The following is a 57,671-nucleotide window of genomic DNA, read 5'->3' as shown; positions in this document are numbered from 1 at the left end:
ACTTTAAGAAAACGTTTCGGGTACATAGTGGAATGAAGGTACCTTCCTCATCTTTTTTTATAATAGTTGTTCTTTTTTGAGGGAAAGGAGCTTTTCCATAACCTCTGTTGGTACTACTATCTAAAAGAGCAAGGTTAGAAAGATTATCAATATCGAATGCTTCTCCCTCTTCTTTAGTATTAGAGAAATAGTTATATATATCTTCAATAAGTGTTCCTATTTTATCTTCCTCTTCTTTAAGATCTTCCTCTTTATTATCATTCTTTTCAACAGCTAAGGCCTCATCTATTTGAGCACTATATTTTTCAATAAGTTCATTATTTCGACTTTGTAACAACCAATCTTTAAATTCTTTTAACCAATCTTTTTGCTCTTTAGTATTATCTGCCTTAGCATGGATATGTTCTATATCCCAATTTATGTTTTGATATTGATAAAAAGGAAAACGATTTACTTCATCTTTTGAATTTAAAATAGAGATAATATTAAATATAAGTAAAGTATTTTTAGCTTTATCTCTACTTTCACTATAACTAACCTTTCTTATATCTCCTATATCTTCTATTTTTTTACAAATTTTTTCTTTGATATGGTTTTTGAAATCCTTTTTAGAAGTACTTTTTTCTTTTACAGATAAAATATCATCTATATCTTCTCCTAAATGAATTAGTAATCCTATAAGGTGATAGAGTTCAAAATCATGATACCATTCCTTGAATGTTTGAAAAATATGTTTTATCTCTCCCCAGCGGTTAGTTACCCATTGGGAAGCCTCTTTTTGAGAGTCTTTGAAATCTTTTTCAAAAGCAAAAAATAAGGCATGTTCTCCAATTTTGTCAGGATCTTTGAAAATAGTAGAGAGTGATAGTAGTTTGTCTATGCGAGTTGCTCCAGGAGCTGTATGGGAGATAAAATACCAAAAGTTTTTGTTTTGTAATTCATTTTCTATTCTATCCCATTGCTGTGCTATCTCATTTTGTTGAAGTTGTAATACCTCTGATTGTTTTGTTCCTTTCTTTAAGTTGATTAAGAAAAGAGCCTTGATAAGTTCAGCTTCTGTGAGCGGTATTTTATGGCTATTGATACGTGTAAAGAGTTCTATACTATCTATATTTCCCTCTACTTCATACCAAATGACTTGAGTTTTATTCAGTAGTTTATCTAAAAAACGCTTTTTATCTCTACTTTCATCAGCAAACTAGTCTTGTATAGTTCGGTAAGCCTCAAAGAAGTGATAGTTATCTACATTATCTTTATCTTTATCTTTATCAGGAAGGGCTTCCACCCAGTCTTTCCATTCTCCAGCAATAGCTAAAGAATCAATTTCTTTTATAAACTCAGCACTTTTCTCGCGTGTCTGGTAATCTAACTCAAATGTATCTTTCCCTAAATATTTTAGGATAAGATAGATGGTAGTACAACGCTGTTGCCCATCAATGAGTTCTTTTTTGCCTGAATCCTCCTTGATGACAATAGGTTGTAAGCAATAAAATTCATTTTCGTTTTGAGGCTCAAACTCGTAGATGTCGTTTAACAACTGTGTAACTTCCTCTTTTGTCCACTTGTAGCCTCGTTGGTAATTCTTTACCCAAAAATGGAAATTTTGGAAGTCTTTAATAGGCTTTAATATTAGATTGGCCATAAATAATTTATTTTTAATGGGTTATTTATTCTGTATATAATTTTTCACTTTTCGTTACTTATGAGCGAATTGCCATTCGTCCCTACCTCTATATATCGCCCCCAATCAAATGCTTCATGTTCCTCGCGCATCACATAGCCGAGCTGATTGGTGGTCAGTATGGTGTTACCGATCCTGAAATCGGGTTGGTTGAAGTGGTGATGCCCATAGATCCAGTAGTCAATGGCGCTCTTCTCGATAAAATCAGTCAGGTCAAGGACAAAGGCATCGTTCAGGGCACTGCCCAAATACATCTCAGGGTAGTACTTGAGGGTAGGGACGTAGTGGGTAGCTACAATAATATGGTCTATCTCTCCAGCCTTTTTGGCTTGAGTAGCTGCTTTGACGGCTTTTTTGAGGAACTTAACCGCCGTCTTGTTGAAAGCGTTGAAGTCAGCCACCTGTAGGGAGTCTATCTCCTCTCCCTTTTCGGGGTTCTGTACAGTGATATAGTGGAAGTCACTCATGCCATACTTAATTTTAGCGGCATTCTTCCTACCGATATGGCTCCACATCGTACAGAGAATCAGTTGGGTACGCCCGATACGCTCCATATAGTTGTCCACTAAAAAGAGATTTCGTATCTCCTTCAGCGGTTGTTCGTAGCGAGTAGTGGCGTAGGAGTGGGTAAAGATATAGTACTCGTGGTTGCCAGGGATCCAAAATACCTTTTTGTAGCCCCTACATAGGTCGGCAATCTCGCTTTTGAAGAGCATACGAGAGAGCTGTACGAAGGGGCACAAGTCGCCTGCGATGATTAGGATATCGCCCACGCGCTCTATAGCGTTGTTGTCAATCCAGTTGAGATTGTCCTCGAACTCAAGGTGTAAGTCGGAAAAGTATTGTATTTTCATGAAAGTGTAGGGGTTTAGGAGTTAGTTTTCTCTTTTTTGGGAGGAGTTTTAGGGGTTAGTCTTCTGTTTTATAGTTTAACCTATCAAAATGTTCATCGTAGGGGAGGGTAAAGTACATACATTGTCCCAAGCAATATCCGTAATAGAATAAATAGATGGCGTTTCTCTCAGGAAAGACCGTTTCTCTTAGGGCAAGATACCCTGTATCTGGATAGTAATAACGACGTTCTAAGAGATTTCCATTACTGTCAAAATCTTCTTCTACGGTACTATTAGCCATACGAAAATAGCATTTCATGCCAGTGAATAGCGTTGCACCTTGGGTGGGAGAAAAGTGTTTATACTTCATATAAGATTAAAATTATCTGTAAATGATGGGATTATCTATCCTTAAAAGAGATAAAAAATACAAACTGCCTAAAAGGTTTTAGACAGTTTGTAAAAGAACTCAAAGGCGATTATTGTTGAGCTTTAATAGCCTTTAATAAGGATAGGAGGTCGTCAGCCATTTCCTGTTCAATCTCCTTTTCTTGAGGATAGTTATTTAAGAATTTCTCTACAAACCAAGCGTTTACCTCAAGACTAAAAGGTTCTTTAAAGGTATTTTTATACACCTCTTCGTTTTCTAGCTTTTTAGAACGGTCTAAAGAACGGAAAGAAAGATAAACAGGTGGTTTTCTTAGATCAATTCTAAAATCCAAAATATCATCACCAACGCCTTTTACTTGTGCTTCATATACTTGCGTATCTTTGCCACGCAACTTAAAGTTAAGTGCTCCCGCCAAGAGATTATTAAGTTTATCAACATCAATAGTTGTTACATTAGGCTTGAAAGTGAAGGGAGTTAGAGGTTTTTCCTCATAGAACTCTTTTATATTAGTATCGATAGCCTCGTATTCTGCTGCTGACACGGCGTAAGAAGGATGAGAAATGGCAAGTACTTGTTTTTCAAACAAATCACCTCCTTGTACAAGAAGACGTTTGCTTTTACCTTTTAGCAAAGTTTTTTCAATCTTAGAAATGCTTTCTATACCCTCTAACCCTAAAACGATAATATGTTTAGGCTTGATAATCTCAATAAACTTTTTGGTAAGAGCTGTACAGGTTTCAACTGCTTTAGCGTGTCCTTTGATTTTATTGAAATCAGAAGTGCCAAAATACACATAATTCATAAAGCAGTAGTTATTACTATCTATTGCATCTTTGATAAATGGAATTCTATTCAGTCCTCTAAAGATTTTCCATTCATCCTTTTCAGCAATAAAAGGATTACCCTTTAGTAAGCGTTCAGTGGTCATCTTACCATCTTTGAATTCCCAATTAGGATTTTCTTGTTGATTCTTATAACTTGCCTCTGACCCTGGATTTAATCCAATAATCAAGAGTTCAGGGTTCATTTTAGCTTCTGACTGTAAGGGATAGTAAGCTAAATTAATTTGTTCGGCAATAGGGGTGATTTTCTCGATCACTTCGGCTGCCCATTGCTGTAATTCTGGGGTGAATGTATTCATATTGGTTTGTTTTTATTTTATACTGCAAATATAATAATTAATCTTGATTTAAATGGTGGTTAAACATTGTTTTATTCTAAACTATAATCTATAATAACTTGCTGTTTGTAGTTTTCTCCTTTCTCGTAAAAGATTAAAGAACCGTGTTCTGTATTGAGAAAATAGCTATTAGCAGGACCTTTGCCATAAGTTACTTGTTTTTCATCATCGCATTTAAGTATACAATGATCGGAAATTTCTCCATTTTCACTTTCTATGTAGGTTTCGGTAGTACGACCTTTATCATCCAACAAGGTAACACTATCAAATGGTTTTCCCATTCCGTTAGGATAGGTAAATCGTTTTATGATTTTATTTTTCTCATAAGTAGTAAAAATTCTTTCTTCAGAATCTGTCTCACCAGAATAATAATACTCAATTTCCCGACCTTGCTCATCAAAAATTGTATAAGATTCTTCTAAAAAGCGATAAGCACGATTGCGAGTAACGCATCGCTCTTTGTTTTTCTCGTAAGAATATTTACTAATAGACTCTAATTTACCATTCTCCATATGAGTTTGTTCTATAACTCTTCCTTTTTTATCGTAAGCAAATGTCATTATAGAGTCGGTTTTAAATATATCTTTCTTACCCCAACAGAGGTTTTCTACTATTAACTTGCCTTGAAGGTCGTACAAACGTTGTATCTTACTCCGTATATTACCTTCTCCCGCCTCCTCCGTTTGGGTAGTGCAATTACCATGAGCATCGTATTCATAGCATATTATGCTATCTTCCCAAAGACGTTCTTCAAAGAAATTAGTAAACTCGCTATGTATGCGTTTTACCACTTGTTTTTGGTCGTTCAAATAAGTAGTATCAATGTTTATAAAAAGAATTTTAGAAATATCAACCAATCCTGAGTTGATGATTTTTTCTTTAAGAGTTGTGTACATATTAATTACTTTTTACAGTAACCTCTAAATGAGCCTCGTATTCTTCCTCCCTTTCGTAAAAATGATGAGTAGTAAGAAGTTCAACATTGGTTTCAATACCTTCATCAACACGCCATTTTTTTAATTCTTCACGAATAAGGTCACCTTGCTCATTGTAATAATAAAGAGATTTCTCTAAGTTATTTTCATCTTCGAATATAATAGGATCTAAGGATATTAATTTCCTTTTAGGTGCTTCTTTTTTACTATGCTCTATCTTTTGACCTTGATCATTGTAGAGAATGGTTTCAGAGCCATAACTATTAGCACGAAAATAAACATAGTTTTCCGTTTTCTTTATGAGTACTCCTGATTCGTTATAAGTGTATTCTTCTTCCCTTTCATATGTTTTTTCATTTTCATTTTCATATTCATATTCATTTTCATAATGAATCTCTGTTTTCTTTAAGAGTCTACCTTTAGGATCGAGGATACTGATCGTCTCATTATTCTCTGAAATACTTTCCGTACGAATCGTTTCACAAGTGTTATTACCTATTTTTTCTATAATTTTGTGGCTTATTTTATCTGCAAGTGGACCTATTTCATTGCAAATCACCTCATTTTTTTTGTAGGTGTAATGTGTTATACAACCATTACCGCCTATATCTATATGTTGTATAGCTCGGCTTTTACGGTCATATAGTGATACTTTTATACAGTCTATGGCATCTCCATTCCAAGCATCTCCTCGAAAGATCAGATTGCCTCGGACATCAAAAGTACGGCTCTCAATACGTCGCTCTCCCCAAGAAGATACAAATTCTTCTATAGCATATATATTACCTTTTTCATCATAAGCGCTTTTTCTTATATGTGTCCTATACGCTTTTTTAAAATACCCCTCGCAACCATGTATAGTTTCTTGCTGTATACCTCCAATTTTGTCTGTACTTTTTATATTAAGGTTAATTTCTGTCACTTGCTCAGGTGTAAAACCCAAACGTTGTACCCACTCTTTGATAGGCATATGTTTGGCTCTTAACTCCTGCTCACTGTATAAAGGCAAACTAAATTGAAGAATCTCACAACCAAATTCATAGAATGATTTATGTACTATCCCTTCGTTGTAATCATAGTGTTCTACTAATCTGGGTTTTCCATAATGTACAAAGCGTCTTTCTAATAGGCGTCCATTTTTGTCAAAATTCTTCTCTTCCAAAGCAGGCTCGTTGTAGTCAGTTTCTATACTGCTAGGGACATTGCAGGTCATCGCCTCAAAAGCATCGGCAAAGGCTATTTTGTGTTTCTCTGAAATATAGGATAAGGTCATAACAAGTAGTTTTATAATTCGGTTTTTATAGTGATTTCCATGTGTTCATCATAGTCTTCTGCTAAGGTATAAAAATGATGGGTAAGGTGAGTAGGACTACTCTCTAACAGAAGTCTCCCTTTGTCATCATAGGTATAAACCGTTTTTTCTAAGCACTTGACTTCTTGCTTGAGGTCTTTACTCCTATAAATACGTACTGTTTTCTGTCCTTGTGAATTGTAAAGCAATACTTCAAGTTCTACAGAGCGGTCTGTGCTAAGGTGTATTTCCTTGGTAAGTACGCCTTGCTCATTATAATAATATCTACTAATATGCTCGTCTGTTTTGATATTTCGGAAGGTTTGCTTCCCTTCTTTGTTTTTCTTACGTTTGGTGATATAGTTTGTCTTTTTCTCTCTTACGATTCTCTCTTCATTATCCAATACGATAAGACTTTTTCTAAGATCCGTACTATCCCCATAATAATATCTTTCTACTTTGTAGGTATAAGCTCCTTTTTTTATAGTCTGGGTATAGCCTTCTTCTTTGTATTCAAAAGGTTTTTTAGGATTGAGTTTTACTATTCTCACTCTACTTTTGCCCTTAGAATAATCTATAATATTAGTGATTCCATCTCTGTTACTAATGATTTTTCGATCAAGATTTTTATCATCATCATAACCATAGACCTCCACTGTATTGAAAGCATCTGCGTCCCAAGAACTTTGTTTGATAAGGGTTCTTCCATTTAAATCAATGGTACGCAGTATGTTTCGTTTCTCGTTCCAATAGGCGTTAAATCCTTCACTGGAATAGATATTTCGCCTATCATCATAGCGGATATTATCAATCCCCATACTTCCTCTTTCAGCAAAAAATCCCTTACACCAATTATAGGTTTCTTGTAGTTTCTGCCCTTTTTCATTGTAGTTTTTCAGACGTACGCTTATCTTAGTGATAGCTTCGGGCTGAAAGCCTAAAGCCAGCACGCGTTCCTTAATAGGCAGATAGAGTGTTCTTTGTGCCTGTTCTGTATAGATAGGATAGATAAGGCGTACCATTTCCTGCCCTCCATAAGGGTATAGCTTCTTATATACACAATTACGCTTATAATCATATAGCTCTCTGAAAATAATTCTTTTACCATTGTATAACCGTCTTTCAGAAAGTCTCTCTTGTTCATCAAAATCCTTTTCTTCACGGGTATTTTGGCAGAGCATAGCCTCGAGTATATCCGCATAAGCAATGTTTAGTTTGTCGGTAAAGTTATCTAAGAGTATCATAAGAAGTAATTTTTTCGGTGCAAAGATAGTTGCCTAACCGGACAGACTGTGACCTTGCAAATGTTAATTATTGAGGGTTAATTGTTAATTATTGACTTGTTGTCACCTAAACTTAAGACTCAAAATTTTTAAAATTCTCCAACAAGCGTTCTATATTTTCCCTACCCACAGGGTTTTGGCTATGTACTTGGTAGTTGGGTAGGGAGCGTTGGTGTTCCAAGCAGTATGCTACTAAGTACTTAGCACAGTCATAGCCTGATAGATCTTCCCCTAAGTCATGGTCAAAGGAAATAAAATCAGGTAGTCCCTTTCTCTCAAGATAGGCCACAAACTCCTCGTAGCTATATACACGGTCAAAACCCTCTGGAGTAGGGCGGAGGTCATCTAAATAAAGATTCATTGTATTACTTTAAAAATTACACCGCAAAGATAGGATATTAAATGGACAAACTATGACCATGTGCAATATTTTTTGGGAAAAATATCCCCACTTTTCTTAGGAGTGGGGAGATTATAACAGACTATCCTAAAATCTCTTTTCGTAAGAAATCTAGATATTTAGCTAGATTTTCAACTACTTTTTGAGCATTTACAAACCCTTTTTCATTAGCTAACCAGTTCTCTTTATCAACAATAGCAACTGTCATATACTTACCATTACCAAACCTATCTGGTTTTCTGATTTCGTTTAATCCTAAAGCGGTTGCTTTCTCAATAATTAAATTGTAAAGCTCATTACGAGTGTTTGTCCTGTCGAAATTATCAGGCAAATCAATATCGTCAGGGTCTGTTGATAATTTAAAGCACAATTTCCCTTCTTCAAGTTGTATGTATACGGGATAATCTCCCCAATACTCCCAATTAAGAATGGCATTCCAAAATCCTCCATTTGGATTATTTACATAATGCCATTTTAGTATATTGATTTTAGTTTCAATAAGTTTGAAAAAACCTTGCCAATCATTACCATTCCATTCGTCTAAAGGTTTATGCTCAAAGGCTGTACTTAACTTTTCTAAGTTGGTCATACGTTCGTAAAAATCAATAAAGATATTGTTTTTAATATCTTTATGATTATTAAGTAAAGTTATGAAGTCAGTTCTGTCAAAGATAGCGTATCCTTTGTCTTTTATTGCATTAAAAATGCTTAAACTTTCATTCCCTGTTTTAAGGTAAATACAAATAGGTGTTTCATATTTGTTTTCTGAACACCATTTTTCTGCTATTTCCTTATAACGTTCTAATTGATTAGAATGTTCTGAACTAATGGTTTTATCCTCTATTATAATAAGATATTTACCATTTACTTCCGCCCATACATCAATGTTTTCCCACTGACGCCCTGCTTCAACTGTAAGTATGGGCTCATTAAAATTTGGAATTTGTTTTTTTATGAGCATAGAAACAAATTCTTTTGCACATAGGTTTAATTCCTTGTCATATTGCTGATTGTCATTATCAGCAAAAGCCAATAGCCAAGTGATAAAAGCATCCTGACTAAGTTCTTTGGTAGCGATGTTAAAAATATTTGGTTTCATAAAAATATATTTTTGTTTGACATTGAAAATATAAAATTTATTTTAATATAATATTAACTTTTTAATCTTTTCTATAACACTTCAAAGGCATAAATACACTTACTGCTTCATTGATAGACAGATGGACTTCCGATGTTATTCTTTCACGGAGTTCACCATTTTCAAATAAGCTCAATTCCCAGTTATACCCTCGCCAATCGTATTCGCAACCCCATTCTATTTCGCCCTCTGCATTCTCTCTTCCTGATTCAAATGTTATCCAGTCGCCAGAGTCTTCAAAATTCGAACCTTCATAGCTCAATATATAGCCATTGTCTATATTCCCTTCTTGGTCGAATATTACACTACCTAACCTAATATCTCCCCAGCGATTTACAATGTTGAGATTTTCAAAAGTACTTAGCGTTTGATAGTCTATATCCAATTTTTGGGGAGAGTAGAAGAAGCTGTACCAAACTCCTTGGTGCGCTTCTTTGTTATATTCCTCTTCAAGAAGCGTTTCTATTGTTTCATTGTTGTTGTCATTGCCGCTTTGAGTATAAAGAGCCACTTCTACTATTTCTCCTTCTTGATTGTAAGAAAGCCTCTTTTTTAATATGTCCCACTTACCATCATAGAATTGTTCATATGCCAAGTATTCTTCGCAAGTGTATTTTTCATACGCTTCATCGATTTCGTTATAATACTCACGAATCTCAAAAGGAATATTAGTAAAGAAACGTTGAGACTTGAAAGCTTTCCCATTATCATGATACTCATAAACATCTCTGACAACCTTATATTCTTGGCCTTGTATATATCTAAGTTTATCACCGCAATATTGTTGTTTATAGGGATAAAAAGTATTAGTAACCTCTGCTATACGAACACTATCAGAACTATAGAGATAAGAAGTTGTTTCCTTTCGGCATAGAAATTCCCCTCCTATATAATACTCGTATTGAATAACATAGCCTTTTTCATCGTAACAGAAAGTTTCTAAATCACCATTAAGCCATTTTATTTGTACAATATTTCCTTTCTCGTCGGTCTTTTTGTAAACATCAGGTGAATGTAAAGAAGATGTTTCTCTTCTATTTCTATCTCTCATCAAGAAAAAACGGTTCAGATTTCCGCGTTTAAGACATTCTTTTCCGAGATATTCTCGAGGGAAGAATCTATTGAGATTACTTTCTGATACCAATTTAGGTTCATAAAAATCACATTGTCTAGCATTATAATTTGCCTTAATGAAATAGTCTTCAATTAATAACATATTTATACAAGTTTTAAAATTAAACAATTCTTAGCTACGTTTTGTCCAACTAGCTCCCTTATTTTTAGAAACATATAACCCTTTAGAGGTAGTAGCTAAAAGTTCATTGCCATTTACCTGAATAGATTGAAAGCTCCCATAGTTTGAATTTACACAGCGAGATGTCCACGATTTTCCTTGATTTATAGATGCATAAACTCCTTTAGAAGTTGTAGCTAAAAGTTCTGTTCCAAAGATGGTTAGATCATAAAAATCACCATATGAAATACTAGTACAGCGTGTAGACCAAGTTTTACCATTATTAATGGAAACTTCTATCTTCTTTGCATTAGTAGGACAAATTCTCAACAATTCGTCCCCTAAGTTAATTAAATTTGCCATATAATTAAAAGATTAAATTGATTTATCTAGTAAAAATGTATCAAACGCAGGCTTCCTTTTACTTCGTCCGGAGCCCGACCAAAGGCTAACACAAAAGCAAAAAGGAATACCTGCGCTTATAAGGCAGGCATTTCGTCCTCTGCTTTCCTTGTGCTATTGAAATGTTTGGTCGTATTCCGGAGCGAGGAAATCAAAGCGAAACGCTATATCATTATATTTTTGGGTATGTTTATCTCAAATATTTAAGTGTTTTAAAATTTGCGACAAATATACAAATTTTTATGACATGTATTTCCTTTTTGCCTATAAAAATCTATGGATTTATATACTTTTTCTCTTCCACATGGCAAAGATAGATGCCAAGCTGGACAGGATAAGTCGCCATAATTGTTAATTATTAATGGTTAATTGTTAATTATTAGAACTTAGTCATTAATCATTAACCATTAATCATTAACCATTAATCATTAACCATTAGCCATTGATCATTAATCATTGATAATCAGTTTATTGAAAAAAGACAATTAAAAATCAGTCGTTTTTCTTTTTTCCTCCCTTAAAAATGATTATATTTGCAAGGTGATACAACCATAATTCATGAAAGAAGAAATAACAATGAATCCGAATTATTTATTTGAAGTTAGCTGGGAAGTATGCAACAAGATTGGGGGCATACATACCGTATTGGCTACACGTGCTACTTTGGTACGTGAGAAGTTTGCCGACAAGTATATCACTATAGGCCCAGACCTATGGCAACACAGGGAAACCCCTGAATTTATCGAAGATCAATCCCTTTTCCCTTCATGGCTGGCGCGTACTCGTGAGGAAGGCCTAAGGGTAAGGACGGGTTATTGGAATATAAAAGGGAAACCAATTGCTATTTTAGTGGATTTCTCCCATTATATCAGTGAAAAAAATGAAATTCTTACCTACTACTGGAACACCCAACAGCTCGATTCGCTCGATGCTTCCTGGGACTTTACCGAATCTGCCCTCTTTGGCTATGCCGTGGGAAAGGTTTTGGAGAGTTTTGTACATTTCCAAGTAGGGGTGCGTGAGCGTGCGATTGCTCATTTCCACGAATGGATGACGGGTACCGCCTTACTCTATCTCAAGCAGGAACTCCCTCATGTGGGAACGGTCTTCACCACCCATGCCACTGTCTTAGGCCGCAGTATAGCGGGCAATGGTTGGGCACTTTATAACTACTTGGAAGAGTACAAGCCTTCTGAGCTGGCAGCCCGCTTCTCTGTACAACACAAGCACGGCTTGGAGGCCAAGGCCGCTTTGGCAGCCGATGTCTTTACTACAGTAAGTGATATTACGGCTCGTGAGGCAGCCCACTTCTTAGGCCGTATCCCTGAGGTGGTGACCCCTAATGGCTTCGACGAAGGACACCTAAGCGACCGTACCAGCTTCCTTGAAAAACGAAAGAAAGCAGCCGCTAAGCTCCAAGAGGTTGCCCAGAGCGTGACAGGGGCTACTTTTGAGAAAAAACCTTTCTTTGTAGCTATCAGCGGGCGCAATGAGTTCAGAAACAAAGGAATAGATGTCTTCATCGATGCCTTAAGATACCTCAATCAGGATGCCACCTTCGATCAGCAAGTGGTGGCCTTTATCCTTATTCCCGCTGCTTATGAGGGGCTTAATACTATTGGGCAGACCTATACAACCCATTTGGTGAAGGATGAGTATCAGAATATCATCGTCTCCAAGCTCCGTGAGGCGCAGCTCTTCAACCAGCTACAGGACAAGGTGAAGGTAGTCTATTGCCCCAGCTATCTCTTGGGCAATGATGGGGTGTTCGACCTTTCTTACTATGAGCTGCTTACCGGAATCGACCTTACCGTATTCCCTTCCTACTACGAGCCTTGGGGCTATACACCTTTTGAGAGCTTGTGCTTCGGGGTGCCTACCATAACCACCACCTTAGCGGGCTTCGGTACTTGGGCTTTGACTCATTTTCCTAATGAAAACTTAGCCTTGAGGGTACTTCGTCGCGATGATAGCAACTACCAAGAGGTAGTCACAGGAGTGGTGAGCCAAATAGAGAAGATAGCACGCCTTTCGCCTACCGCTTACGAAGCGCTATGGGAAGATGCACAGCAGATAGGCAGGGCAGCCCTTTGGGATAAGTTCTATGCGTTCTATCAAAAAGCTTATGAACTGACCCTTAATAAGTTAGAACCTCGATTGGCCGACCTTCCTGTAGTGGATACCGATACAGCCGTATGGGAGCAGTCTCGTGTGGTCAATACGCCTTTCTGGCGTAGTGTGATCGTACACCGCTCCACTCCTGAGAAGTTCAAAGCCCTCGAGGAATTGGCCAAAAACCTTTGGTGGTGCTGGAACGAAGAGGCCGAACAGCTCTTCAAGAGTATTGACCCCGAAGAGTGGCACCGCGTTCATAAGAACCCTATCCTCTTGCTCGACTCTATCTCTGTGAGTCAGTTCAAGGCCTTGGAAAATGATCCGGACTTCATGGAACGCCTCAATAAGGTATATACCAACTTCCTTAACTATATGGAGAAGAAGAAGGAAATGACCGATCCGGCCATCGCTTACTTCAGTATGGAATTTGGCTTGCACTCTTCCTTAAAGATTTATTCAGGGGGCTTGGGTATCTTGGCAGGGGACTACCTTAAGGAGGCCAGTGACAAGGCTACCAAGATTACAGGGGTGGGCTTGCTCTATCGTTATGGTTATTTCACTCAAAAAATATCTGCCTTCGGAAACCAAGAATCCGAGTATGAGGCGCAGGACTTTACTAAAATTCCGGTCTCCCCAGTATTGGACAAGGAAGGCAAATGGCTTAAGATCAGTCTCGACCTGCCCGGTCGTACGCTCTATGCCCGTGTATGGCGCGTGGATGTAGGTCGTATCGAACTTTACTTGCTCGATACCGATTATGAGGATAACAACGATGAAGATCGTACCATCACCCATCACCTCTATGGAGGTAATTGGGAAAACCGACTCAAACAGGAGATGCTCTTGGGCTTGGGAGGTATCAAGATTCTCCGCAGCTTAGGCCTCTCTTTCGATATCTACCATTGCAACGAAGGGCATGCCGCCTTGATCGGTCTGGAACGCCTCAATAAGTTCATCAACGAATACCACCTTTCCTTCTCCGAAGCGGTGGAAGTGGTACGAGCCTCCTCGCTCTTTACCACCCATACTCCAGTACCTGCGGGGCATGATGCCTTTGAGGAAACGATGCTACGTGCCTTTATCGGCGACTATGCCGAAAAGCTCCATGTGGACTGGCAACAGATTTTGGCTCTTGGTAAAATTAATGTAAACGATCCGCACGAGAAATTCTCCATGAGCTTCTTGGCGGCCAATCTCTCTCAAGAGGTCAATGGAGTGAGCATGCTCCATGGTGAAGTGAGCCGAGATATCTTCAAGGATATGTGGAAGGGTTACTTGCCGGAAGAACTCCATATCAGTTATGTAACCAATGGGGTACACCGTCCTACCTGGACTTCGCCTCTGTGGAAGGAAATAGAAGAAAAATATTTTAGAAAGGAAGCGGGCGCCTATACGGCAGCCTCTTTTGAGGGAATCTATAATGTACCGGATGAGAAAGTAGCTCAAATCAAGCAGGAACTCCGCACCAAGCTCGTACGTCGGGTAAAGCATAACCTAACAGATAGTCAGAACGTTACCTACTTTACACCTCGTGAGGTAGTACAGGTCTTCGATACCCTCCGCGATGATGTACTGACCATCGGGTTTGCCCGTCGTTTTGCCACCTACAAGCGTGCCCACTTGCTCTTTACCAACCTCGATAGGCTCGATGCGATTGTCAACAACCCAGAACGCCCCGTGCAGTTTATCTTTGCCGGAAAGGCACACCCTGCCGATAAGGCTGGCCAAGACCTCATCAAACATATCGTGGAAATATCCAAGCAACCGCGTTTCTTAGGGAAAATCATCTTCCTTTCCAACTACGATATGGACTTAGCGCGTACCCTTATCCAAGGGGTGGATGTATGGATGAATACCCCTACACGTCCGCTCGAAGCCTCCGGTACCAGTGGGGAAAAGGCCGCTATGAATGGGGTAATGCACTTTAGCGTACTCGATGGCTGGTGGGTAGAAGGTTATCGTAAGGATGCCGGTTGGATGCTTCCTCAAGAACGTACCTACGAGAACCAAAAGTACCAAGATGAACTCGATGCAGAGATGATCTACAACATCATAGAAGACCAAATCGCACCTACTTTCTATAATAAGGATAGCAAAGGAATCTCTATAGAGTGGTGTAGCTTTATCAAAAATACCATAGGAAAGGTAGCCCCTCAGTTCACCACCTATCGTATGCTTACCGATTATGAGAACCAATACTATTATCCACAACAAAAACGCTCTAAGCTCCTCCGTGGCAATCACTTCGAAAAGGCTATTGCCCTCTCCCAATGGAAGAAGAAGGTAAGCCAAGAATGGGCGCACTTGCGTGTGGAAAAAGTAGTGGCTCCTAGGCGTGATCGTGAACTCATCACCTTGGGCAATCGCTATGAGGCAACCATCGAGCTCTACCTAAGCGAACTCTCCCCTGAGGATGTAGGCTTGGAATTGGTCGTTACACGCAAGGAAGACGGACAGGTGAAGGTGGTGGAACTTATCCAAGCCGAACTCATCTCCTTCTCTGGGCGTGTGGCTACCTATAAGCTCTCCGCGCTTACCGAGGATGCAGGCCTCTTTATGATCGCCCTACGCCTCTATCCTAAGCATGAGCTATTGCCTCACCGTCAGGATTTCCCATTGGTTAAGTGGCTCTAAAAGAGTTTTGAGTTTTGAGTTTTGAATTTTTAGTTTGAGTAACTCAAAACTAAAAACTCAAAACTAAGAACTAAAAGGCTGTCCTTCGGGGCAGCCTTTTTAAAGTTATCAACAAAATGAGAAAGTTATAACCAACTTTGTCGAAGATAGGATAAAAAGTAGTATTTTAGCTCCTTGAAAAAATACACTTTATAAAGCGCCTAACCTTTTGGTAATGAGGTGCTTGCTACAAGATAATTACTTAAGGAAAACAATGTATTCAAAGAATAATGAACGCAAGGAGGTGATTTCTCGGTACGAATCCTTACTCGACCAGCATAAAGTAGGATTTTTCGATAGCTATCAGTATGAGGAAATTATCCTCTATTACTTCGAAAATGCCAAATATGCCAAGGCCAAGCAAGCCTTAGAAATTGCCCTAAGCCAATTCCCTTTTGTCACTGCCCTGAGGCTTCTACAAGCCGAGATGCTGATCCAAGAGGACAACCTGCAACAGGCCGGAGAAATCCTCGATGAGGTGATCCCTCAGGAGCCCTATAATGCAGATATATATGTACAACGCGCCCACCTTTATTCCAAGAAAAATGACCATCATAAGGCTATAGAACTCCTGCAATATGCAGCCGCTTATTCCGATACCCCTTCCGAAATCGATGCTCTGATCGCCATGGAATATGTATATATGGAGCAACATGCCTTGGCTAAGAAATATTTTAAGCGTTGCATAGCACGCAACCCTGAAGACTACTTCGCCTTGCAGCACCTGATGCACTGCTTCGACTTCTTGGGCGAGCACCAGCAGGCCATACAGTTCCTTACCGCTTTCTTAGACAACAATCCTTATTGTGAGGTGGCTTGGCATAGCTTGGGAAGGCAATATATCCTACAGAAAAACTATCAGGAGGCACTCCGTGCTTTCGATTTTGCAATCATAAGCGACAACACTTTCACTGGGGCTTATTTCGAAAAAGGAAAGGTACTCGAACGCCTTAAAAACTACAAGGCGGCTATTGAAAACTACAAGGTGACCCTCTCTCTGGACGATCCTTCTTCCTTTGCATACCTACGCATAGGGCATTGTTATGAGAAATTAGGGGAAAGAGCGATGGCCGAACAGTATTATTTCAAGGCGGTACATGAAGACCCCCAGTCCAGCAAGGCCTGGCTGGCTTTGGTAGAGTATTATGCCAGAGAAAATGACTATGAAAAAGCGGAAAAATACGTCGCAAAGGTATTGCTTAACGAAGGGGACAACCCTATCTTCTTGCGCCGCTGTGCTGATATATACAACCATATCGGACGTACCGAAGAAGCCAAACAAATATACGAACAGGCAATGGACTTGGTGGACTATTCTTATGACATACACACCGACCTGGCAGAATAACCTAATAGAATTGAAATACTAAAAGAAGAATCAGACATTATGGAACATTTTAATAGCTGGACTGATCTTGTTAATCCAGAGTTTTATATAAAGTTGGGCGGATATTGGCTCGTATTATTCATCATCTTTGCTGAGACAGGACTTTTCATAGGCTTTTTCCTCCCCGGGGATAGTCTTTTGTTCATCTCTGGCATCTATGCGGTTCCTATGGTCAAGGATACCTTTGGTATTACCGGTAGTGACCTGCTCGATACCACCATCATAGCCTCCTCCATCGCTCTGGCAGCCATCATAGGGAATATGGTCAGCTATTGGTTTGGCCGTCGCAGTGGGCATGCCCTCTATGAGCGAAAGGATTCCTTTTTTTTCAAGCGAAAATACCTCCTCAAGGCCGATGTCTTCTACAAGCAGCATGGTGCGGTAGCGGTGATCGCCGCGCGTTTCCTCCCTATTGTACGTACTTTTGCCCCTATCGTAGCCGGAATCGTAGGCATGCGACGAGGTCAGTTCATGGTATACAATATTATAGGAGCCGTCGCCTGGTCGTTCTCTCTGGTCTTCATGGGACACTATTTGGATAAGATCTTTATCGACCAATTCGGCATTGACCTCAAAAAACACTTGGAGCTAATCGTTCTCTTTATCGTACTGATTACTACCGCTCCGGTGATTATCAAACTATTTAAGAGATAATGACAAACGACAAATGACAAATGACGAGTGACTAATACCTCTATTAGGGTTAGTCACTCGTCATTTGTTATTAGTCACTATTTAACGTGATAATGTCTGAGTTTGTGTTCTTTTTGCCTTGCAGTGCTAAAGCAGGACACGCGCTTAAGGTAGCCAATCACACGGGTAGCGTGATCCACATTCTCGCTGTGGCAATGAGGACACTCAAAGAGGGTACGCTTATCAATGTGGTTACATTCGTTACAAATTGTAATACGTATATTGAAACAGAAGTAGTTACAGCCAGCTAAGGCCGTTGCATTGAGCAGTTTTAGGAAGCCCTCCTTGTTCGGAGTCTCTTCCAAATTTAGGTGTAGAGCGGAGCCACCATCCAAGTACTCGATAAACTCCTTGCCATGGAGGATAATTTTGTCCAAGACATTCACATGCTCATCTTCCACTGCATAGAAATAGGAGTTATAGCATTCACGAGGAGAGAAAAGCCCTGCTTTCTTGTCCCATAGTGCATTCTTCACCCCTAAGTTCTCCGCAGGGACAAACTCGGTGTTGAACATATAACCATACAGCTCACGCGCCTTGCGGTTCTCATCATAGATGATCTTCAGGTGGTGGCGCACAAACTCCTTATACTGCTCATTATTGGTAGGAGCAATGTCCAAGTACTCAGCGGCCTCTACCATACCATTGATCCCTATGGTCAAGAACTGCTTGTCAAGAGAGATAAAGCCCGCATCATAGACCGGTAGAAGGCCGGCTTCCTTGTATTCCTCTATGAGTTTGCGGAAAGCTACCTGATACTTATGGATCTTACGTACCTCCTCTGCCAAATTGCGTTTTTGCTGTACCAAGCGGTTCATATTGAGCGTAATCACATTGATAGACCCAGTGGCTACCCCTCCTGCTCCTAAGGAATAACTGAAGGTATGGTCAGAAATCTCATTGCGCAAGCGGCAGCAGGAGGCCAAGCTATCGGCACTCTCGGACTGATACACGAAGAAGGAGTTCCCTTCGCTCAGCTCTCCTGCACACATATGGGCAAAGTCCTGATCCACCGGTTTGCCTTTGGCCGTAAGCATAGCGGCAGTCACCACAGGGAAAGTAAGGATCGCCTTGAGGCGCTCGGCATTGAACCACTTAAGGAAGAAGTGCTGTAACTTGAAGAGGCGGTCATAGCTCGGACGGCTCATATCTGGGAAAACAAACTCCCCAAACATGCTCTCAAAATAAGGCTCATCATAGAGGGAGATATTCCAAAATACAGACTGGTAGCCTCTGGCTGCTGCTGGCTGGTTGATGGCATAGACCACATGCTGAAGGTGGTTCTCTATTACCTTGGGATGTGTCTCCAAGTAATCTTCTCCATAGTCCTTGGCGGCAAAGTGATCAAAATAAAGGAGAAACTCCACCGTAGCCAAAGCCCCGGCAAACTGCGAGCTGATGGCAAAAACTAAATTCACAAACTCCCCGCAGAAGCTCTCCAAGTGCTTAGGGGCACGGCTCTCCCCACCCAGCTTCATCAGCCCATCCAAGAGGAAGGGATACATACTGATGGATACGCAATAAGGCTTGAGAGAAGTCTCATCATGCACATAGATTTCATGCGCCTCTATTTGGCGAATGTACTCCCCAGCGAGCTCCTCTCCGAAGAGTTCTGAGATCTTGCGGCGTACCAGCTCCCGATTGATTTGGATGTTGATATCCTTGTTGATTTCCGCCTCCATGGTAGCAATGTTTTTGCTTGTAACATTCGCATTGGCATCCACTTGAGAGGCTGTGGCGGCATTTACCGCATGCAGATATTGATTAATGAAGTCAATCTTCTGCTGAATTTGATTTTGTGTAAGTCGAATCATAAAAAGTTGATTTATAAGTTTTTAGTGATTAGTGGTTAGTTATTAGTCACTAGTCATTAGTCATTGGTCATTGTCGAAACATTTCATTAAGTACTTTTCCACTACTTACCTCTATAAAGCGTTGGTTGGTAGTAGGAGCCGACAAGCCCCCCAAGGCTTCGATCCATGGGCCGGCCTTCAGCCAAGTAAGTTGCTCTTTGATAGGGGAGGGAACCTGTGCTTCGGTAAGTCCGGTGTAGAGACAGGTATGCAGCCCATAGGCGCGGGCAATTTGTAGTTTGTGGATAAGAGCTTCTGTTTCCCATTCGCCTCCCATAAAGAGCACACAGGAGATCATATCCCGATAACGCTCTAAGGCAGCGAGGAAGACCTCATCCGTTAGTGGCGTACCCGACCCCTTTTTCCATAGGAAGGGCGAATGACAGCCCTTGCAGCGCAGTGGACAGCCCGTCACGCTAATGCACAAGCTAATCTGTCCGGGGACTTCTTGCAGAACTATTTGTAGGTCAGAATAATAAATCACGGCTATATCTTTTTTTGTGGTAAGACAAAGGTAAGGAGAAAAAGAAGGGCTTTTTCCACAGCCTTGATAAGTTATCAACCGAGTTATCAACAATGGTGGAAATCATTCATGCAGTCAATAAAGAGATGATAGCTCTTTATTGGGAAATTGGTAGGCGTATTACCGAACAACAAAAAGCACTTGGATGGGGTAGGTCTGTTGTGGAAAGCCTTTCTGAAGATATTCAAAAGGAGTTTCCTGGCATACAAGGGTTTAGTGCAAGAAACATGTGGGATATGGCTCGCTTTTATACTGAATATCAGTCAAATGAAATTCTGCAACCATTAGTCGCAGAAATTAGCTGGTCAAAGCATATTGTTATTCTAACCAAGTGTAAGCAAACACAACAAAGACAGTTTTATATCTTGGCAACTAAGAAATATGGTTGGACAAAAGATGTACTGATACATAAGATCGAACTGAAAACGTATGAGAGTTTTTTGCTTGGACAAACTAACTTCGATACTACGCTACCCGAAAATATTCGCAATCAAGCAGTCCTTGCTGTAAAGGATGAGTATATATTGAACTTTATAGGATTAAACGAGGGGCATTCAGAATATGAGTTGGAACAAGCAGTCATTCAGAATATTCGTGCTTTTCTAATGGAATTTGGTACGGATTTCTCGTTCATTGGTAATCAGTTCCGATTGGAGGTGGATGGCAGAGAATACTTTATCGACCTATTGCTTTACAATCGCCGCCTGCAGGCAATGATAGCTGTGGAACTAAAAATAGGAGAATTTAAGCCTGAATATAAGGGAAAGATGGAGTTCTATCTCAATGTGCTGAATGAGACGGTTAAATTGCCACATGAGAACCCTGCTATAGGCATCATCATTTGCAAATCCAAAAACAGGACAATTGTAGAATATGCCCTCAAGACCTCGACAATGCCCATAGGAGTAGCAACATATAAGCTCTCCCCCGAACTACCCGATGTGTATAAGGAATTATTGCCTACATCCGAGGATATAGCCAAGAAATTAGAAGTACTTATCAAGGAATAAAGTACAGGGGCACTTTATAGAAAAAAATCCTACTATATCAAATTTATTTTGTGTCTCGGCAAAAAAATAGTAACTTTGCAGTACTTATCTAAGTGCTACAAGATGAAATATTCGGAACTACATAAAAAACTAAGAGCTGTAGGGTGTTATATCATTAGACAAGGAGGAGGCCATCCTAATTATGGTATAGCTGCCCACTGATGATAAGTTTTCAACCGAGTTTTCAACAAGACAACAACTAAAGGTCAGAGGCCAGTTCTGTAATTTGTTATTTATAATTAAAGTCGTATCTTTGCAGAAAAAATAACTATACTATGGATACATTAATAAAATCTCCCAGTGCTAAAGATACACTTTTGACTGAAAAAGGGTGTGATGAAAAGCAAATCTTCTCTCAGGAGGATGAGACGTATTTTACAAAAGCTCAGATAGATACTATAAAAAAAGGTATAGAACAAGCCGATAATGGACTATTAATTCCCTATACAGAAGTAAGGAAAAAAGCTCGTGAAATATTATGTGGGAATTAGAATGGACACCTCAAGCAGACTTCTTAAATATTTAGATTTAACCATAAGTCAAAAGGATAAAAACACCCTTATTTCCTGCTCTCTTCGAAAGAATTGATTTAGTGTGTCATAGGAATAAAAACGCAAATTTAACACAAAAAACCACAAAAAATCACTGCTTTTGTCCTTGTGGTATGGAAAAGATTTCGTATCTTTGAACCGCTAATCAAAATTCATAAAGAGATATGAACTTAAAAAAATTATTCTTGATCTGTTCCCTTGTCTTTACGACAATGGCCTTTGCACAGCAGACCGTCATCGGGAGTGTGAAGGACAGCAAAGGGAAGCCAGTGGCCGGTGCCTCTGTCCTTGTGGTGGGTACTAGCCGTACGGCCACTACCTCAGCCGAGGGAGCTTACTCCATTGAGGCCCTAGCCGAAGAAACCCTACAATTCTCCGCTCAGGGCTATCAGAATGTTCAAAGGAAAGTAGGATTGGAAACTACTATTGATGTAGTGCTCGCCCTTGTCTCCGAAGATGCCAAAACCGTCGGTGCCCTCGGTATTGAGCGTGATGCCAACGCCAAAGGCTACTCCGATACTACCCTGGAAGGAGGGGATGACCTCAAAGGAAAAACCGCAGGATTGGCTGCCGCTGGTAGTGGTATGGGGCAAACTAAAATGACCCTTCGTGGGACTAGCTCCGTAGCCGGTAGTAGCCAACCGCTTGTAGTGATTGATGGGGTACCTATGGCCGAAATGGGTGAAAAATATGGAAATGCGGCCTCCGAAATCAACCAAGATGATATCGAGTCTGTAACCGTACTCACTGGTGGTGCTGCTACTGCTCTCTATGGAAGCCGTGGTGCTAATGGGGTAATCCTCTATACTACCAAATCCGGTAAGGGGGGAAAACCTCTATCGACTTTAACTCCTATGTGACTTTCGAAAGACCCGACATAGCACCTAAGCTACAAAATGAATACGGAGGGGGGTTTGCTCCTACTTGGAAAACAGCAGAAATAGATGGTGTCGATCAAAAGGTAGCAAGATATGATGAAGATGAGAACTATGGACCTAAATTGGATGGAACGATGTATCTCCCTTGGTATGCCTTTGATCAAAAATATCTTCCCCAACACTACCACAAATTGGTACCATGGGAAAAGCCTAAAAACGATGTAACGACCTTCTTCCAAACAGGGATTACAACCAATAACTCCATCTCAATTACGCGTTCCCTCTCCGGAACCAACTTGCGTTTCTCCTTAGCTAATAGTGAAACCACTGGTATTGTCCCTACTACCGAAATGGACAAAACCAATATGTCTTTCAGCTTTACCTCAGATCTTTCTTCTAAACTCAAAGTAGAAGGAGGCTTGAACTACTCCATCACGACCCGTTTCAATCCTCAATACAGCTATACCCAAAATACTTTGGCTCGTATTCTATATGGAAATACTCAGGTACAGTTGGATTACAAAAAACTGAAAGAGTACTATATGGATCCCGATGGAAAACCTCGTACCTGGAACCGTGGTGCTTGGGATAATGCAAGTCCTCGATTTACAGATAACCCTTATTGGATTATCAATAAGCAAACGAATAATGATAAGACCCACCGCTTTTTCGGGAATATAGGTTTTACCTATAACTTTACCAATCAATTATACCTTATCGGAAAGATATATGGGGATGTGTATAGCCTTATGACTGAAGAAAGGATAGCAGTGGGTTCTATGGAAGAATCAAAATATAGTAAATACAACTCTTATAACTCAGGATTCAACTATGAAGCGCGCTTGCACTATAATCCTGATTTTGGGGAAACACTCAAGGATATCCTTACGCTCAATACTTTTATAGGAACAGCTCGTGCAGAAAACAGATATGAAGTAGCTGGAGGGTTTACCAATGGGGGTTTGGTGGTACCTAACTTCTATTCCGTAACTAATAGCCGACAAAAATCAACTGCTTATTCCAAATCTACATGGAAACGTACCAACAGTGTCTATGGGATGGCTTCTTTAGGATATAAAAGTACCGCCTTTTTGGAACTTACTGGACGTAATGACTGGTTCTCTACTGTTTCCAAACCCATCTTCTATCCTTCCGCTACCTTCTCTTATGTGTTTACCAATTCTTTTAAGAACTTACCTTCATGGTTTACTTATGGTAAGGTACGTGCCGGTTGGGCTCAAGTAGGAAACGATGCCGACCCTTATGTACTTAAGAATTATCCTGTGGTTAACCAACCTTTGCATGGGGTACCTAACTATGGTATCAACGATGAGATCAACAACCCAGACCTATTGCCAGAGCTAAAGGAAACTTGGGAAGCAGGGCTTGACCTCCAATTCTTCGATAGCCGTCTTACTTTAGGGCTTTCCCTCTATGATGCACTTTCCAAAGACCTGATTATCTCTATGCCAGTAGACCCAGCTAACGGACATACCTCTAAAAAGGTAAATACTGGAGAAATGTCCAACAAAGGTTTCGAAATCACCCTTTCGGCTACCCCTATACAAACTGAAAAATTTGGCTGGTATATCGACTGGAACTTTTCTAGAAACGTGAATAAACTTATCAAGTTAGCCCCTGGGATCTCTCGCTACAAAGTAAGTTGGGATGCCTTTGGAAATGTAAATCTTTATGCTATGGAAGGTCGTCCTTTTGGAGAAATCTACGGACAAGGTTATAAGTATGACGACAAAGGAAACCGTTTGGTAGATCAAGAAGGTACTTACCTACGTTCCGAAGAAAAACTATTAGGGAATATCAATCCTGACTTTACCACAGGGCTTACCAATACCTTTACCTATGGCAACTTTAGTCTTTCCTTTACCTTCGATCACCAACATGGAGGTAAGTACTTTTCAGGAGCTTATATGCTGGGTATGAATGCCGGTTCTCTTCGAGAATCAGTATCCAATGGTAGCCGAGAACCGGATCCTAATGGCCCTGAAGGATTAGGACAAAGAGGGGTACTCCTTCCTGGGGTATTTGCACCAGGCACGCCAAAGGCTGGACTTCCTAATGACAAGTGGATCTCCGCTAAGAAGTATGGAACGTCTTTCTATCAACAAATAGCTGAACAAGGGGTATTCGATGCTTCCTATATTAAGCTCCGTAGTCTATCCCTTTCTTATTCAGTGCCCCTACCTGAAACAAAACATATCAAAGGCTTGAACTTTACCCTCTCTGGCTATAACCTTTGGACAGGAGGTCTTGACTGGGATGGTATGGATCCGGAAACCGCCGCTTACAATTATGGTATCGGTGACTCCTCTCTTCCTACCACCAAAAGCTATACCCTCTCTGTGGGAATACAATTATAATAATCTAAACAAAGAAAAAGTATGAAACGAATTATAATATCTTTATTAACAGCTGGAATGCTATTGGGGGGCTGTACTAAGGACTTTGAAAAGATCAATACTAGTCCCAACGATCCGGAAGAATTCCTAACTGGGCCGCTGTTTGCCAATGCTACTTATGGCTTTATGTATAACCTACACAAACAGCAAAATTCAGCCACTACAGCACGTACCTGGATGCAATATTCAGCCCAAACTACCTATACCAAGGAAAGCCGCTTTATAAATACTCCCTCTGTAGGGGAGGGTATATGGCAACAGAGCTACAAAAGAGCCCATAACCTAAAGAAAATCATAGACCTGAATAGGGATCCCAAAACAGGTTATGTGATCGAAGAAGAAGGAGGAAGCAATATAGCGCAAATAGCTGCTGCCCGTACCTATATGGCCTATATTTTTAGTATATTAGTAGCAACCTTTGGGGATGTACCTTATTATTCTGATATTCAGAGAAATAACCCTAAATTCCAAGCCTTACAGACTGATAAGTATATCACTCCAGTATATGCTTCTCAAAAGGATATTTATTTGGATTTGCTCCAAACCCTAAAACAGGTGTCCAATGATTTAAACGAAGCAACAGAGGCTAATACTTTAACAGATGATTCGGGAGTTTTTCCAGAAGGAGATTTCCTATTCAAAAGTATAGGTACATTGAAACACTTTACCAACTCCTTACGCTTGCGTATTGCCAACCACCTAAGATATATAGATGGTACTTATGTCAATGATGCTGATCTGGAAGCGGCTGCTAAAGAGGTTATTGATTATTATGCAGCAGGATATGATGATGAACTATTACAATCTGATGAAAATATAGAATTTCCTTATGAAAATTCTTATGACTATTGTGGCCCTATTCATCAAGATTATTTTATAGACAATCGTTTAGACTATACGCCTTCCAATAGTTTTGTAGATCTCCTTGCAGGACGTAACCAAAAAGCGAATGACACTCATGTAACTGCTGGTGTAGATCCTCGTATAGAGAAATATTTTTCTCCAACAGGACTTAATAAATGGTGGGTTCTAGATGGGTATTACCAAAATGCAGCACCAGCGGATCCTATCAATGTGTCAAGATATGCAGGTATGCCTTATGGAATGGCAGAAGGAACCACAGGAGAACAGTTTGGAAGTGGAAGTAATATCTCTCATTTTGCCTCAAGTATTCTTAAAAAGGATACTAAAGAACCTGTTATGGAATATGCAGAAGTATGCTTTATCCTTTCTGAAATCAGAGGTTGGAACCAGGCTAAATACGAAGAAGGAGTACGTGCTTCTATGAAAAAGTGGAAAGTAAGTGATGCAAGAATAGCAGATTATATGGAGACCCTACCTGAGGCTTCCAAGGCTACTGTACTGACTCAAAAGTATATTGCCTTATATTTGGATCCTAATGAGGCTTGGGCTGAATATCGTCGTACTGGTTATCCTAAAACTTTGATCCAAGTAGGAGATGTGGTAAATCTTAATATACCAGAGAGAGACGAGAATGGTACTACACGAACCACTTATACCTTTACCTCTTTGGAGGCGGATATTAACGAAATTCCGGATCGTATTGGCTATCCATTGACTTATACAGGGCTTAATGTGGCTAACTATCAGCAAGCGGTTAGAAACATGGGAATGAATTCTGATTCAAGGACACATAGGCTTATCTTTGCTCAAAAGAGACCTGCCCTCCCAAGGCGATAATGTTTCCTTAATTCTTTATCTCCTTATAAGGGGCTGCCCACTTGCGGGCAGCCCCTTATATCTCTAAAAATAAAAGAGAATATTTGCTTGGAAGAATTAAAAATTGTAACTTTGCATCACCTATCTAAGTCATAAGAGATGAAATATTCAGAACTGCATAAAAAATTAAGAGAAGCGGGTTGTTATGTTATTAGACAGGGTGGAGGCCACCCTATATGGTATAGCCCCATTAGTGAGGATAGCTTTCCTACAAGTCGCCATGAAAGCCAAGAAGTGAAAGTAGGAACACTCAATAGAATCTTAAAAAAAGCAGGACTTAAATAAAATAGTTTTAGAAGTAATCATTAAAATATAGAATTATGAAATTGACCGCATTTATAGAAAAAGGAACAGATGGTACTTATGGTGTTTATTTGGATGAAAATGAATTAGATCTCTTACTTATAGGCGATGGAAATACTATAGAGGAGGCTATAGATGATTTTTATCTTTGTAAGGATGAGATGAGGGAATACTACGAAGAAACCGGTAAAATATTCCCTGAATTGGAATTTGTTTTCCAACTGGCTGAAGAGACCGAAAATACGTCACAGAGCACTTCCAAGACATCTCCTCAGTTGGAATTTGCTTAAATGATTTCATTGACAAATTAGCAAGTATGATTACAGACGAACAATGGGCTTCGTTGAATGATAAATTGGATGGCATCCTCCGCAATCAGTCTTATCTCAACCAAAAAGTCTTACAAATACAAAGCCAATTGGAACGCCTCTCTCCCGCTACAGAGGCGCCGAAGGTGATAGCCCCTCCTATCGCCGAACCTATTGTGGCTCCTATAGAAGATAAAAAAGAGGAAAGAATTGTAGAAATCCCTACTCCTAAGGTAGCGATCTCTACTCCTAAGATAGAAACTTCTACTCCCGAGCCTGAAATGCCAAATTCCAAGGCTGCTCCTCCCATGCCTGAGGCCAAACCCACTCCTGTGGTGGCTATGGAAAAGCCTACAGAACCTCCTCTGTGGGCTAAGAAATCCGATTGGGAACGCTTCATAGGGGGTAATCTCTTTAACAAGATAGGAATAGGCATTATCTTGATAGGGATGTTTATCGGAGTGAAGTATTCTATCGATCACGACCTCATTAGCCCTGTTATGCGTATTCTCTTGGGGTACCTCACCGCAGGAGTGCTCTTTGGCGTAGGCTATTACCTTAAGCCTAAGTATGAGAAATTCAGTGCGGTACTGGTCAGTGGGGCGATGGCTGCCTTCTATTTCCTGACCTATGTGGCCTATGACTTCTATGGGATGTTTCCCATAGGGGTAGCCTTTGCCCTGATGGTGGGTATCACAGGGGCTACCATTCGCTTTGCCTTAAGCTACAATCAGCAAGTGATAGCCCTTATTGGGATGGTTGGTGGCTATGCGGTGCCTTTTTTGCTTAGTACTGGAGGCGGACATGTATGGGTGTTGCTGACCTATGTTGCTTTTATCAATGTAGGGATTCTGATCCTCTCCTTCTACAAGCAATGGCGGTGGCTCTATCATTCGGCCTATTTCTTTACTTGGCTGCTCTACCTCTCCCTCCATGTGATGAACCATGAGCAAGACCAAGGGATGTATTTCTCTTTCCTATGTCTCTATTTCTTGATCTTCCATTTTGCCTTTATAGCGCGCAAATGGTTCTCTCAAGATATTTTTTCCACCAGAGATATTCTGATTTTGCTTTCCAATACCTTGCTATTCTATGGCTTGGGGCTTTCTTTTAGCTTCGAGAAGGTTTTTACCGATTTTCGTAGCTATCCCACTTTGTTTACCCTGGCCAATGCGCTTTTCCACTTTGCAATCTATTACTATACCCGCAGTAGAAAGGCCTCGCAGCAGTTGAAATATCTTAGCCTGATCCTCTCCATATCCTTTGCTACCCTTACCATTCCTATCTATTTTGAAGGGAACTGGACGACCTTCCTTTGGGCGATGGAGGCAGGGGGACTCTTTTGGGTCGGGCGTGTCAAGCAAATTCGTCTCTATGAGCTTATCTCCTATGTACTGCTGCCCTTGGCGACCCTAAGCCTTTGGGATAACTGGGCAGAAATGGAAGAACAAGTCAGCTATGAACCTGAGCAGGTAAAGGCCTTTCTGAATATGACCTTTCTCAATTCGGTGGTCTATTCCGCTATTGTAGCCGGAATTTCTTATATCAATAGCCATCATAGGGAAAAAGCTAATGAAAAGTTTGATTATATCATCAATATACTCTTATTTGTAATCCTATACGCAACTTTTTATATAGAAATATATGATTATTGGCAGATAAGGATTAACCTTACCTACAGAGAGGATACACTTGAAAGCATGCCGCTCTATAACTTGGAGTGTTTCCAACATATGTGGCTCTTGGTCTATACCATGGCCTATATGGCACTTTTCTCCTGGATAGATAGGCGCTATGTTCAAAAGGAGAAAATCATGTTTTATAACTTGATATCCAACTTAGTACTTATTTTTTTGATGCTCACCGGAGGGCTTTATCTGCTAAGTGAACTCAGAGAATTTTTCTTAAGCGATACCCCCCATACACTAATGCCTGTAGCCATTCGCTATATCGCCCTCTCGGCTTTCGGCTTGTTGTCTTGGCAGACTTATAAGTTGCTCCAATCGGAGGCTATCAGTTTTAAAAACAAAAAGTCACAAGAATTGGTGCTCTGTGGGGTAATCCTATGGGTGGCCAGTAGCGAGTGGCTTCACTGGTCGGAACTGCTCAGTACAACGGCTAATTATAAGCTGGGACTAAGCATCTTATGGGTACTCTATGGGGTTGTCATGCTGGTGCAGGGCATACGCCAAAGTAAGAAGTATCTTCGTATAGCCAGTATAGGCTTGATTCTCTTTACCTTGCTCAAGCTATTCTTCTATGATATAGCGCACCTAAGCACCCTCTCCAAGGTAGTGGTATTGGTTATATTAGGGGTACTGCTCATGATAGCCTCCTTCCTCTATGCCAAGTATGATAAGAAAATACAGAATAGTGACAAGTAACGAATCCTCCTTCCCCGAAGGGAAAGTAATCAAAGACTAATTTCAGGGTGATAATTAACAATTAACAATTTAAAAATTGTTTTGGTATGTTGATTTTTTTTCGTATCTTTGCGCGGTTGCTTATAGGATAATGGCCTATGGGTTTACTCAGTTATAAATAAAGCAAAGAAGAATATTCATACATCAAAATAATGGCACAAATAAAGGCGGCTGAAGTTTCAGCGATTCTAAAGAAACAATTAGCAAACTTCGATGCGTCTGTATCCTTAGAAGAGGTAGGGACGGTATTAGAAGTAGGAGATGGGATTGCTCGCATTTTCGGTCTCTCCAAAGTGGAAAACGGAGAGCTTGTCCATTTCGAATCAGGACAAGAAGGAATGGTGCTCAACCTCGAAGAAGATCATGTAGGGGTGGTACTCCTTGGGTCTTCTACTCAAATAAAAGAAGGAGATACCGTAAAACGTACCAAAACCATTGCCTCTATCAAGGTAGGGGAGGGGATTGTAGGTCGTGTAATCAATACCTTAGGCGAAGCTATCGATGGCAAAGGTCCTATCTTAGGCGAGCTATACGAAATGCCTTTCGAGCGTAAGGCACCAGGGGTTATCTACCGTCAGCCGGTAAATGAGCCGCTACAAACAGGTATCAAGGCGATCGATGCCATGATTCCTATAGGACGTGGTCAGCGTGAGTTGGTTATCGGTGACCGACAAACCGGTAAAACTACCGTATGTATCGATACCATCCTTAACCAAAAGGAATTCTACGATGCAGGTAATCCTGTATATTGTATCTATGTAGCCATTGGTCAGAAAGCCTCTACAGTAGCGGGTATCGCTAAGACTTTGGAGGATGCTGGAGCGCTTGCTTATACAACCATCGTAGCGGCCAATGCCTCCGATCCGGCTCCTATGCAGGTATATGCTCCTTTTGCAGGGGTAGCCATAGGTGAGTACTTCCGTGATACAGGTCGTCCAGCACTTATTATCTATGATGACCTCTCCAAGCAAGCGATGGCTTACCGTGAGGTATCCCTCTTACTTCGTCGCCCACCTGGACGTGAAGCCTATCCAGGAGACGTATTCTACCTACACTCCCGCCTTTTGGAACGTGCTGCTAAGGTAATCAAAGACGATAAGGTAGCCCGCAATATGAATGACCTCCCTGATTCTATCAAACACCTTGTAAAGGGTGGTGGTTCCCTTACCGCACTACCGGTAATCGAAACCCAAGCAGGGGACGTTTCAGCCTATATCCCAACCAACGTGATTTCTATCACCGACGGACAGATCTTCCTCGAATCTGACCTCTTCAACTCAGGGGTGCGCCCTGCGATCAACGTGGGTATCTCTGTATCCCGTGTAGGAGGATCGGCTCAGATCAAGTCCATGAAGAAGGTAGCTGGTACCCTAAAGCTCGACCAAGCACAGTTCCGCGAATTGGCTGCTTTTGCTAAGTTCGGTTCTGACCTTGATGCGGCTACCAGCAACGTGATTGAGAAAGGGAAACGCAATGTGGAAATCCTTAAGCAATCTTCTAATACTCCATACAAGGTAGAAGATCAAGTAGCGATTATCTATGTAGGGTCTAAAAACCTATTGCGCCAAGTCCCTGTAGAGCGTGTACGTGAGTTCGAAAAAGAATACTTGGATAACCTTCGTACCGCCCACCAAGATACCCTTGCCCAGCTCAAAGCCGGAAAAATCAATGATGAGATTACCTCTGTCTTGGAAAGCGTAGCTAAGGAAGTAGCTCAAAATTATGTAGTGAAATAGTCATTTTATTTATTTTAATGTTATACAAAAATATTGCCTTACACATCGTAAGGCAATATTTTTTATACGTTAGTTATTAGTCACTTGTCACTCGTCATTAGTCACTTGTTACTTGTCATTAACTCAATGAACTGGTCAAAGAGGTAGCTCGCATCATGAGGGCCTGGAGCTGCTTCAGGGTGGTATTGTACGCTGAATACAGGGCGGTTCTTCAGGCGAATACCCGCTACTGTACCGTCATTGAGGTGTAGGTGGGTAATCTCTATATTCGAGTTCTTCTCCGCTAATTCCTTATTAACAGCAAAACCATGATTTTGGGAGGTAATCTCACTCTTTCCTGTAAGGAGGTTCTTTACAGGGTGGTTGATTCCTCTGTGACCATTGCGCATCTTATAGGTAGGTACTCCTTGGGAGAGGGCAATGAGCTGGTGGCCGAGGCAAATACCAAAAACGGGCTTGCCACTCTCAATAACTTGCTGAGTAAGTGTAATAGCCTCGGTTAGTGGTTCAGGGTCACCAGGGCCATTGGATAGGAAGAAGCCATCAGGGGCAAAAGCACTGAGTTCTTCAAAGGTAGCGGTATGTGGGAATACCTTGATATAAGCGCCACGAGCCGCCAAGTTGCGCAATATATTGCGCTTGATACCCAAATCCAGAGCTGCCACACGATAGGGGGCGTTTTCATCTCCTACGAAATAAGCCTCCTTGGTGGATACTTCTGGGGCTAAGGCCAAGCCCTTCATGGACGGTTGCCCCTTGAGCTGGGCTTTAAGTCCTTCTATGTTGTCCACTTCGGTGGAGAGCACCGCATTCATACTTCCATTATCGCGTATGTAGGACACTAAGGCACGGGTATCTACCTCGCTCACCACAAAGAGGTTTTGTCTTTCAAGGAAAGCGCCTAAGGATTCTTCACTGATAGGGCGGGAGCCATATTCGCTAAAGTTGCGACATACCAGGCCTGCAATCTTCACCCCATCGGATTCGTTTTCCTCGGAGAAAGCCCCGTAATTGCCTATATGAACGGTAGCTGCTACCATGATTTGCCCGAAGTAGGAGGGATCGGTAAAGATTTCCTGATAGCCAGTCATCCCTGTATTAAAGCAGATTTCACCAAAAGCACTACCTTCTTTTCCTACGGCTTTTCCATAGAAAACAGTGCCGTCCTCCAAGAGGACAATTGCTGGTTTTTTTTGTGTATATTTCATTGGATAATCAGCATAATTCTATGCTGCAAATATACGTCATTTTTCTGACTATACTTGGTTTTTTAATTAAATTTTGATAGCCTGTCCTATTTTAGAGATCTAAAGCGTACCAGTATAATTGCCCGCGTAGCGAAAAGGTAATATGCCATTGGTTGTCACTATAAAGGGCGTGTAAATCACTAATTTTCATAATATCCGATAGGCCAGAACTACGATAGGGGACTATACCTATTTCTGAGAACACACAGCTGGGGGCACCTATGGGCTTGAGGGTCTTTCGGTCAAATCGCTGTGCTTTGATCCCTTGGGAAAGCCCATCTTGGAATACATAAATAAGGTAACTCTTATCCCCTAAAGTAGCCCATACAAAGGTATCTCTAAAGTAACTTGTAAAATCATTACAGTGGAAAAATTGCTTTCCTTTAGGAAAATTCTTTGGATCATAACACCAAAAATCAAAGCCCTTTCTTGCATACTGATAACCTATATAGCTGCTTTTATTATCATTATTTATATAGGAAAAGCTATCAAATTGAAAGTCTTCATCTTCCTTTTCCTCCAAGAGATATTTCTCTATACAAGTATCTTTGTGAAATTTTAGATGATAAGTCTTTCGAGCTTCTGTATAAACGATAAAAACAGGTTCCTCCAAGGTGCGAGCTGTAAGGTCATCCCCCAGCAGAGGCGTAGTGATAGCTATTATAGGTGAGGGGAGTAAGGCGGCTAAGGATTGGTTACCGAGGACTTTGCCACTGGTGGGGTCTATACAAAGCAGGCTAAAATCAGTACGAGATCGCCTGCTGCTATAGATCGCATACATATACCCAGAAGTGGTAAAGGCACTTGCAATATAGGCTTCTTTTAGTGCTTCAGGTAGGAGTGTTTTTTCTTCGGCGACTCTATAGGCTAAGCTATCTTTTGTAATAGCTACGGGAGCATATTTTTTCCAATGGACACGATTATCTATAGTATAGAGGGTGTCATTCTTGGCATAGAAATGATTGATATAGGTTTTCACAGGAATTTCTAAGGCTTGTTTTAGGAACTTACGCCTTTCGGTATCAAGGGTGATTAGGGGCAATTGTTCGCTTTCTATGGAAACATAACGGCTTAGATAAAGGTGCTTTTTAGCTACTGTATCATAAGCATATAGGCGACTTTGGTCACTGGTAATTTCTCCTAAATATTCGAGTTGCTCATAGTAGCTTGTAGGGGTCTCTGTAAGGGGGACTATCGCAGGGGCGTTACATAAGCTAAGGTCGGTATGGATAACCTTTTGCCACCATGCTTGCCATTGCTTTTTTTTGGCGTTCTTCTTTATAGGAATAAAATCAAAAGTATCATGCGCCTCATTTAGGATACGAAGTGCAAGCTCGGCTATGGAACTCGTTTCTTCTTGTACATAAATGCTTCCAGCACTGGTATCTAACTCATAGCGATGCTGGATAGTTTTGCGATTGTCCAATTCTGCGATCCACTTAGGGATATCGCGGTATTCCCAAGAACCAGTAAAGAGGTTTTTACTTATAATATGCTCATATAGCCCGTCTGTTTCTACCTGATATTCAAAGGTAGCCACCTGTCCGTCAGAGTCAAGACAGGTGGCTTTTTTGGTATAATAAAGTGCTTTATGGTTGGGGAAAGCAATGGCGTCAAAGGTGATTTCTCCTCCGCATTTGAGAAAATCATTATAAATATCCTTGAACACAGGCACTAATAAGATCGTGGATTGTCCTACCCGCTGGGCGGATTCCTTGGAGAGGTTCACAAATACGATATTCCTCGGCGGGGTGATGTCTGCTTTTTCCAAGACAAAGAGTCTGTTTTGGATCATTTGATCCTCTCCATAGTAGGAGTGGTCGTTATCTATATAGCCCTTGAGGGTTAGGGGTTCTTGTGCCCAAAGGCCATAATAGGGGAGCATTATAAACAAGAGGAGCAACCACTTTTTCATACTTTTATTCCTTTAGATTTTTCCTTCTGATAAAAGACACAATCCCTAAAATTAGGACAAACACCGCCGCATAATAGACAAAGTTTGGAGTAATCACTTTTTCTCCGCTGGCGTAGCTATGTAGTCCTGAAAGGTAGAAATTAACCCCGAAATAGGTCATCAGGATACTGGCAAAGGCTACCACACTGGCAAAGTTAAAGCCCCACACCCCACGTAAGGAAGGAACAATACGCATGTGAATGACAAAGGCATAGACCATGATACTCACCAGCGCCCAAGTCTCCTTCGGATCCCAGCCCCAGTAGCGTCCCCAGCTCTCATTAGCCCATTGGGCACCTAAGAAGTTTCCAATGGTGAGCATGATAAGCCCCACGGTAAGGGCTAACTCATTGACGATGGTCAGTTCATCTACTACGCCCTTGATTTTTTCTCGGTTCTTCGCTGTGGTAAGAATCATCAGTAAGAGGTTAATAGCCCCTAAGATCATTCCCAAGGTGAAAGGGCCATAGCTACCTACAATCACCGCCACATGCAGCATCAGCCAGTAACTATTCAGTACAGGCTGTAGGTTGCCAATGGAAGGGTCAAGCCAGTTCCAGTGGGCAATCATCAGAATCATGGAGGTTACAAAGGCAGTGGAGGCGAGGCTCAATGGGGAGCGACGGGCGAAACACAAACCGATTCCCATGGTAGCCCAGGCAACATAAATCATACTCTCATACGCATCACTCCAAGGGGCATGGCCAGAGATATACCAGCGGAAAGCAAGCCCAGCGGTATGTAAGGCAAAAAGGAAAAAGAGCAATCCGGTACATACCTGGGTGGTGATACGCAGCGCCTTGCGCTCCTTAAAGATACGTGCGATGAGTACAACAAACATGATCGTACCTACATATAAGTACCAGCTAAAGAGGCTCTTGAAGACATCATACTTGTTGTAAAGTAGCTCGGCTTCTATCTGTTTTTCGGAAGGAATTACCGCCTTACCTACGGCGCGCTGGTTCTGCTGGAGTACGGTCAGGATCTTATCAGCCTCACTGTAATTTCCTGTCTCGACGGCATCCTTTACCGAGGAGAGATACCAGCGGAAAGCGTGCTTGATAAAGCCCGCTTCGAGGGTGTCCTGTGTATAGGTAGGATTCTCGTAGATGTCCAATGGGGAAATCCACTTGTTATTAGGACTGTCCTTGAGTGGGAATACACGGAGCATACTTCCGGAAAGGGCACGCTCTAAGAGGTGCATCTTGGTGTCTACTTCCTTGAACTCCTTTTGGAATTGGTTGGGGTTGTTGGTCGAATAGGCCTCCACCAAGTAGGGGTTAAGTTTGTTGTTATACTCCTTGTCCAAGAAGTCCAAGGCACGTACTCGCTTTAGGCCTTTTTCTACGCCTAAAATCTTATGTAGGCTATCGTTGTCCTTTTTGATATAGAAAAAATCTATATTGTACCATAGCTGACGATTCAGTAGCATGGAGAGGAACACCTGGTTGGCATCCAGGCCACGGAAAGAGTCAGCCTTGCTGACCTTGCGTAGAAGCTCGGAGGCAAAGGTGTTGATGGGTTTCATACGGCCATCTTCGTCTTGGATCACCAAGCGCCCAAAGCGGTCCGCATGTGATTGCTTAACAGTAGTGGCCTTAATAAGGGAATCTATCTGCTTGGGAGTCAGTTCAAAAGAATCATGTTGGGCATAGGCACCTACTGAAAAGAGCAGCACCAAGAGGGTGAGGGCACCTCGGCGTTTGTCATATAATTTTTTGAGTTTTTGACTCAGTTGGACAAAGCGTGTTTTTCCGAAAAACATGCTGGCAATAAGGCCTATATAGAGGAGGGTATAACCTATGTAAGTGAGCAAGGTACCCCAGAAATCGTGATTGACAGAAAGAATGGTTCCTTTCTCATCAGGGAAGAAGTTGGCTTGGAAGAAGCGATAGCCCTTATAGTTGAGGATATTATTCATGTAGATATCATATTTGAAGGTCTCCTCAGCAGAGGTGACGGTCACTTTACTCTTGAAGGAGGAGTAACTACGCTCGGTACCAGGGTATTTGTCGGCAATGAAGTCGTCCAACTTTACCTTGAAAGGCAGGGGGGTACGTACCGAACCATAGCTCAGATGGAAGGTCAGGCCACCTACCTCTACCGAGGTGGGAGGATTGATCTCGTCACGCCTACCGATGACCTCCACCTCTTGGGTTTCGCCCCCGCAGCTAAGGCTCATCACAAGGGCGCTGCGATCGCCTGCATTTCGTTTTTTCTCTTCGATAGCGGCCATTACCATTTTCCCTTTTTGCATGGGCTCAGGAAGGACAAAGCGCATGCCACCTATGTTGTACAAGCATCGATACTGGAGCGGTTGTAGGCTATCTTGGGCTACCTCAAATACTTTTTGATCGCCCATGGTCATATAGCTCCCCATATAGGGACTACGGATATAGCTCCCTTCGGGGGTTACTTGTAGGTTGATGGCTCCTTGGGTAGGGTTGTTCAGCGAGATGGGAAGGCCGTGGAAGTTTTCCGTTGTGCCACTCTTGAGATAGTGCTCGTGTCCCTCTCCGCCAGAGGCTTCTACAATTTTCAGATAGGCTTCTCCTTGGGGATCCTCCACGAAGGTAGCCTCTGCATGGGCGATAAAGCGCTTGAGGTGTATACGGAAATCTTTTCCTTTGAAGTCCGAAGCCCAACTATAGGAGTTGGAGGTATGCTGGGAGAAAAGCACTTGGGTTTGCTTGGCCTTTCGCAAGGGTTGTCCTTCATAGGTGCCATCTACCTGAGCGGTGATATAGGTCAGTTCCGAGGTGTAGAAGTCGGCTTCCTCTCCCTCGCGTAGGGCGAGCTTTCCCTCATCGCTGATATAGCGGGTCACCCCAGCTCCCACGATGATAAAGATCCAAGAGGCATGTAGGAGGAATACCGCCCAGTTCTCCCGCTTCAGGAGGCGATAGCGGCCTATATTCCCAATAAAGTTGATAACAAAAAGCACCATGATGAGTTCGAACCACCAAGCGTTATAGATCCAGATTTTGGCCGTGTCGGTATCATACCAGGTTTCCACAAAAGTGCCCATAGCAAGGGCAGCCCCATAGGCTAAGAAAAGCACCGCCATCAGACGTGTAGAAATAAGGATTTTCGTGAGTTGTTTAAGCATTTTTTAGTGTATTGAAAGGCTTTGTAGCCGTTTGTTTTTGATAAGAATCCTAAAATAAGGACATTTTCCATTTATAGATAAGTCCTTGTCATTGTTTCCTTTTCTAAACTTTATGATTTCAAATTGGTTAGGGTTGAATTTGTGTAAAAAAGTGATAGGAACTCCCATAGCTCCCTCATAGTCCAAAGGAATATTTTGAGTTTTATCTATATGAATACCATCATAATTGTCATATTTGGGGTATTGGTATTCATTACCTATGTACTTCTTGGTAAGGGTGATGTTCTCATGGCGTTTATAATTGTCTAAGTTGGTTAGCCATAAGCAGTTATTAGGAGATATAATCCTATTGCCTAAAGCATCTACTTGGGTTTCTGTGCCATAGAGCGGATAGTGTTCAGGTACGATAAAGCCTGAAATTCCTCTGCCTAAGTGTATCCCCAGCCATACGCTATTCTCTTGTATAAGCCTAAAAATCTCCTTATAGGTAATGGCATTGATATTGCCTATGATAAGGAACTTTTTGTTGTATTTCATCAGTTGAGCTACATACTCCCTGAACAGAGAAAAAGGCGGATTGGTAACTACGATATCCGATTGTTTGAGTAGTTCAATACTCTCTGAACTGCGGAAATCCCCATCTTCTCTGAAATATTTGATATTAAGAGTATTATATTCATCATCAGCACCTGTATATTCCACGAAAAAGCCCTTTTCATTCTCCTTGTTGGAAAACAAATCGGAGGCTACCTCCTTATAACAAGCCGTTATAAGTTTTTTAAGACCCAATGCTTTAAAATTGGAAACAAAGTACTTAAAAAAATTACTTGTTTTAGGGTCATCACAATTACAATAGACTATTTTATCTCTGAAATGATTTTTATAATACTGTAATTCACGTTCTATATCGGAAAGTTGAGTGTAAAATTCGTCATTTTTCGATTTCTTAGCCTTCTGCAATAGCTCATTGGTTGCTTTTCGTGCCATGCTAATCTTTTTTTACTTGTTGAGTAAGCTGAACAAATAAATCACTGCCTAATACTCTAAGAGAGGTTTTAGCTACTTCAAGCATGATATTCATCATTTTTTGTTTTTCCCAAGCCTTTCCATGTCCCTGAGTATATATAGAAGCGGCCTGTAGCATAATGGTTTTATCTTTGTACTTTACAAATTTATTCTTGCACAAGTTAGTGTTAATAGGCATGCCATAATTAGCAGCTGTAAGCCTGTCCAACCTGTTGAGCATTCCCGAATTATATTCGAGTGTAACCTTTCTTCCATCCGGTCGCTCTACGCAAATAGTCTCAGTAAGAAAATTAGAGCCTTCTAAGAATATTATATAAGGAAAATGAGATTCTGCTAACATGAAATTGGCCATTTCAGCTATATTTTTATGAGCTCTTTCTATAGCATTTCCTCCTACCATAAGGTCTTGATTATCTTTCGTCCCTACCAACTTTCCAGCTTTGATATTTTCTATGTCTTTCCCCTGATGTTTGGCCTCTGTTACTAAAATAACTCTCCAGTTCTCATAGTCGTCCTTTACTTCTATAAGCCCACCATCAGGTAACACACTTGCATTGGGAACAAAAAGGGTTTGCCCCAACTCAGGATCTACTCTTTTCAAGGCTTCATTGATCTCCTCTTTCTTTACCTCCGTTCTATGTCGGAAAGACAACAAGGGGAATGTTATCTTAAGCTGTTGCATAACAAGAAGAGAAATCTCACGAACAGATAGATCATGTAGCTTAGCTTCATTGCCAAATATCCCTATAGCACCCTTAGTTTCTTTGTGTTGGGTAGCGAGCCTTTTAGATTGATTTTTCTTAGACATACTTGGAAGGGAATATAATTCTCCTATGGGGCAAAAGTACGAAAATAAAAGCAATTGGCAAACACTTCAATACTTAGTTTTGAATGATTAACGATTAGTTTGCACTCAAATTATTAACGACGAACGATAAGTAATGTGTTATTGTTAATTAACATTACTTTATTGTTGAAACGTATTGCTTTTACTTCTGTAATGTTGTGATTTTGCATTCTAAAACTTAAGCGTTATAGCCAGCTATAACGCTTAAGTTCTATAACCTTATAACTTGTGAAAAAAACAACTTATTCAAGCCCTTTGGGCAGTGGCCAATGGCAACCTCAGAAAATACAAGCCGAATTGTTCAAGATGACGAAGTCTAAAAAGTGTATCACCTGCCTCTTCTGTATAGGAAACATAGTTGTATAATTTGTGAAACTAGAGCTTGTTTTTTTATTATCTTTGCCCAAAAAAGCAAATTATGAAAAAGGCTGCCTTTATAGTGATTTATCTTTCCCTTTTGGGTTGTGCTTCCCCACAGATAGTGACCTCCTACAAAAAAGAGGCTTTGTCGCACCAAGAAGAGGTCATCACAAAAATCCCTAATAAGCCCTCACTCAAAGGGCAGGTAAAGCGTTATAAGGAGCGTAGTTATACCCCTGTCTTCCAAAAGCTATCTCAAAAGGATTCTATTTTTTCCCAATGGAGTGAGATACCTTACTTTGAGATAGAATACCTCTTTGATTCTAAAGGAAATATAGTAAAGGAATATCAGCAAGTGAAAGGACAAACGGATTCTTTGTATTATATATCCGAGCGTAAATATTTGTATAATGAAAAAGGAAAATTGATGCAAAAAATCTTCAAAGAAGGGGATTTTCCTCAAAAAGATAATAATCAATATAAGTATATATATTATACGAATTATATTTATGATGATAAAAATAGGTTAATAGAGGAAGAAGAATGCGATTCGGATTTGCTCAAAGGGGAAAAAGTTATATATACTTATGATGAGTATGGTAATATTATAGAAAAAATTTCATTTAATGATAAAAATAAATTTTTTTATAAAGAAATGTATGAATACAATGCTGAAAATCGTAAAATTAGTTGTAAAAAAGAATATGTAATAGACAAATATAAAGATATAAAAAAAGAAAACACATGGAAATATGATAAATCGGGTAATGTCATTGAAGAATATATTTATGAATTGAGCACAACGCAGTATGAAGAAGGAACACTTATATATAATAATGCTATAAGATATTATAGATATGATACTAATGGAAAAATCATTGAAATAAGAGATAAGTATCTTAGCAGTGATAGCATAATAGCACAAGGAGCTACAGAAGGGCATACTTCTTATGTGTATAATTCAAAGGGGAATCTTCTAAGCAAGACTGGTTTTATAGATGGAAGGCTTTCTTGGAGCGAATATTATGATGAGTGTCAGTATCTTGTAAAAGAGGTTTTTGTCAGTCAAGAAGGAGAAATCCAGAGCAGAGCGTATTATTACCAGGAGGATATCTATCATAATCCTATAGAAAGACTTGTCATAAATGAGGTTCCTATAGAATTATATAGATACGAGATAGCGTATTATTAAGTAATAAAATTGGCTTTAGTCTTTTGTCGTTTGTCATTATTTTCGTATTTTTGCCCAAATAAAAAAATACTATGGAATTATACTACGCTTTTTCAGTAATTATAGTCTTGGCTGCCATATTCTCTTATGTGAATGTCCGTTATATAAAGCTTCCGATGACCATTGGAATTATGGTGGTTGCCATGATTGTTTCTGTTGGGATACGCCTTTTTGGAGAGACCATTTTTGCAGGACTTTCTCATAAATTGGAGAGTCTCTTACAGGGATTTGACTTTACAGAAATCCTTATGGGGGCTATGCTTAATTTCCTACTTTTTGCAGCGGCACTACATATCAATGTCTCGGATTTGAAGGAATATAAGCTCCCTATTTTTACCTATGCTACAGTGAGTGTGGTACTTTCTGCTTTTTTTGTTTCTGCACTACTTTATTATATTGCGCATTGGATAGGGATTGACATTCCTTATGTATATTGCTTGCTCTTCGGTACACTTATCTCCCCTACGGATCCCATTGTGGTCTTGGGGGTTCTCAAGCAGGCCAATGTGCCTAAACGTATCGAGACGAAGATTACCGGTGAGTCTCTCTTCAACGATGGGGTAGCGGTAGTAATGTTTGCCGTAGTGCTCAAGCTGGCAACTGATGCTTCTTTCGAGCCGTCGTTCAATGCCATTACCAAGCTCTTCCTCTTAGAGGCGGGTGGGGGTATCTTCTTAGGGGTAATCCTCGGTTGGCTGGCCTCTGAGATGATGAAAAAAGCGGATGACTACCACGTAAGTGTATTGGTAACCCTTGCGGTGGTGATGGGAGGTTTCTTGATAGCGAAGGCTTCTCATGTGTCTTCGCCTTTGGCTATGGTGATTGCCGGTCTTTTTGTAGGAAATATAGGCAAAAAAGCCAGTAGTGAGGAGAACAGGGATTACCTAAGTAAGTTTTGGGCAATCGTGGATGAGATCATGAATGCGATCCTCTTCCTTTTTATCGGCTTCGAGATGCTACTGATTGATAATTTGGACAAACAGTTCCTTTTGGGTGCTATAGCTATAGTGGTATGTCTGTTAGGGCGTGCCTTGGCCATCTATATTCCTGCACAAACCATCTTGCGCAAGGTTAGCTCCTATTCGCGAGGTTCCCTTATTACCATGGTGTGGGGGGGCGTGCGTGGAGGGGTCTCCATTGCTTTGGTACTTTCTATCCCTCAAGATCAAGGGGCGATGAAGGAAACCCTCTTACAGGTTACTTATATAGTGGTACTCTTCTCTATCCTCGTTCAGGGACTTACGGTGGGTAAGGTAGCCAAAAACGCCTTGTATAGAGATGAGGTAATGCATCGGCTCAAACGTATTAAGGCAGCTCAACTACGCAAACAAAATAGATAAACTCGGTTTCTATTATGAATAGGCTTGGGTGGTACCTACTTTTCTTATTAGCGGCTTACTCCTATGGGCAAGATATCACGGATTGGCAGCGGGAACACCTTCAAAAAGGTGTCAGAACACTCCGTATCAGGGGGTATTATGTTAAGGAAATGGGTCAGTTAGCTCAAAAGGGAGGACTTATAGCCGAGATGAATATCGAAAAGACTTTCGATGCACAGGGGAATATTATCAAAGAAATCTTCTTCGACGAGCACAATGCCGAAACCCTGCGTTATGAATATGTGTATGACAAGCAGAAACTAAAGAAATATAAGCTGCATATAGCTCCCGATAGAAAGCGTATCGGGGTGACCGTCTTCAACTGTGATGGGAGTGGCAACGTGACCAAGGAAGAGGCTTATAATCAGGAGGGAACACTACAATATGCGGCTTTTTATGTGTATGACCAGGAGGGAAGACAGATAGAAAGTAGCTTGCTTCGAGAGGATTTTTCGGCCAAGATTACCTCCACTTACGATTCCAAAGGCCGACTTTTTGAAGAGGAACAGCATATTATCGACCAGCAACAAACCACCCAAAACAAAGCCCGATATCGCTACAACAGCCATGGAGACTATGATAGAATACTCTCCTTACTCAACCGAAATTACGCACAGAAAAATAGCTTTGAGTATAAGTACGATAAGAAAGGAAACTGGATAGGCCGCTTCGAATACCAAGATGGTAAGCCAATAACGATTATCGAAAGACAGATAGAATATTTCTAAGCCCTCTTTGCCTAACAATCTGCTTTAGGATGTAGTAGCAGATGCATATCCGAAGGGGAGAGGTAAGGGATTCCTAATCCTAAGCCACGCAATATAAAAAGGATACCAACTATAATTACGACCATCGGCAACCATTGGTTAAGCCGACGACGTAGGGCTATGGGTAAGAAATCTCCCAAAAGTACCAAAAGCAGTAGCAGCGGAATGGTACCCAGCCCAAAAGCAGTCATATAGCCCATACTACCCCATAGGCTGCCCATAGCCAAAGCCCCAAAAAGAGCTGTATAGACCAAGCCGCAGGGCAATAAGCCATTGAGAAAACCAATAAGGAGGGAACTGATAAGGGTCTTTTTGGTGAGTTGCTTACCTAAGGCCTGCTTCAAGAGGGCAAACCCTTTGAGCAATGGGTTCCCTACGCCTTCTATGGAGATATGAAAGAGCGAAAAAATCCCCATTCCTATCATGATAATACCAGCCAAGATGGAGAACTCCTGCTGGTATTCGGCTATAAAAAGCCCTTCTCCGACCACTCCGAAAAGCAATCCTATTAGGCTATAAGCCAGAGTCTTACCTGTGAAATAAATGGCTAACTGCAAGTAGCGGTACCCCTTGCGTTGTCTTTGCATAGGGACAAGAAGGGCAATGGGCCCACACATACCCACGCAGTGCAGGCTGCCCAATAACCCTAAGGTGAAAGCAAGCAGATACATCTAATAATTGACTTTGTCTGATAGGCTTAGGTAGTTCTTCCCTTCAAAGGCATATTCCACACGGATATTCCAGCGCCCAGCCTTTAGTAAGTTGTCCGGAATGACCAGCGAACAACCATCAAGGGTAGTGATAGGGAGCGTAAAATCTAACTTGCTATCCGAGGGGCGATAGCAGAAAATCACCCCAATGACCTCCTTACCAGTTACCACGGTAGGAAAATCCAAGCGGATACCCTCCTTGGCACCCTCTCTGTAGGAGAGATCCACCTGCATATGAGCTTCAAGGGTTGCCTTTTCAGCATCTATATTCTTTTGAAAGTCTAGCTCCTGAGCATAATAGTTCTCCGTAACCAGCTCGTGGTCGTATTTCTTATCCACCAAGGTGATGACAAAAAAGTACATGATAAAGCCCGAAAAGGCCAGTATAGCCAGCAATATGCCGGTACCCCAACTGATTTTCATAAGTCTTTTTTTTGAGAGCAAAATTACTACAAAAAAAGGAATTATAACTCATAAATCTATAGATTTTTTTGATAGTAATACGCTCGGTTCTGAAAAATAATTAGTACCTTTGCAGAAAATTCTGAACTATGAGTTACAATGTATGAAAAATAGTTTGTTTATATTGCTCTTTATTGGCTTATTAAGTTGTTCTGATAGAAAAAGTAATGAGCAGAGGATTCAAAAAACACCTCCTCAAGAGAGTTTTACCCCGCCTGAAGCTATAGATCAGCAGGAGATACTTACCATGAAGCCCTATAAGACCTTAGAGGATGATATCCTGATGCTTAAAAATGTGGCTTTCTGTAAGTGCTTAGGGCAAGAACACGAACGTATAAAAAAGCAAAACCCTCATACCTATACTTGGATACCAGATGGCACTTTAGGGGGGTATGTACAGTGTAGTAATTTAGATTTGGAGTGGATCGTAGCAAATCCTACCCTTGATAGGCTCGTAAGCCAATGGTTAGACAAGCCTTATTACAATATTTATCAAAAGAATACACCACAAAAAGCATATCCTACTTATATGAAGTGCTTGGATTTCTACAATAGTGAGGGGCTAAAGAAGTATTTGGATTCGGTAAGAAAAGAGCTAAAAGAGCGATATGCAGACAATCAGCAGTATATAACTCCTGATACAAAAACAGCGCCTGCTCCTTATTACAAGAGACCTCTCTTACAGAAAAAACATAAAACAATAGAGGACAAAGGGTCGCTGCTTAAAAATATAGCCTTTTGTAATTGTATGGAGTATGAAGCGGAACAAATCAGCCAGCAAGCGCCTGACCAATATCATTTGGCTTTTGATAATAGCATAGCCGCTTATAGTAGTGCTTTGGATAGTAGCCTTACAAAGGAAATTCCAGCGCTGAGCATGCTTGTAGAGAAGTGGCATCAAAAACCATATGAAGCTAAACCCTTAGAAGGAGATACAGCAAAAACCTATCTTATTATCATGAAGTGTATAGACTTCTATAATAGTAAAACCCTTGAAAAACATATAGATTCTCTTAAACAACTAACGACTAACAACTAACAATTATGCTAAGGTTTCTTATTGCATTTTTTTCTTTCTCTTTTTCTCTTTTGTATGCCCAGCAGCAGGTAGCCTCACAAAGGGAGTTTCCTAAGGATTATTTCGGTTCGCCCCTGGATATTCCCCTCTCCTATGCAGGGAATTTCTGCGAATTGCGCCCTAACCACTTCCATGGTGGCTTGGATATCAAAACCGATGGTAAGGAGGGGCTTAAGGTATATGCCGCTGCGGAGGGTTTTGTCTCTTGTATCAAGGTGAGTACCTACGGCTATGGAAAGGTCATGTATATAGACCACCCCAATGGCTATACCACCGTCTACGCGCACTTGCAGAAGTTTGCTCCCGAGATAGAAAAATTTGTCAAGCAACGCCAATACCTTTTGGAGAAATTCGATGTGGATATAGAGTTCAAGCCCACTGATTTTCCTGTCAAAAAAGGGGATTGGGTAGCCCTTAGTGGGAATACAGGTGGCAGCGGAGGCCCGCATCTGCATTTTGAAATTCGCGATACCCAAACCACCAATGCCTTCAATCCTTTGCTCTTCGGCTATCCCTCTCAGGATGATATTGCCCCCCAAGTGTACAAGCTCGTAGCCTATCCCATTGGAGAGGAATCGGCGATCGAAGGGGTGCAAGAGGAACGCGATGTACTCTTAGGAAAGGATAAAAAAGGGGAGGGTTACCTCACTTCCAAAATCAATGCCCAAGGGCGTATAGGCCTGGGGGTATATACCTTGGATAAGATGAATGGTACTCGCAATACCTATGGGGTGTATCGTATTTCCCTTTGGGTCAATGGCTCCGAAAAGCTTTCTTATACCTTTGATGAGCTGGTCAAAGGGGAGGATCCTTACCTTAATACCTTGATCGACTTCCCGCTCTATATCAAGACAGGAGCACGTGTACAGCACCTTTACCGCGAACCTCATAACAAGCTCTCTATCTATACCACACCTCCCGAGAGTGATGGCATCATCCAAGTGGAGGATGGGATGACTTACCTTGTAGAGGTTAAAATAGAGGACTTCAACCAGAATGTAACCACTCTTAACCTGACAATAGATGGGAAAAAGGAACCTATCACTGGCCTTCGCCCTGTAAATAAGGGTACTCCCTTGGTTGCCAAGCGAGATAATATGTACAAAACGGACAATATGACCGTCTATATCCCTGAAGATACCTTCTTTCATGATACTTTTGTGGATGTAAAGCAAAAAGGAGACACCCTCTTGGTTATGGCACCGACCCAACCCCTTCAGAAGCAGTACAATATCGTCTTTGATGCCTCCCGATATACCCAGGCACAACTCCCATATGTATGTATCGCTTCCGTAAAGGGGAAAACACCTAAGAAATATTACCAATATACCTACCGCAAGGATAATATCCTTTCGGCTAAGATCAAGACCTTAGGCCGCTTTGTCCTAACCACTGACACCAAAGCCCCAGAGATAAAGCCCCTGAATATCTCCAAGACGAAGAATAATGTAGCCAAGCTCGACAAACTCAAGTTCAACATTACCGATGACTTCAGTGGTATAGGTAGTTTCTCTGCCACCCTCAACGGCAAGTGGGTACTGATGGAGTACGAACACAAGCAGAAGATGCTCTTCTTTACCCTCGCCGATCGCTACTTCACTCCCGAGGAAGACTATACCTTTACCCTTACCGTTGCCGACAAAGTGGGGAATGAAAGCACCTTTACCATTCCATTGGTCTACAAACCGTAGATAGCAACTAACGACGAGTCACATACTCGCTTGCAGGTATTCAGTGACTTTAGCTAGTGTCTACATCAGAAGAGCTTGTAGCTCATGTAAATTAGTAAGGTAGAATAAAAAAATATTCAAAAAAAATTGTAACAATAAAATTTTTTGTAAATTTGTACCCTCTCAAAGAGTGAATTAAGAGAACATAATATAAAAGACATACAGCGTTTCGCTTTATCATTTCCTGATTTCTGAAAACGACCAATTTTTGAATACTACAGGAAAGTGAAGTGGAAATGCCTACCATAGCGTAGGCATTCCTTTTGCTTTGTAGTATAGCCTTTGGTCGGGCTTCAGAAATCAAGCAGATAGGAATGTTTGCGCTTTTTTATTGTTTAGAAGAAATTTCAAATTATATTATAATGAAACAATTATCTACAATAGCTGTCTTCTTGACAATGGTAGTTTGCTATTCACAGGACATGATCACAACTAAAAGAGGTGAAGATATCAAAGCAAAAGTATTAGAAATAACTTTTCATGAGGTGAAATATAAAAAAGCAGAAAATATAGAGGGGCCTACCTATGCAATATCAAAATCTGATATTTTGTTGATCCGTTATGAAAATGGTTCAAAAGATATCTTCAATCAAGAAGAGATGATAGAAAAGAAGGAAATAAAAAATTATATTACAGTGCTTGATAAACGCTATTTCTTTAATGGAGAACCTATAAAAAGGAAAAAAATAGGAGAAATATTATATCAAGATGAACAGGCTAGGAAAATATATAAGAAATCGCAAAGTTATAAAACAGGAGCCATTATTGGAGGTTCAATCGGTGTAACATTGGCAACATTATCCTTGATACAAAATATTATGAATTTTGGACAAGAATCAAAAATGAAGATGGATAAAAATATCATGGATTATGCAGGTTTTGCAATTATTATACCTTCTTATTTTTTAAGGAGGAAGTCTAATAAATTGAAGATAGAAGCAATAGAAACATATAATAAGAATCAGATGAATAAAAAAATAACAATAAATCCTGTGATATTTTCTAATGGATTAGGAATTACTATTCATTTTTAGAATTTAGAAACTGAACATTTTATAAATACTATACTTATGAAAAAGATTTTTTTATTACTTGTAGCAACTGCTATGATAGCAGGCGGGTGTCAAAAAGTAGAACCAAAGCATTCTATAAGAGAAAGAGAAGAACCTAAAGCGACAACAGCAAGGGTCAATGTACAAATTATTCCAATAGGAGAAAAGATAGAAAAAGAGTATCTAAAGGTGAAATTGGGAAATATAGAAAAACATGCTTTTAAAGGAAATTTAGGAAAATATGAAGCAGAATTTACAAATATTCCTTTTGGACATTATGTTTGTGAAGTAGAAAAAGTAGATAACTATTCAATTACTACAGAAAACCCTACTGATGCAATATTAGTATTACATGAGAGAAATTCATATGCCTCAATTACATTCTATATAATAAAGAAAAGAGATAAAAATAACAGTGAAGATAATAATATTGATAATAACAATTCCAATAATGAATCAGATAATAACGAACCAGTAGATAATAGTTGGTCAGATACCTCCCAAAATAGAATTACGTGGTTAAAAACAGAAAGACAGGATATGGAATTAAGAGGTAAAGTAAAAACTCTTAAAGAACAGGGGCAATACTATGATGGACAAAGCTATTCTAAGGTTATTAATTTTGATGAAGAAGGAAATATTATTACATATCGAATGAATGGTAGAGAAACAACTTACACCTATGATAGAAATGGATACCTAACTACAGTTATGCATGGAGGTGAAAATGGAGAAGTAGGTAGATATACCTATGATATACCTAATAAAGAAGTAACGGAAACTTGGTATCTTAATGGACGACAAGAATCACAAAGAAGTAAAAAGTATAATGAAAAGGGATTGCTAATAAAAAGCTATGGGACAACTTATAAATATGATGATAAAAATAATCTGATAGAGGAAGATCGTGGTATACAGGAGAGAAAAACAGTGTATATAAACACCTATAATAATAAAGGATATCTTTTAAAAGTAGAAAGAAAGGATGATGGTTGGACTATATATGAAGAAGTTTATACTTATCAAAATGGTAATTTGGTGAGTAAGATTCGTACACAAAATAGCTCAATAAGTAAGGAAATTTATAAGAATTATGATGTAAAAAGGAATTGGACTCTAAGAGAAGTTGATGGTAAGGTTCAAAGAAGAGAGATTACTTATTACTAAAAAAGTATAAGAACATAATAGAGGTTATCTTTTTGATAATCTCTATTTGTTATAATTTTAAGAAAGGTATTAATTGTTAAATAAAATATCAAAAAATACTTTTTTGTTTAGAAAAAAAATCGTAAATTAGCACTTTGAAAAATCTTCTAAAATGAAAGCTATTTTTCGTTTTTTGTTTCTACTCATTGGGTTGCAAGTGCTTCAAGCGCAGGATAATCTGCAAGCGATAAACCAACACTTTGCACAGTCTTCCTCGGTTGTATGGTCTCTTACCCTTCCTCATACCAAAGAGCCGCTCCCTATTCATTGGCAAGAACGCCAAGGGACTTTCAACAGCAAGGGGTATCGTTCCTTTGTGGGCTACTATGGAGAGACCTTTGTAGGGACACTTACCCTAAGTGAGCAAACGCTCTTCGGAGAAATCCTCTATGGAGGCAAGTCCTATGTGCTGACTGTTTCTGATGCAGGAGTTCTGCAACTCACCCAAGAGCAGAAGACACGTTGTGGGGCAGCAGCTATTCAAAAGAAAAATACTTCTAAAGCCAGCCGTGGCGTGGGGTTCCGGAATGCTTTTCCCGAGAGTGATGAGGATAAAAACGACCCTCCCATCACCCCTCCTACCCCATATAACTTGCTCTACCCCAAGAGCCTAATCCATACCGATGGGGTGTGGCGACTCTACCGATTGGCGCTACCAGTGGATTATAGCTACTATATCATGAAAAAACCTTTCAACGGTAATAAGGCTAAGATAAAGGCTTTTTGGTATGCTACCGAAACCTTTCTCAATGAGCTCTATGGCAATGATATAGGGGTACACTTTGAGTTAATCGATGATGATCGACTTATTATTACCTCCCAAGAAAACGCACTCTTCCCTAAAAAAGTAAGTGGTAATGAGGTGGTTAATAATGCAACAGAGATCTTTAACAAGTATTACAATCCTAAGAACTATGACCTGGCGGTTGTTCTAACCGATTTTAGGGAGCGTTACAATGGCTTAGCTGCTGTATATTCCGCCTACCAACAACACCAAAAGGCCAGTGCCGCCGCTCGCCCTGTGGGGCCTTCTACCATAGCGCATGAGATAGGTCACATGTTTGGGGCTGACCATACTTTCTCCAATGGAGGGGTCTATTCCGAGAAAACGGAAACCGATAGGGGGCAGTCCATTATGAGTTATGGTCATGAGTATCCCCGTGATTTCTTCTCCTTGGTGAGTGTCCAAATTATTCGCGCTTTCTTGGGTAATTCTATGGCCTATTATGCCGATAGAGCCTATACCCAAGAGAGAGGAAAACGAGTAGAGGGAACCGGGACAAATTTAGTATATGGTGTGAAAACCCAAAATAGACCTCCATCCTTGGAGCGTGCACGCCTTAAGCAGGAATATGTAATACCTCAGAATACTTATTTCCAGTTCTATCTCACCGCTACTGACCCTGAAGGGGATGCACTTACCTATATGGCTCATCCTGCCGATAGGCGCTTCCATTCTTCTCGGTCTAATGCGCAGTTCCTCACTTACAAGGGAACAGCAAGCAGTCATATCCGTTTCCAAGAGGAATGGTTCGAGGTAGAACGCAATACCTTTGCGGTGGCCAAAGGGACGGTCTCCTATCACCCTGGTACTTTTACTTTTTGGTTGGGTGTAGCCGACCATAACAAGAAGGATCCTCACCATGTTCCTCAGTATGATGTGGTGGAAACTAAAGTAAAAATCGTAAAAGGCAAACCCTTTGAGATCCAAGGTTTTGATAATGGCGCTAAGTACAAGCCCAATAAGGTGTATCATGCGGGCGATCGTCTTACACTTCACTGGCAGGTGGATACCAATATTTTCCAAGAAAAGAGCAAAGTGCGTATTCTCCTCTCTGATGATTCAGGCAAGACCTATAAGTATGTCCTCGTAGAGGAAGCTCCCAATAATGGTAGTTGTGAGATTACACTCCCTAATGTAGCCATTGGTACCACTCATGGGTACTTTGGAAATCCCAAAGGGCAGGGGGTTATCAAGGTAGAAGTAATTGATGGCTTGGCTTATGCCCTTTCTACAAAGTCACCTTATAAGGATGGTGGGTTTATCCTTGAGAAGAACAATAAGGCGCAAGCTCCTTTAGCTTTTGTAACTAGTTCCCTGCCACCGCAGCAGCTCATAGTCACTTGTACAGAGGCTATTCCTTCGCCCACTACCATAGCCCTACAAGGTGGTTGTGGAGCCATTACCAAAACTGTGCAACAGCAGTCTCTATCCATAGCTAAGTTCTGTTATGCACTTAAGCGAACTTATACCTTTACAGATGAGTGTCAAGCCCAACTTACTTTTGAACAGACAATCATGGTCAAGGACGAGCAATCTCCTAATTTTGTAGGGCCTTTGCCTAAAGACTTAACCATAGAGGAGGGAACACCGATACCTGCTCAGGCGACCCTTACAGCCACCGACAATTGTCAAGAGGTAAAGGTAGTGACCAATCAGCAACAACAACTTAAGGAAGGAAGGCTTGCTAAGGTGATTTACCAATGGGTGGCTACGGACAATTGTGCTAATAGTACCACCTATACACAGGTTATTACCATTACCCCCAGAGCACCCCTTATGTTTTTGACAGCTGACCTTCCCAAGGATGTAGAACTATCTTGTACCGCAGCACTTCCCCAAGTAATGACATTACATACCGAGGGGGGATGTCCACCGATTTCACTTACTTATAAGGATGTCAAGCAACAGGGCTCTTGTCCAGAGGCTTATACCCTCTTGCGTACCTATACCGCTACCGATCACTGTGGTACGGCTATTCACTATACCCAACGCATCGTAGTATCTGATAATACAGCACCAACTTTTGTGGGACAACTCCCTCAAGATCAGCGTATAGAGGAAGGAACACCACTACCTAAGCCTGTAACTCTTACCGCAATTGATGATTGTGGAAAAGCAACAGTAGCCTTTCAAAAGACAAAAATAAAAGGAACTCCGGATAAGGTCTTATACCAATGGATAGCCTCCGATGCGTGTGGCAACAAGGTAATGCATACCCAAACGATTACCTTAGTGCCCAAACCAGCACCCAAGCCTGATCCGATCCCAGTGCCAAAGCCGACTCCCACACCTAAGCTTGATCCGACCCCAGTGCCTAAACCCGATCCGGCTCCAGTACCTAAACCTGATCCGATCCCAGCGCCAAAGCCGACTCCCAAGCCTGATCCGGCTCCCACACCTAAGCCCGATCCGACCCCAGTGCCTAAGCCCGATCCGATCCCAGCGCCAAAGCCGACTCCCAAGCCCGATCCAGCTCCAGTACCAAAGCCAGACCCTATCCCCTCGTTACCTAATAGTGTCGAGGAAATACGTCCTATAGTGGTATATAATGCAGTTTCTTCAGAAGATGGTTCGGAAAACTATTTCAAAGTAGAAAATACAGATCCTAATACTCCTATAGAAGTACTTATTTTTAATGAAATGGGTATTCCTGTATACGAAAATGACCATTACCAAGCTCAAGGAGACTACTTTACAGGCTATGCCAATGTAAGAGGGGTAGTGGCTCGTGGCCAACGCCTTCCATCGGGTACCTATTTCTATGTACTCTCCTATGTTCATGGAGGCAGACAAGAAACAAAGAAGGGATTTCTTTATCTAAAATAAAACAGCCCCTGCCCCCATAAAATAACAGAGGTTATCGAAAAGGATAACCTCTGTTTATTTCTTTATTATAATAAAGACACCAATTGTTAATCATTAGTCACTAGTCATTTGTCATTAGTCACTAGCTATTGGTTATTGGTCATTATCTCAAAGCTTCGTTTGACAAATGTGGTAAGGGCTTCACCTTTTAAGAGTCCTTGGGAGAGACGTGCTAAGTCAAAAGACTGACTGATAAGTGCCTTGCGAGCAGCTTCGTCAGCAGTGGAAAGGATCTGGCTGGCTAAGGGGCTGTTGGTATTCACCACCAGGTTGTACATCTCAGGGAAGCCTCCGAAGCCCATACCTCCGCCTACAGCTTGCATCTCCTTCATACGGCGCATGAACTCGGGCTGGGTGATACGGAAAGGGGCTGCTTGGCTATCCAAGGCTTCAGGCTGTACGGTATAGGCGGTGTTCTCTATCGCGTTGGTTACCAAGTCTTTGAGTTTTTCTGTTTCCTCTTCGGAGAGCTTGGAGAGCAGGGGTTCGTCCTTCTTGATGAGGTTCTCTATAGAATCAGCATCCACGCGGGCAAAGCTAATTTTCTCTTGGGTAGTCTCTAATTTTTGAATTAGGTGTGATACCAAGGGGGAATCCAAAAGTACGACTTCATAGCCTTTGGCCTCTGCCTCAGCGATATAGCTGTGTTGGGCATCTTTGTTTTGAGCATAGAGGATGACAGTTTGCTCGTCTTTATTAGTTTGTAGCGGCTTGATCTTCTCTATAAGTTCCTCAAAGGTGTAGTATTTGCCACTTACAGTAGGGTATAGGGCGAATTTTTGGGCTTTTTCGAAGAATTTTTCTTCGGAGAGCATACCATATTCTATGACGATTTTGATATCGTTCCACTTTTTCTCAAAATCCTCGCGATTTTCCTTGAAAAGGGATTGGAGCTTATCGGCCACCTTGCGGGTTACATAGCTGGAGATTTTCTTTACATTCCCATCGGCTTGTAGGTAGGAGCGGGAGACATTTAGCGGAATATCAGGGGAGTCGATTACCCCACGCAAGAGGGTCAAGAACTCGGGGACAATCCCTTCCACATTGTCGGTTACGAAAACTTGATTTTGATAGAGCTGGATTCTATCCTTTTGCAACTGCAAGTCATTGGTTAGCTTAGGGAAGTAGAGGATACCAGTGAGGTGGAACGGATAATCTACATTCAGGTGAATGCTGAACATAGGATCCTCATACTGTGTGGGATAGAGTTCGTGGTAGAACGCCTTATAATCCTCCTCGCTAAGCTCTGAAGGCTGTTTGGTCCAGGCCGGAGTAGGGTTATTGATGATGTTGTCCACTTCCTTGTATTCTGTTTTGTAGTCCTCAGGGGCATTTTCAGGTCGGGGAAGGGCTTCCTTGCGCATACCCATTTTGATAGGAATGGGCATAAACCTATTATATTTCACCAAAAGCTGGCGTATCTTGCTCTCTTGCAAGAACTCAGCAGAATCTTCGGCTATGTGGAGGATAATTTCGGTACCATGTGCTTCTTTCTGGATAGGTTCTATACTATAGGCAGGCGAACCATCACACTCCCAACGTACCGCTTGGGCACCTTCCTTATAGGAGCGGGTCAAGATTTCTACCTTGTCGGCCACCATAAAAGCGGAGTAGAAGCCCAAACCGAAATGTCCAATGATACCTGCATCTTTGGCTGAGTCCTTGTATTTGTTAAGGAACTCTTCGGCTCCAGAGAAGGCGATTTGGTTGATATATTTCTCTACTTCCTCCTCGGTCATCCCGATTCCTTGGTCGATGATATGGAGCTTCTTATCTTCCTTATCTACCTTTACCTCAATGATGGGATTACCATAAGGGATTTTCGCTTCGCCTATTTGGCAGAGGTGCTTGAGCTTAAGGGTAGCATCGGTAGCATTGGAGATTAGTTCACGAAGGAAAATCTCGTGGTCACTGTATAAGAATTTTTTGATGAGTGGAAAGATATTTTCCACAGAAACATTTATTTGTCCTTTCATGGTATTCGTTTTTTGCCTATCCCTTAGCAAAGATAATGCCGTACGCATAAGGCTGACAAAATGGCAGAAAGGTTTTGAGTTTTAAGTCTTGAGTTTTGAATGGATGAGAAATTTTATTATTTACTATTTGTTTTTTACTTAAAAAATCGTAACTTTGCAATTGAAATAAATTATAAAAATGAAAAATAGTAGTACCGCCCTATGTTACAAAATAGGGTATTACATCAGCCTTTTTGGAGTAGCAACTATTCTACTCTGGATAGGAGCATTCAAGTTTACACACACTGAGGCAGAGGGAATTAAACCCTTGGTAGAACATAGCTTTCTGCTCTCATGGCTTTATAAAATACTGAGCTTGCAAGGAGTTTCCAATCTCATAGGCGTAATAGAGATAGCCATAGCACTGGCACTGATAGTAGGGATATACTCACCAATAGTACGTAAATTAGCCTTTGTAGGTTGTACGATTACTTTTCTTATTACTTTGAGTTTTCTTTTTACCTCTGCTAAAACCTATTACTACATAGAAGGAGTTCCCGTTACCGATTTTTTTATTTTAAAGGATATTCCTATGTTAGGATTTGGAATGATAAGTGTGAATAAGCCTAAGTAGTTGAGAACTAACAATTAAGAAATGAGATTTTTTATCTGTATTTTATTATTGGGGATTGCCCAGCTAAGGGCACAGCCGACGATTGCCAATACACAAACGCTAAAAGTCTATCGCTTGGCAATTCATGTGCCTTATAATACCTATAGTAGTTGGGTTTTTGATAAAGGCACCCAAAAGGTAAAGCAGTTTTGGCAACAAACAGAGCACTTCCTCAACCAGATGTACGAGCGGGACTTAGGAGTGCGCTTTGAGTTGGTTAGCGATGAGCGACTTATCATCACCGATCCGGCGAAGGAGACCTTTACTCGTGCACATAATGCCAGCTATATCATAGGCCTCTCTACACAAGTGATCAATGAGCTGATAGGCAGCGATGCCTACGATGTGGGCATCTGTGTGACCTATTTTACAAATAAGAGGAAAAGCCTGGTATTGCGAGGACTTTCTCATATTGGGGGTGTATATCACAATGAACATAAAGGAGCCGCTGTAGCGGTACCCACCAAGGAGGTGATTGCTCATGAGATAGGCCACCTTTTCGGAGGGCGACATACCTTTAGCGGTACGAATTTTGACTATGCCAGTGAGAAAACAGAGTACGACAAGGGACAATCAGTCATGAGTTCGGGTAGCCCTCGGGACTTCTTCTCACTCTCCAGTATAGCCCTGATTCGCAAGTATCTCGCCGAGCAGGGAGGCCATCGGGCTAAGGATATAGCCTTAGGTACAGCACCTCCTCGTATTGATAAGACAAAAATAAAGCCCCAATATACCCTGCCTAAGGATACTTATTTTGCTTTTGCCATACCTGCTACCGACCCCGATAGCAGGCAGCTCCATTATAGGGCAGAACAACATGATGTGCGCTTGGGTGAGGAGGCTTCGGTAGCTCAATATACCATTCCTCAGCCGACGACTTCCCCTTTGGTAGCTTTCAAACGACAATATAGCCAGCAAACAGGCAAAGAGGTTGCCAATAGTTGGTTAGGGCAGCAGCAAACAGGAAACTTTACCTTTTGGTTGGCCGTGAGTGACACCCCAAGTGATGGCACTTCTGACTATATCACCCAATATGACTTGGCTGAAACCCAGTTGCTACTCAAGGAGGGTACCCCTTTTAAAATCACTACCGCTACAGCGAATAAGACTTATAAAGGGGGGAGCAAACTCAGCCTTACTTGGTCGGTGGATAGGGAGCTATTCAAGGATACCAAGGTGCGGATCTTGCTCTCCGAAGACCATGGACAGACCTACCCTTACCTTTTAGCGGATGCGGTGGATAATACCGGAAGCTATGAGCTTACCCTACCCAATATTCCGATAAGAAAGCAGCTCTATGGTAGTTCAGGGCTTGAAGTAGGTGCAGGGGTGATTAAGGTAGAGGTGATAGACCATATCGCCTTTGCTGTTACAGATGAAAATCCTCAAGCAGGAGGCGGCTTTATCCTCGAAAAAGAGGAAAACTTGCCACTTGCCTTTGTACCTCCTTTACCCCAAGATAAAACCATAGAAGAAGGACAGCCGCTTCCTGCTCAAGCAACGCTTAGCGCGGTAGGTCCTTGTAGTATTCCTACCGTAACCCCTTCAGTAACAGAGGAAAGAAAAGAGGGCAAACTCACAAAAATCACTTACCAATGGCTTGCCACTGACTCTTGTGGCAATCAGGAGACTCATATCCAGGTAATTACGATCCATCTTAAAAAGCAGGAGCCAACCCCTACACCGGAACCAAAGCCTGCCCCCAAGCCGGAGCCTGCCCCAGTGCCTACAACGGAACCAAAGCCAACCCCCAAGCCAGAGTCCACTCCAGTGCCTACACCGGAACCAAAACCTGCCCCCAAGCCGGAACCTACTCCAG

General features: G+C 41.1%; 43 protein-coding genes and 1 pseudogene (1 of these 44 running past the window's edge). 22 read left to right on the top strand and 22 right to left on the bottom strand.

Annotated features, from left to right (window positions below; genetic code table 11):
* The 12 genes from HMPREF1551_RS01790 to HMPREF1551_RS01735 form a co-directional block, all read right to left on the bottom strand.
* Nucleotides 1–337, bottom strand: the 5' portion of a protein-coding gene (locus HMPREF1551_RS01790) for a hypothetical protein (RefSeq protein WP_021627296.1). It extends 107 nt beyond the left edge of the window; the window shows 337 of its 444 coding nt (coding positions 1–337); the start codon lies at nt 335–337; its stop codon lies beyond the left edge, outside the window.
* Between the two features lie 861 nt (nt 338–1,198).
* A complete protein-coding gene (locus tag HMPREF1551_RS01785; protein WP_021627295.1) occupies nt 1,199–1,642 on the bottom strand; it encodes a DUF262 domain-containing protein in 444 nt (147 codons plus the stop codon).
* Between the two features lie 44 nt (nt 1,643–1,686).
* Complete coding sequence (locus tag HMPREF1551_RS01780) at nt 1,687–2,535, bottom strand: metallophosphoesterase (RefSeq protein ID WP_021627294.1); 849 nt, start codon at nt 2,533–2,535, stop codon at nt 1,687–1,689.
* Nucleotides 2,536–2,590: 55 nt separating this feature from the next.
* Nucleotides 2,591–2,884: a hypothetical protein gene (locus tag HMPREF1551_RS01775; RefSeq protein WP_021627293.1), complete on the bottom strand. Its 294-nt coding sequence runs from the start codon at nt 2,882–2,884 to the stop codon at nt 2,591–2,593.
* A gap of 109 nt (nt 2,885–2,993) precedes the next feature.
* Nucleotides 2,994–4,046: a uracil-DNA glycosylase family protein gene (locus tag HMPREF1551_RS01770; protein ID WP_021627292.1), complete on the bottom strand. Its 1,053-nt coding sequence runs from the start codon at nt 4,044–4,046 to the stop codon at nt 2,994–2,996.
* 71 nt (nt 4,047–4,117) lie between these two features.
* The gene (locus HMPREF1551_RS01765; protein ID WP_021627291.1) at nt 4,118–4,981 is read right to left on the bottom strand and encodes a hypothetical protein; all 864 of its coding nucleotides are present in this window, start codon (nt 4,979–4,981) and stop codon (nt 4,118–4,120) included.
* Nucleotide 4,982: 1 nt separating this feature from the next.
* The gene (locus HMPREF1551_RS01760; RefSeq protein ID WP_021627290.1) at nt 4,983–6,293 is read right to left on the bottom strand and encodes a hypothetical protein; all 1,311 of its coding nucleotides are present in this window, start codon (nt 6,291–6,293) and stop codon (nt 4,983–4,985) included.
* A gap of 11 nt (nt 6,294–6,304) precedes the next feature.
* Nucleotides 6,305–7,555, bottom strand: coding sequence for a hypothetical protein (locus tag HMPREF1551_RS01755; protein ID WP_021627289.1), 1,251 nt, complete (start codon nt 7,553–7,555; stop codon nt 6,305–6,307).
* 112 nt (nt 7,556–7,667) lie between these two features.
* Complete coding sequence (locus HMPREF1551_RS01750) at nt 7,668–7,955, bottom strand: cyclic-phosphate processing receiver domain-containing protein (protein WP_021627288.1); 288 nt, start codon at nt 7,953–7,955, stop codon at nt 7,668–7,670.
* A gap of 121 nt (nt 7,956–8,076) precedes the next feature.
* Entirely contained in the window at nt 8,077–9,093 is a 1,017-nt protein-coding gene (locus tag HMPREF1551_RS01745) for a PD-(D/E)XK nuclease family protein (RefSeq protein ID WP_021627287.1), read from the bottom strand.
* Between the two features lie 61 nt (nt 9,094–9,154).
* The gene (locus tag HMPREF1551_RS01740) at nt 9,155–10,348 is read right to left on the bottom strand and encodes a hypothetical protein (protein WP_021627286.1); all 1,194 of its coding nucleotides are present in this window, start codon (nt 10,346–10,348) and stop codon (nt 9,155–9,157) included.
* A 30-nt stretch (nt 10,349–10,378) separates the two neighbouring features.
* Entirely contained in the window at nt 10,379–10,729 is a 351-nt protein-coding gene (locus HMPREF1551_RS01735; protein ID WP_021627285.1) for a WD40/YVTN/BNR-like repeat-containing protein, read from the bottom strand.
* Nucleotides 10,730–11,326: 597 nt separating this feature from the next.
* On the opposite strand from HMPREF1551_RS01735, the gene glgP reads away from it, so the two are divergent.
* The 3 genes from glgP to HMPREF1551_RS01720 all read left to right on the top strand — a co-directional run bounded on the left by glgP (nt 11,327) and on the right by HMPREF1551_RS01720 (nt 17,597).
* The gene (glgP, locus tag HMPREF1551_RS01730; RefSeq protein ID WP_021627284.1) at nt 11,327–15,517 is read left to right on the top strand and encodes an alpha-glucan family phosphorylase; all 4,191 of its coding nucleotides are present in this window, start codon (nt 11,327–11,329) and stop codon (nt 15,515–15,517) included.
* A 253-nt stretch (nt 15,518–15,770) separates the two neighbouring features.
* The gene (locus HMPREF1551_RS01725; RefSeq protein ID WP_021627283.1) at nt 15,771–16,904 is read left to right on the top strand and encodes a tetratricopeptide repeat protein; all 1,134 of its coding nucleotides are present in this window, start codon (nt 15,771–15,773) and stop codon (nt 16,902–16,904) included.
* Nucleotides 16,905–16,943: 39 nt separating this feature from the next.
* Nucleotides 16,944–17,597 (top strand): DedA family protein, encoded by a 654-nt coding sequence (locus HMPREF1551_RS01720; RefSeq protein WP_021627282.1) that lies wholly within the window; start codon nt 16,944–16,946, stop codon nt 17,595–17,597.
* Nucleotides 17,598–17,674: 77 nt separating this feature from the next.
* Here the strand turns inward: HMPREF1551_RS01720 and nrdD are convergent, their stop codons facing one another.
* A complete protein-coding gene (gene nrdD / locus HMPREF1551_RS01715) occupies nt 17,675–19,450 on the bottom strand; it encodes an anaerobic ribonucleoside-triphosphate reductase (protein WP_021627281.1) in 1,776 nt (591 codons plus the stop codon).
* Nucleotides 19,451–19,517: 67 nt separating this feature from the next.
* Complete coding sequence (nrdG, locus tag HMPREF1551_RS01710; RefSeq protein ID WP_034544110.1) at nt 19,518–19,973, bottom strand: anaerobic ribonucleoside-triphosphate reductase activating protein; 456 nt, start codon at nt 19,971–19,973, stop codon at nt 19,518–19,520.
* 92 nt (nt 19,974–20,065) lie between these two features.
* On the opposite strand from nrdG, the gene HMPREF1551_RS01705 reads away from it, so the two are divergent.
* The 8 genes and pseudogenes from HMPREF1551_RS01705 to atpA all read left to right on the top strand — a co-directional run bounded on the left by HMPREF1551_RS01705 (nt 20,066) and on the right by atpA (nt 31,417).
* Nucleotides 20,066–21,022: a YhcG family protein gene (locus HMPREF1551_RS01705; protein ID WP_021627279.1), complete on the top strand. Its 957-nt coding sequence runs from the start codon at nt 20,066–20,068 to the stop codon at nt 21,020–21,022.
* Nucleotides 21,023–21,336: 314 nt separating this feature from the next.
* Nucleotides 21,337–21,552, top strand: a complete 216-nt coding sequence (locus HMPREF1551_RS01700) for a hypothetical protein (RefSeq protein WP_021627277.1) — start codon at nt 21,337–21,339, stop codon at nt 21,550–21,552.
* A gap of 224 nt (nt 21,553–21,776) precedes the next feature.
* Nucleotides 21,777–24,868 (top strand): annotated as a pseudogene (locus HMPREF1551_RS01695) (SusC/RagA family TonB-linked outer membrane protein).
* Nucleotides 24,869–24,889: 21 nt separating this feature from the next.
* Nucleotides 24,890–26,608 (top strand): SusD/RagB family nutrient-binding outer membrane lipoprotein, encoded by a 1,719-nt coding sequence (locus HMPREF1551_RS01690; RefSeq protein ID WP_021627274.1) that lies wholly within the window; start codon nt 24,890–24,892, stop codon nt 26,606–26,608.
* A 138-nt stretch (nt 26,609–26,746) separates the two neighbouring features.
* Nucleotides 26,747–26,932 (top strand): type II toxin-antitoxin system HicA family toxin, encoded by a 186-nt coding sequence (locus HMPREF1551_RS01685; protein WP_021627273.1) that lies wholly within the window; start codon nt 26,747–26,749, stop codon nt 26,930–26,932.
* 35 nt (nt 26,933–26,967) lie between these two features.
* Nucleotides 26,968–27,240, top strand: coding sequence for a hypothetical protein (locus HMPREF1551_RS01680; RefSeq protein ID WP_021627272.1), 273 nt, complete (start codon nt 26,968–26,970; stop codon nt 27,238–27,240).
* A 26-nt stretch (nt 27,241–27,266) separates the two neighbouring features.
* Nucleotides 27,267–29,642 carry a DUF2339 domain-containing protein gene (locus HMPREF1551_RS01675; RefSeq protein ID WP_021627271.1) on the top strand — a complete coding sequence of 792 codons (2,376 nt, stop codon included), beginning with the start codon at nt 27,267–27,269 and terminating at the stop codon, nt 29,640–29,642.
* A 191-nt stretch (nt 29,643–29,833) separates the two neighbouring features.
* Complete coding sequence (gene atpA / locus HMPREF1551_RS01670; RefSeq protein ID WP_021627270.1) at nt 29,834–31,417, top strand: F0F1 ATP synthase subunit alpha; 1,584 nt, start codon at nt 29,834–29,836, stop codon at nt 31,415–31,417.
* A gap of 101 nt (nt 31,418–31,518) precedes the next feature.
* Here atpA and carA read toward each other — a convergent pair whose 3' ends face one another.
* The 5 genes from carA to HMPREF1551_RS01645 all read right to left on the bottom strand — a co-directional run bounded on the left by carA (nt 31,519) and on the right by HMPREF1551_RS01645 (nt 39,561).
* Nucleotides 31,519–32,625: a glutamine-hydrolyzing carbamoyl-phosphate synthase small subunit gene (gene carA / locus HMPREF1551_RS01665; RefSeq protein WP_021627269.1), complete on the bottom strand. Its 1,107-nt coding sequence runs from the start codon at nt 32,623–32,625 to the stop codon at nt 31,519–31,521.
* A gap of 91 nt (nt 32,626–32,716) precedes the next feature.
* On the bottom strand, nt 32,717–34,579 hold the full coding sequence (locus HMPREF1551_RS01660; RefSeq protein WP_021627268.1) for a hypothetical protein: 1,863 nt from the start codon (nt 34,577–34,579) through the stop codon (nt 32,717–32,719).
* 4 nt (nt 34,580–34,583) lie between these two features.
* Nucleotides 34,584–37,727 carry a cytochrome c biogenesis protein CcsA gene (gene ccsA / locus HMPREF1551_RS01655; RefSeq protein ID WP_021627267.1) on the bottom strand — a complete coding sequence of 1,048 codons (3,144 nt, stop codon included), beginning with the start codon at nt 37,725–37,727 and terminating at the stop codon, nt 34,584–34,586.
* 3 nt (nt 37,728–37,730) lie between these two features.
* Nucleotides 37,731–38,714, bottom strand: a complete 984-nt coding sequence (locus HMPREF1551_RS01650; protein WP_021627266.1) for an adenine-specific methyltransferase EcoRI family protein — start codon at nt 38,712–38,714, stop codon at nt 37,731–37,733.
* A gap of 1 nt (nt 38,715) precedes the next feature.
* Nucleotides 38,716–39,561 (bottom strand): EcoRI family type II restriction endonuclease, encoded by an 846-nt coding sequence (locus tag HMPREF1551_RS01645; protein WP_021627265.1) that lies wholly within the window; start codon nt 39,559–39,561, stop codon nt 38,716–38,718.
* 267 nt (nt 39,562–39,828) lie between these two features.
* Here HMPREF1551_RS01645 and HMPREF1551_RS14120 point away from each other — a divergent pair, with 267 nt between their 5' ends.
* The 4 genes from HMPREF1551_RS14120 to HMPREF1551_RS01630 all read left to right on the top strand — a co-directional run bounded on the left by HMPREF1551_RS14120 (nt 39,829) and on the right by HMPREF1551_RS01630 (nt 43,298).
* A complete protein-coding gene (locus tag HMPREF1551_RS14120; protein WP_021627264.1) occupies nt 39,829–39,966 on the top strand; it encodes a hypothetical protein in 138 nt (45 codons plus the stop codon).
* Between the two features lie 16 nt (nt 39,967–39,982).
* The gene (locus HMPREF1551_RS01640) at nt 39,983–41,152 is read left to right on the top strand and encodes a hypothetical protein (protein WP_231374945.1); all 1,170 of its coding nucleotides are present in this window, start codon (nt 39,983–39,985) and stop codon (nt 41,150–41,152) included.
* A 71-nt stretch (nt 41,153–41,223) separates the two neighbouring features.
* The gene (locus HMPREF1551_RS01635) at nt 41,224–42,531 is read left to right on the top strand and encodes a cation:proton antiporter (protein WP_021627262.1); all 1,308 of its coding nucleotides are present in this window, start codon (nt 41,224–41,226) and stop codon (nt 42,529–42,531) included.
* Between the two features lie 14 nt (nt 42,532–42,545).
* Entirely contained in the window at nt 42,546–43,298 is a 753-nt protein-coding gene (locus tag HMPREF1551_RS01630) for a hypothetical protein (RefSeq protein ID WP_021627261.1), read from the top strand.
* A gap of 11 nt (nt 43,299–43,309) precedes the next feature.
* Here HMPREF1551_RS01630 and HMPREF1551_RS01625 read toward each other — a convergent pair whose 3' ends face one another.
* Both HMPREF1551_RS01625 and HMPREF1551_RS01620 read right to left on the bottom strand, forming a co-directional pair.
* On the bottom strand, nt 43,310–44,008 hold the full coding sequence (locus HMPREF1551_RS01625) for a sulfite exporter TauE/SafE family protein (RefSeq protein WP_021627260.1): 699 nt from the start codon (nt 44,006–44,008) through the stop codon (nt 43,310–43,312).
* Nucleotides 44,009–44,470 carry a FixH family protein gene (locus HMPREF1551_RS01620; protein ID WP_034544094.1) on the bottom strand — a complete coding sequence of 154 codons (462 nt, stop codon included), beginning with the start codon at nt 44,468–44,470 and terminating at the stop codon, nt 44,009–44,011.
* A gap of 142 nt (nt 44,471–44,612) precedes the next feature.
* On the opposite strand from HMPREF1551_RS01620, the gene HMPREF1551_RS01615 reads away from it, so the two are divergent.
* From HMPREF1551_RS01615 to HMPREF1551_RS01595, 5 genes are all read left to right on the top strand, one after another.
* The gene (locus HMPREF1551_RS01615; protein ID WP_021627257.1) at nt 44,613–45,548 is read left to right on the top strand and encodes a hypothetical protein; all 936 of its coding nucleotides are present in this window, start codon (nt 44,613–44,615) and stop codon (nt 45,546–45,548) included.
* A 5-nt stretch (nt 45,549–45,553) separates the two neighbouring features.
* The gene (locus HMPREF1551_RS01610; protein ID WP_021627256.1) at nt 45,554–47,278 is read left to right on the top strand and encodes a M23 family metallopeptidase; all 1,725 of its coding nucleotides are present in this window, start codon (nt 45,554–45,556) and stop codon (nt 47,276–47,278) included.
* 401 nt (nt 47,279–47,679) lie between these two features.
* Nucleotides 47,680–48,351, top strand: a complete 672-nt coding sequence (locus tag HMPREF1551_RS01605; protein WP_155851598.1) for a hypothetical protein — start codon at nt 47,680–47,682, stop codon at nt 48,349–48,351.
* Nucleotides 48,352–48,387: 36 nt separating this feature from the next.
* On the top strand, nt 48,388–49,536 hold the full coding sequence (locus HMPREF1551_RS01600) for a hypothetical protein (RefSeq protein WP_021627254.1): 1,149 nt from the start codon (nt 48,388–48,390) through the stop codon (nt 49,534–49,536).
* 151 nt (nt 49,537–49,687) lie between these two features.
* On the top strand, nt 49,688–53,185 hold the full coding sequence (locus tag HMPREF1551_RS01595; protein WP_021627253.1) for a reprolysin-like metallopeptidase: 3,498 nt from the start codon (nt 49,688–49,690) through the stop codon (nt 53,183–53,185).
* Nucleotides 53,186–53,310: 125 nt separating this feature from the next.
* On the opposite strand, the gene htpG is transcribed toward HMPREF1551_RS01595, so the two are convergent.
* Complete coding sequence (htpG, locus tag HMPREF1551_RS01590; RefSeq protein ID WP_034544092.1) at nt 53,311–55,200, bottom strand: molecular chaperone HtpG; 1,890 nt, start codon at nt 55,198–55,200, stop codon at nt 53,311–53,313.
* A gap of 178 nt (nt 55,201–55,378) precedes the next feature.
* Between htpG and HMPREF1551_RS01585 the strand changes: the two genes are divergently transcribed.
* Both HMPREF1551_RS01585 and HMPREF1551_RS01580 read left to right on the top strand, forming a co-directional pair.
* The gene (locus HMPREF1551_RS01585; RefSeq protein ID WP_021627250.1) at nt 55,379–55,813 is read left to right on the top strand and encodes a DUF417 family protein; all 435 of its coding nucleotides are present in this window, start codon (nt 55,379–55,381) and stop codon (nt 55,811–55,813) included.
* A 21-nt stretch (nt 55,814–55,834) separates the two neighbouring features.
* A partial coding sequence (locus HMPREF1551_RS01580; protein WP_021627249.1) for a reprolysin-like metallopeptidase occupies nt 55,835–57,671 on the top strand: 1,837 nt, incomplete at its 3' end.

The organism is Capnocytophaga sp. oral taxon 863 str. F0517, from assembly GCF_000466425.1.
GTDB lineage: Bacteria > Bacteroidota > Bacteroidia > Flavobacteriales > Flavobacteriaceae > Capnocytophaga.
The sequence above is the reverse complement of the archived record's forward strand: the minus strand, read 5'-3'. Positions and strand labels throughout refer to the sequence as shown.

What these genes read in the sequence shown, in the direction of transcription:
- HMPREF1551_RS01785 (WP_021627295.1), bottom strand. Translation starts at nt 1,642, where the DNA reads ATGGCCAATCTAATATTAAAGCCTATTAAAGACTTCCAAAATTTCCAT.
- HMPREF1551_RS01780 (WP_021627294.1), bottom strand. Translation starts at nt 2,535, where the DNA reads ATGAAAATACAATACTTTTCCGACTTACACCTTGAGTTCGAGGACAAT.
- HMPREF1551_RS01775 (WP_021627293.1), bottom strand. Translation starts at nt 2,884, where the DNA reads ATGAAGTATAAACACTTTTCTCCCACCCAAGGTGCAACGCTATTCACT.
- HMPREF1551_RS01770 (WP_021627292.1), bottom strand. Translation starts at nt 4,046, where the DNA reads ATGAATACATTCACCCCAGAATTACAGCAATGGGCAGCCGAAGTGATC.
- HMPREF1551_RS01765 (WP_021627291.1), bottom strand. Translation starts at nt 4,981, where the DNA reads ATGTACACAACTCTTAAAGAAAAAATCATCAACTCAGGATTGGTTGAT.
- HMPREF1551_RS01760 (WP_021627290.1), bottom strand. Translation starts at nt 6,293, where the DNA reads ATGACCTTATCCTATATTTCAGAGAAACACAAAATAGCCTTTGCCGAT.
- HMPREF1551_RS01755 (WP_021627289.1), bottom strand. Translation starts at nt 7,555, where the DNA reads ATGATACTCTTAGATAACTTTACCGACAAACTAAACATTGCTTATGCG.
- HMPREF1551_RS01750 (WP_021627288.1), bottom strand. Translation starts at nt 7,955, where the DNA reads ATGAATCTTTATTTAGATGACCTCCGCCCTACTCCAGAGGGTTTTGAC.
- HMPREF1551_RS01745 (WP_021627287.1), bottom strand. Translation starts at nt 9,093, where the DNA reads ATGAAACCAAATATTTTTAACATCGCTACCAAAGAACTTAGTCAGGAT.
- HMPREF1551_RS01740 (WP_021627286.1), bottom strand. Translation starts at nt 10,348, where the DNA reads ATGTTATTAATTGAAGACTATTTCATTAAGGCAAATTATAATGCTAGA.
- HMPREF1551_RS01735 (WP_021627285.1), bottom strand. Translation starts at nt 10,729, where the DNA reads ATGGCAAATTTAATTAACTTAGGGGACGAATTGTTGAGAATTTGTCCT.
- glgP (WP_021627284.1), top strand. Translation starts at nt 11,327, where the DNA reads ATGAAAGAAGAAATAACAATGAATCCGAATTATTTATTTGAAGTTAGC.
- HMPREF1551_RS01725 (WP_021627283.1), top strand. Translation starts at nt 15,771, where the DNA reads ATGTATTCAAAGAATAATGAACGCAAGGAGGTGATTTCTCGGTACGAA.
- HMPREF1551_RS01720 (WP_021627282.1), top strand. Translation starts at nt 16,944, where the DNA reads ATGGAACATTTTAATAGCTGGACTGATCTTGTTAATCCAGAGTTTTAT.
- nrdD (WP_021627281.1), bottom strand. Translation starts at nt 19,450, where the DNA reads ATGATTCGACTTACACAAAATCAAATTCAGCAGAAGATTGACTTCATT.
- HMPREF1551_RS01705 (WP_021627279.1), top strand. Translation starts at nt 20,066, where the DNA reads ATGGTGGAAATCATTCATGCAGTCAATAAAGAGATGATAGCTCTTTAT.
- HMPREF1551_RS01700 (WP_021627277.1), top strand. Translation starts at nt 21,337, where the DNA reads ATGGATACATTAATAAAATCTCCCAGTGCTAAAGATACACTTTTGACT.
- HMPREF1551_RS01690 (WP_021627274.1), top strand. Translation starts at nt 24,890, where the DNA reads ATGAAACGAATTATAATATCTTTATTAACAGCTGGAATGCTATTGGGG.
- HMPREF1551_RS01685 (WP_021627273.1), top strand. Translation starts at nt 26,747, where the DNA reads ATGAAATATTCAGAACTGCATAAAAAATTAAGAGAAGCGGGTTGTTAT.
- HMPREF1551_RS01680 (WP_021627272.1), top strand. Translation starts at nt 26,968, where the DNA reads ATGAAATTGACCGCATTTATAGAAAAAGGAACAGATGGTACTTATGGT.
- HMPREF1551_RS01675 (WP_021627271.1), top strand. Translation starts at nt 27,267, where the DNA reads ATGATTACAGACGAACAATGGGCTTCGTTGAATGATAAATTGGATGGC.
- atpA (WP_021627270.1), top strand. Translation starts at nt 29,834, where the DNA reads ATGGCACAAATAAAGGCGGCTGAAGTTTCAGCGATTCTAAAGAAACAA.
- carA (WP_021627269.1), bottom strand. Translation starts at nt 32,625, where the DNA reads ATGAAATATACACAAAAAAAACCAGCAATTGTCCTCTTGGAGGACGGC.
- HMPREF1551_RS01660 (WP_021627268.1), bottom strand. Translation starts at nt 34,579, where the DNA reads ATGAAAAAGTGGTTGCTCCTCTTGTTTATAATGCTCCCCTATTATGGC.
- ccsA (WP_021627267.1), bottom strand. Translation starts at nt 37,727, where the DNA reads ATGCTTAAACAACTCACGAAAATCCTTATTTCTACACGTCTGATGGCG.
- HMPREF1551_RS01650 (WP_021627266.1), bottom strand. Translation starts at nt 38,714, where the DNA reads ATGGCACGAAAAGCAACCAATGAGCTATTGCAGAAGGCTAAGAAATCG.
- HMPREF1551_RS01645 (WP_021627265.1), bottom strand. Translation starts at nt 39,561, where the DNA reads ATGTCTAAGAAAAATCAATCTAAAAGGCTCGCTACCCAACACAAAGAA.
- HMPREF1551_RS01635 (WP_021627262.1), top strand. Translation starts at nt 41,224, where the DNA reads ATGGAATTATACTACGCTTTTTCAGTAATTATAGTCTTGGCTGCCATA.
- HMPREF1551_RS01630 (WP_021627261.1), top strand. Translation starts at nt 42,546, where the DNA reads ATGAATAGGCTTGGGTGGTACCTACTTTTCTTATTAGCGGCTTACTCC.
- HMPREF1551_RS01625 (WP_021627260.1), bottom strand. Translation starts at nt 44,008, where the DNA reads ATGTATCTGCTTGCTTTCACCTTAGGGTTATTGGGCAGCCTGCACTGC.
- HMPREF1551_RS01620 (WP_034544094.1), bottom strand. Translation starts at nt 44,470, where the DNA reads ATGAAAATCAGTTGGGGTACCGGCATATTGCTGGCTATACTGGCCTTT.
- HMPREF1551_RS01615 (WP_021627257.1), top strand. Translation starts at nt 44,613, where the DNA reads ATGAAAAATAGTTTGTTTATATTGCTCTTTATTGGCTTATTAAGTTGT.
- HMPREF1551_RS01610 (WP_021627256.1), top strand. Translation starts at nt 45,554, where the DNA reads ATGCTAAGGTTTCTTATTGCATTTTTTTCTTTCTCTTTTTCTCTTTTG.
- HMPREF1551_RS01605 (WP_155851598.1), top strand. Translation starts at nt 47,680, where the DNA reads ATGAAACAATTATCTACAATAGCTGTCTTCTTGACAATGGTAGTTTGC.
- HMPREF1551_RS01600 (WP_021627254.1), top strand. Translation starts at nt 48,388, where the DNA reads ATGAAAAAGATTTTTTTATTACTTGTAGCAACTGCTATGATAGCAGGC.
- HMPREF1551_RS01595 (WP_021627253.1), top strand. Translation starts at nt 49,688, where the DNA reads ATGAAAGCTATTTTTCGTTTTTTGTTTCTACTCATTGGGTTGCAAGTG.
- htpG (WP_034544092.1), bottom strand. Translation starts at nt 55,200, where the DNA reads ATGAAAGGACAAATAAATGTTTCTGTGGAAAATATCTTTCCACTCATC.
- HMPREF1551_RS01585 (WP_021627250.1), top strand. Translation starts at nt 55,379, where the DNA reads ATGAAAAATAGTAGTACCGCCCTATGTTACAAAATAGGGTATTACATC.